This is a genomic window from Frigoribacterium sp. PhB107, from assembly GCF_003751515.1.
GTDB lineage: Bacteria > Actinomycetota > Actinomycetes > Actinomycetales > Microbacteriaceae > Frigoribacterium.
This window is the reverse complement of record NZ_RJKU01000005.1, coordinates 1-57,671: the sequence shown is the minus strand read 5'-3', so window position 1 is coordinate 57,671 and position 57,671 is coordinate 1. Positions and strand designations below refer to the sequence as shown.

Genomic DNA, 57,671 nt, shown 5'->3' with positions numbered 1-57,671 from the left:
GCAGACCATCCCCGCCGAGCTGTACGAGGCGGCCGGCATCGACGGCGCGTCGTCGTGGCGGCAGTTCCGCTCGATCACGTTCCCGCTGATCGGCGCCTACTTCACCATCAACATGGTGCTGTCGTTCAAGTCGTTCCTGCAGGTGTTCGACCAGATCGTCGCCCTGACGAACGGCGGCCCCGGCACGTCGACCGAGTCGATCGCGCTCGTCATCTTCCGCGGCGGGTTCCAGGGCGGCGAGTACGGCTACCAGATGGCCAACGCCGTGCTGTACCTCTTCGTCATCATCCTCGTGTCGTTCATCCAGTTGCGCTTCCTCCAGCGCAGAGAGGCGTCGTTCTGATGAGCTCGACGATCCAGGGCGCTGAGGCCCTCCAGACCACCACCACGCCCACCCCCAAGCGGCGGCGTCGCCTCGACGGCGGCACGGGAGGCACCAACTGGTGGCTCACCGCACTGATCGCCGTCTGCTCGCTGACGGTGCTCCTCCCCCTGTACTTCACGATCGTGACGTCGCTGAAGACGCCCGACCAGCTGGGCGGCACCGGCTTCGAGCTGCCGACCGAGATCCGCTGGCAGAACTTCGTCGACGCGTACCAGCTGACGAACTTCCCGCAGGCGCTCCTCAACACGGCGCTCATCACCGTCGGAGCCGTCGTGCTGACGCTCTTCACGAACTCGCTGGTGGCCTACGCCATCGCGCGCAACATGCACAAGAAGTTCTTCCGCGGGCTGTACTTCTACTTCCTGGCCGCGATCTTCGTGCCGTTCCCGATCATCATGCTGCCGGTGGTGAAGGAGACCGCGTTGCTCGGCCTCGACACCCCCGTCGGGCTCGTGCTGCTGTACACGGTCTACGGGCTGTCGTTCAACATCTTCATCTTCACCGCGTACATCAACTCGATCCCGATCGAGCTCGAGGAGGCGGCCCGCATGGACGGCGCCAGCACCTGGGGCGTCTTCTGGAAGGTCGTGTTCCCGCTGCTGGCGCCGATGAACGCCACGGTCGGCATCCTCACCTGCGTCTGGGCGTGGAACGACTTCCTGCTGCCGCTCGTGATCCTCTCCGACCCGTCGGCGCGGACGCTGCCCCTGGCGCAGTTCATCTTCCAGGGCCAGTTCAACACGAACTACACGGTCGCCTTCGCCTCGTACCTGATGGCCCTGGCGCCGCTGCTGGTCGTCTACATCGTGGCGCAGAAGTGGGTCGTCAGCGGCGTGATGCGGGGGTCGACGAAGTGACCGACGCGCGCACGCCGCAGGCCGATGACGGCGGCCGGGACCACACTCGAGACACGACCCCGTCCCCTGCCGGGGGCACGACAGAAGGAGGAGCGGTGCCGCACACCGACGCACCCTGGTGGACGTCCGCCACGGTCTACCAGATCTGGCCCCGCAGCTTCGCCGACGGGAACGGCGACGGCGTGGGCGACCTGACGGGCATCCGCAGCAAGCTGGGGCACCTGCACGACCTCGGCGTCGACGTGATCTGGCTGTCGCCGATCTACCGCTCGCCGCAGGCCGACGCCGGCTACGACATCAGCGACTACGACGACATCGACCCGCTGTTCGGCACGCTCGACGAGTTCGACGAGCTGCTGGCCGAGGTGCACGGGCTCGGCATGAAGCTCGTGATGGACCTCGTCGTCAACCACACGAGCGACGAGCACGCCTGGTTCACCGAGTCGCGGTCGTCCGTCGACAGCCCCAAGCGCGACTGGTACGTCTGGCGCCCGCAGTCGGACGACGGGTCGCTGCCGACGGAGTGGCGGAGCGCCTTCAGCGGCCCCGCCTGGCAGCTCGACGAGGCGACCGGCGAGTGGTACCTGCACATGTTCGCGACGAAGCAGCCCGACCTCAACTGGCAGAACGCGGACATGCGAGCGGCCGTCTACACGATGATGAACCGCTGGCTCGACCGCGGCGTCGACGGCTTCCGGATGGACGTCATCAACTTCATCGCCAAGACCCCCGAGTCGCTCGCGGCCGGCTCGCCGGCGTTCGTCATGGACCCGGCGATCCACGAGCACCTGCAGGAGATGCACCGCGAGGTCTTCGCCCACCGCGGCGACCGCCAGCTCATCACGGTCGGCGAGATGCCCGGCGTGACGGTCGAGGACGCGACGCTCTTCACCGACCAGGCGCGCAGCGAGCTCGACATGGTGTTCCAGTTCGAGCACGTCGACCTCGACCGCGGTCCCGACTCGAAGTTCGACAACGTGCCGCTCGCGCTGACCGACCTGAAGCGGTCGCTCGGCCGCTGGCAGGAGGGCCTCGCCGAGCGCGGCTGGAACAGCCTCTACCTCGGCAACCACGACCAGCCCCGCAGCGTCTCGCGCTTCGGCGACGACGGTGCCCACCGGTACGAGTCGGCGACGATGCTGGCCGCCGTGCTGCACCTCCACCGCGGCACTCCGTACGTCTACCAGGGCGACGAGATCGGCATGACGAACGCCGGATTCACCTCGATCGACCAGTACCGCGACATCGAGTCGCTGAACTGGCACGAGGAGGCGCTGGCCGACGGAGCCTCGGAGGCCGACGTCCTCGAGGCGCTCCGCTTCCGCAGCCGCGACAACGCCCGCACGCCGGTGCAGTGGTCGGCGGGCGCTTCCGCGGGCTTCACGACGGGGACCGCGTGGATCGGGGTGAACCCCAACAGCGCCGAGCTGAACGTCGAGGCCGACCGCGCCTCCGGCGACCGCAGCGTCTTCGAGTTCTACCGGCGGCTGATCGCGCTGCGGCACGAGCTGCCGGTGGTGCAGCTCGGCGACTTCGCGATGCTCGCGCCCGACGACGAGCGGCTCTACGCGTTCACGCGCACGCTCGGCGACGAGCGCCTGCTCGTGCTCGCCAACTGGTCGGGCGAGCCGTACGACCTCGACCCCGGGCTCGACCCGGTGCTGCGGCGCCGGTCGGTCCCCGAGGTGCTGGTCAGCAACGTGCCGCACGGCCCCGGGTCGCTCACGCTCGCCCCCTGGGAGGTGCGCGTCCTGCGCGCCTGACCCCGCCTCCTCGTCCCCTCCCCTCCCCTCCTCATTCAGGAAGATCCGTCCTGATCCGCGCAAGAGGGGGCACGGGGTTCCTGATCGGTGCACGAGCCAGGAACCCCGTGGCCCAGATTCCTGAATCTCGCAGGAGGTGCGCTCAGGACGCAAGGAGGGCCGCGCCTACAGCCAGCGCTTGAGCTTGAAGGCGCCCCAGAGCCCGCCGCCGATGCCCACCATGAGCGCGAGGGCGAACGGGTAGCCGTACTCCCAGTGCAGCTCGGGCATCACGTCGAAGTTCATGCCGTAGATCGCGCCGATCAGCGTCGGGGCGAAGAGGATGGCGGCCCAGGCCGAGATGCGCTTGGTGACGTCGTTCTGCACCTGGGCGACGAGCGTGGCGTTCAGCGACAGGGCGTTCTGCAGCACCGCGCGGAACGTGTCGGCGCGGTCGACGACGCGGATGACGTGGTCCTGCACGTCGCGCAGCCGGCGCTCGAGCTCGGTGCCGACCTGGTACTTCTCGCCGCCGCGCAGCAGCCCGTCGAGCATGCCGACGAGCGGGCGGGTGGCCTTCTGGAAGTCCGCGACCTCGCCGAACAGCTCGTAGATGCGGCGCGAGACCCCGGCCTCGCCGGCGAACAACTGCTGCTCGATCTCGTCGATGTCGTTCTCGAGCCCCTCGACGACCGGTGCGTACGCGTCGACGATCGCGTCGAGCACCGCCCAGAGGATCGCCTGCGGGCCCACCCGCAGCAGGTCGGGCTTCGCTCGCAGCCTCGACACGCTGCGCGCGAGGTAGCGCGAGTCGATGTCGGAGACGTGGTTGATGCCGATCAGGAAGTCCGGCCCGACGAAGAAGTGGATCTCGCCGAACTCGACCCGCTCCTCGGCGTCGAGGTAGACCGCCGGCCGCACGACGACGAAGAGGGTCGTGCCGTAGCGCTCGAGCTTGGCGCGCTGGTGGCCGTGGCCCGCGTCCTCGACGGCGAGCTCGTGCAGGTCGAAGCGGGCGGCCAAGGAGGCGAGCTCGGCCTCGTCGGGCTCGCTCAGCACCACCCAGGCGGTGCCGTGCGTCTCGGCGAGCGCCGCGTAGGTCTCGTCGAGCGTGTCGGGGCTCGCGGCGACTCGTCCGTCGACGTAGACGTCGTTGATCAGCAGGGGCATCCGCCCAGTGTCGCAGCCCGGCGGGCGCCGGATGGTTCCGCTCGACCTCGAGTGGTCCGAATCAGGTCCTCCACGAGCGGCAGACGACCAGACCTGACCACGCTGCGGGCCGGCCCGTCTAGTGGAGCCGGCCATCGCCTCCTCGCCCCCCGAGTGGTCCCAATTGGGCCCTGACCGAGCGGCGAAGGACGATTCCTGACCACGTGACAGGCCAGGGGGGCCGGAGGTCGGGGGCCGGACCGGGCCGGGCCGAGAGGGAGGCGGCTCAGCGGCCGTTCTTGACGTGCTGCGCGATCGTCGCGGCCGAGAGGGCCGTGTTGTACGCGGCCGTGTCGTCGAGGCTGCCCGAGAACCAGTAGTTCGCCGAGCTCGCCGGGATGTTCGGCCAGCCGGAGAGGTTGTCGTAGCCGACGCGCCAGTAGCCGGTCATAGGCTCCCCGGCGGCGTTCGACATCGTGCCGACGACCGCACCGTCGACGTAGAGCGTGAGGACGCCCGCCGCGGTGACGGTGCCGGCGACGTGGTGCCAGGTGCCGTCGCGGTAGGTCTTCGTGGTGCTGACGGTCTTGGTGCCGCCGTTGTAGGTGCCGAACGTGATGACGCCGGTGCTGGACGCCCAGATCTGCCGGTCGTACTGGCCCGAGAGGCCGCTGGCCTGGTTGCCGAAGCCGATGATCTTGCCGCCGGTGCTGTTCGCGGGCAGGTTGATCCACGACTCCACGGTGAAGGCGGTCGGCGCCGTGACGGCGGGCGCGTTGGTGGTGACCGCGCCGGAGGTGCCGTTCAGCGTCACGTAGGGGCTCGAGCCGCAGGCGCCCGCGACGCGGGTGACGCCGGTCGAGAGGGTGCCGGCGCGGCCGGTCGAGCTGCTGTCGAGGGCGGAGGTGCCGGATCCCTCGTTGTAGCCGTACGAGAAGACGGGCGAGTCGGTGACGGCGGGCATCAGGCAGTCGTAGGCCGAGGCCGCGGCGAAGCTGCTCGTCTTGTTCGCGGCCTGCGACGAGAAGGCCGCGCCGGCACCGCCCGAGACGACGAGCGTGAGGGCGAGTCCGCCGACGAGGCCGGCGACGGCGAGGGTGCCGGCGGCGCCGCGCAGGCGACGGAGGCGGCGCTCACGACGGTCGGCGAGGCGCGTGCTGCGACGCGAGGCCGGGCCGGCGGCGGTGGCCGGGGCAGCGACGGAGGCGAGGACGAGCCCCGTGGAGACAGTCACGGTGGAGGTGCCCGAGACCGAGGCGCCGGAGGTGCCGGTCGCGGAGGAGGTGCCGGTCGCGTCCTCGGGAGCGCTGGCGGCGCCTCCTTCGCCCCGGCCCTCGCCCTTCAGTTCGCGGCGCAGCGAGCGGTCGGCCTGCGCGCCGAGCACGAGCAGCATCAGCGCGCTGCCCGTGACGAGCAGGTGGCCCCACTGGTGGCCGGCGGCCCAGACGAAGGGGGTGCCGATGTACGGCACGCGGAGGTAGCCGACGCCGACGACGGCGCTGCGGTCGATCGGGGTCGAGTCCGCGGTCGGGTTCGCGTCGCCCTTGGTGACGATCTGCGTGCCCTGGCCGTTGTCGTCGTAGCGGTGCAGGCGGAGGTGGTCGGCGTGGTCGGGGTCCTGGAACAGGAGCACCTGGCCGCGGTGGATGGACGACTCCGCGACCGGGCGGGCGACGACGACGTCGCCGGGGTGGATGCGCGGCTCCATCGAGCCGGTCATGACGGTGGTGGGGGTCCAGCCGATCACGGCGGGGACGGCGGCCCAGAGCAGCAGGCCGACCAGGGTGCCGAGCACGGTGCGCGAGAGGATGCCGACGACGATGCGGAGCCAGCCGAGGCGGGCGCTGGCGGTGCCGCTGGTGCTGGTCTCGTGGCCGCGGGCGCCGACGGCCGCGACGGAGGCGGTGGCCGGGTGACGAGGGACGTCGTACGTGGTCATGGCGTCCTCCTGTCTGGTCGGTGCGGGTGCCGGCGCTGGTGAGGCGCGGGTGCGGTGCTGGTGCGTGCTGGGCTGGGCTGGTGCTGGCGGGGCTGGTGGTGCGCTGCGCCCCAGGGGGCCGCGGGTCATCGGGCGACCCACGGACCCCTGCGTCGACGGTCCGGGCCGTCGTGGTGCGCGCCCGGCTGGTGACCGGGCAGGTGGCCCGCCGGCGGGTTCGGGAAGCCGGCGGAGCTGGCCCGTCGCCGCCCACGGGGGAGGAAGGCGGCGACGGGGTCGTGCCCCGTCGCCGCCCACTGGGAGGGAGACGACGGGAGTCGAGGCGGCTCTAGCTGTTCTGGGCTTCCCAGGTGAGGCCGAGCGAGGCGGTGCCGGACTGCGTCGTGTTGGGCGCAGCGTTCGAGACCGTGTACGAGACCTGGTAGACGCGGGTCTCCGAGGTCGTGGTCTGGGTGCCGGTGGTGCCCGTGGGGGCCCAGTTGCCGACGCCGTTGCTGAAGTTCGTGTAGCTGGTGCCGAAGCCGGCGAGCGTGCCGTTGTACAGCGACGATCCGGCGGCGAGGGGGGTGAAGCCCGAGCAGGAGCCGAAGCCGCCGCCGGTGCCCTGCACGACGCTGAGCGTGATGTTGGAGGCCAGGTTGTTCGTCGTCGCGGCGGCCGTGCCGTAGAGCTTGACGGTCGAGGCGAGCGTGCCGGTCGAGGTGACGGCGATGCAGTTGGTGCCGGTCGAGCCGGGCTTGAGGTTGGTGGCCGTGAACAGCGCGGTGTTCGAGTCGTCGTCGGTCAGCGCGACGGAGCCGGCGGTCCAGTTGCTGGTCGGGTTGACCGTGGTCGACGAGAAGGCCGAGTACGAGGCCTGCGAGACGACGACGCCGCTGGCGACGAGGGCGGCGGGGATGGCGATCCAGGCGGCGAGGCGGGCGGCGCGGGGGGTGGGACGGGACATCGTGGGCTCCAGGGGGTGAGAAGTGGTGGTGAGGCAATTCGGGTGGGGCGGCAGTTCTCGAGACAGTTCGTGGGGGCTGAGCATCTCGACACCCGTGTCTCCCGGTGATCGAGAGGTTCGGTGTCCGTGTGACTCGGTGCCCAAGTGGTACGACAATCAAGTTATTCGGGTGTCGAGTAGCTTGCAAGCCGAGGGATGCCCCCAGTGGTGGGGGGTACCTTTTCCGTCGTGTTGCTCGACGACCGAGCTATAGTGGGGTCACCGATCGTCGTGCGGAGTCACCAACCGCAGGGGGTCTCCCCTTCTCTCGCACCTCACGCCCCCTCCTTGGAGCGCACGAATGACCGACATCTCCCCCCAGCCCGCGGCCGGGACCGCCCCTCCCCGCGACGCCGACGGCCTCGTCGACGTCGACGAGGTGCTCTCCGCCTTCTCCACGCTCCTCGCGCAGAACGCCCGCGTCGAGCGCCTCGTCGCGACCCACTTCGGCATCGGCACCACCGACCTGACCTGCCTCGTCTTCGTCGCCAACAACCCCGACAGCACCCCCAAGCTCGCCGCCGAGGCGCTCGAGCTGTCGACCGGCGCCACCACGAGCCTCATCGACCGGCTCGAGAAGGCCGGCTTCGTGGCCCGGCGTGCGCACCCCACCGACCGCCGCAGCGTCGTGCTCGAGCTCGCCCCCGAGGGCCAGGCCGCCGTCGCCGAGACGGGCGAGTTCTACCGCAGCGCCTTCCGCGACGCGATCGACCCGCGCCAGCTCGACTTCCTCGCCTCGGTGATGCGCGCCATCGGCGACTCGCTGACGCGCCGCGCCGTCGACGACGACACGACGGGCGCGCAGGCCTCCCGCTGACGGGCTGCCCCACGGCGGCCAGGTCGCAGGCCGCCAGCCGCACCTGAGACGCCTCCGCGCCCCGGTCGTAGGGTGGCGCGATGACTCCCTCCGACGTGCTCATCGAGGCGTTCGACCGCCTCCCCGCCATCGCCGCCGCCGCCGTCGACGGCCTCTCGGTCGACGACCTGGCCTGGCGCCCTGACGCCGAGGCCAACACCATCGCCTGGCTGGTCTGGCACACCGCCCGCGGGCAGGACGTGCAGATCGCCGACCTCGCCGCCTCCCACCAGGTCTGGACCGCCGACGGCTGGGCCGACCGCTTCGCGCTCCCCTTCGACGACGCCGAGATGGGCTACGGCCAGTCGCCCGCGGAGGTGGGCGAGGTGCAGGCCGAGCCGCGCCTCCTCGTCGCCTACCTCGAGGCGGTCACGCTGCGCACCCGCGGCTACCTCGAGGGGCTGGACGCCGCCTCCTACACGGACGTCGTCGACGACGCGTGGGACCCGCCCGTCACCGCCGGCTCGCGCCTCGTGAGCATCCTCGGCGACTGCACGCAGCACCTCGGCCAGGCGTCGTACGTGCGCGGGCTGCTCGACCGCCGCTAGCGCCCGCTTCACTGGCCGCCGCGCCCGTGCGCGCGCCCGCACCCCGCGAACCCGCGCGCACCCTCGCGCGCGCCGTGGGGTGTGCGCGGCTTCGAGGGGTGTCGACGCAGGCGTGCGACGAAGGAGGCGCGGGTCGCCTCCCGCGACCGCCCGCCTACCGCAGGGACTCGGGCGCGACCTCCGCAGGGACCTCGTAGCTCAGCGACCCGGCCAGCTCGTCGAGCACCGCCCGTGCGGCCTCGTACTCCCCCACGAGGACGGGATCGACGACGGCGTGGGCGTGCGGCCAGTCGACGTCGGGCTCGCCCCAGCGCCAGGCGTCGAGGGTCGACGCAGCCGCCCGGGTCGCGCTGACCGCCCGCGCGAGGGCGACCAGGTCGTCGTGGGCGAGCGACTTCCCGTCGGACCCGGCCCACGTCGCGAAGCTCGCGGGCACCTCCACCAGGGACTCGCGGGCGACGCGGGTCGCGGCCCGCTGCCGCGCGCGGGTCTGCTCCTGCACGCGCCCGTCGAGCCAGGCCCAGACGGGGATGCCGCCCGCGGCGGCTCCGACGGCGCCGAAGGCGATCCACGACGGCCACTCCACGAGCCCGAACGCACCGACCGCGAGGGCGATGCCGAGGACTCCTCCGCCTGCTGCCGCGGCTCCGGCGGCCGTCGGGTCGACCGGACTGCCGACCCGGGGCCAGGTGAGCGCGCTCCGGAGCGCTGCCTCCGCCTCCTGCCGCGACAGGTGGGGGTCGGCCACCGGGTGCCGCCGCGGTCGTGAGGTCCGACGCCGCTGCCGGACGCGTGCACGGCCGAGGCGTCACGATCGAACTCGTCCCCGTGGCCGAGCGTGCCCCCGGGCACGTCGTCGAGGAAGACGCTCACGATCCCTCCGCCCCGGGGCGCACGCCCGCCGCCGCGGCGAAGCCGACCTCGTCGCCGAGGGCACGCAGCTCCTCCGACGCCCTGAGCTGTGCCGCGTCCAGGGCCACCACCGCCGGGTGGGTGCCGTGGCGGTCGCCGGGCCCCGCGTCGGCATCGTCGCCGTGGCTGTGGCCGTCGGCCCCGTAGTCGAGGTCATCGTCGGGGTCGGGGTCGTCGTCGGGGTCGTCCAGCCGCCAGTACAGGACGTCGCCCAGCCGCCAGTGAGCCGCCTCGAGCTCGGACAGCACGTCGACCGCCGCGACCACGCGCCAGACGTCAGCCGCGGCGGGGGCGTCTGCGCCGACGTCGGCGCCGCCGCCGCCTCCGGCCCAGCCGAGCACGGAGCCCGGGATCGGCACGACGCGTGGGCTCGTCGCCGCCTCGGCCTCGACCCGATCGCGCCGCCAGGGCGCCTCGAGCAGCACGATGCCCGCCGTGGCCGCGGCGACGAAGCCGATCCCGCCCAGCACGACGGCGACGGCGATCCGCCCGGGCAGCTCAGCCAGGTCCAGCTCGGCCATGACGACCACGGTGCCCCAGAACGCCCCGCCCAGCACGACGAGGGCGACGACGCCGGGCGTCCACGCCAGCACCCGGCGCACCAGGCTGCGGTTCGTGGGAGCGTTCTCGGCGCGGTGCGCGCGCACCGCCTCCTCGGCCTCGGCTGGTGTCAGCGACGGGTCGACGACGTGCCAGACCTCACGGTCGCTGATGCGGACCCGGACTATGCCGGGCCTCTCGCGGGTCGGGGCCACGCTGCGAGCCTAGGCCGCAGCTGCAGCCGCAGCCGCGGTGCGACGCGCCTGCACCCCGCCAACCCGCGCGCACCCTCGAGCGCGCCGAAGGGTCCGCGCGGGTTCCGCGGGTGCGCGGCTCCGCGGGTGCGCATGCGGTTCGCGCCGCGCCGCATCGGTGCCGCCTGCCGACGCGAAAGCGACGAACCCCCGTGGTGTTCCCCGGAGGTTCGTCGCGTTCACGTCGCCTGGCGCCCGCCAGGGAGCCGAAGGAGGTGCGGTGCGGCCTAGACGCCGGCCAGCTGGTCGACGAGGGCGTCGCCCGAGCGGGCGTCGATCATCTCGGCCTCGATCTCGGCTCGGTCGAGCAGCTCCTCCATGCGGCGGCGACGGGGGCGCGTGATCAGCGTGACGACGGTGCCCTCCTTGCCGGCACGGCCGGTGCGGCCCGAGCGGTGCAGGTACGTCTTGTACTCGTCGGGCATGTCGGCCTGGACGACGAGTTCGATGTCGTCGACGTGGATGCCGCGGGCGGCGACGTCGGTCGCGACGAGCACGTTCACCTTGCCGCTGGTGAGCAGGCCGAGGTTGCGCGTGCGGCGGGCCTGGTTCAGGTCGCCGTGCAGGCTGGTGGCGCGGATGCCCGCGTCCTCGAGCTGGTCGGTGAGCTGCTCGGCGAACGCACGGGTGCGGGCGAAGACGAGCGTCTTGCCGGGGCCCGACGCGAGCTGCTCGATGACGGCCGTCTTGTCGCGCTGCTCGATGACGAGCACGCGGTGGTCGATCGTCGAGCTGGCCTGGTCTTCTCCGGCGACCTCGTGCACGGCGGGCTTGACGAGGAACTCGTCGACGAGCTTCGCCACGCCCTTGTCGAGGGTCGCGCTGAAGAGCAGCTTCTGGGCGCGGTCGCCGTTCGGCTTCACCTGAGCGGTCTCACGGATGATGCGCTGCACCGGCTCGAGGAACCCGAGGTCGCACATGTGGTCGGCCTCGTCGAGCACCGTGATGACGACCTCGCTGAGGTCGAGGCGGCCCTGGTCGATCAGGTCCTCGATGCGGCCGGGGGTGCCGATCACGATGTCGACGCCGCGGTTCAGCGCGCCGACCTGGCGGGCCTGGGGCACGCCTCCGTAGACCTGCGTGGTGAACAGGCCGACCGAGCGGGCGATGGGCTGCACGGTGCGGTCGATCTGCATCGCGAGCTCGCGCGTCGGGGCGAGGATCAGCGCACGGGGCCGACGGCCCATCTTGCGGTTCTTCGCGCCGTTGTTCTCCATCAGCTTCTCGACGAGCGGGGCGCCGAAGGCGATGGTCTTGCCGGAGCCGGTGCGACCGCGGCCGAGCACGTCACGACCCGCGAGCACGTCGGGGATCGTCGCGGCCTGGATCGCGAACGGAGCGGCGGCGCCCATCGAGGCCAGCTGGCGCTCGATGTTGTCGCCGAGGCCCAGGTCGCCGAAGCTGACGCCCTCGACGTCCTGCGCCGTGAGCACCTCCGCCTGGAGCTTCTCGAGCTTGACGTCGTCCTCGGGCGAGTAGTGCGTGCCCTGGTCGCGCTTCGGGTAGAAGTCGGAGCTGGGCCCCTGGGAGCCGGTTCCGGGGCGGCGCGGAGCGCCGTCACGGCCGTGCGAGTAGGGAGCGTTGCGCTCGGCGGCGCCGGGGCCGCGGTCGAAGCTGCGGGGCGCGCGATCGTCGCGGCCGCCGCGGCTGTCGCGGTCGAAGCTGCGGGGCGCGCGATCGTCGCGGCCGCCACGGGCGTCGCGGTCGTACGAGCCGCCGGAGGTGCGTCCGCCGCGCTCGGGACGGTCACCCCACGAACGGGCCGGCTGGTCGTCGCGGGGCGGGCGCCCGGCGGGCGTGTAGTTCTTGGGCGCGCGGTCGTCGCGGCGAGCGGGACGCTCGTTGCGGTCGTCGCGGCGGGCGGGACGCGCGTCGCGGTCGTACGGACGACCGCCGCGGTCGTCACGACCGCCGCTGTCGCGGGCCGGACGAGCATCGCGGTCCCAGCTGCGGGCGGGGCGTCCGTCGCGTCCGGCGCGGGCCGCCTCCTTGCCGCCGTCCCGGCCGAAGCGGGGGGCGCCTCCGTCGCGGCCGCGCTCGGCGTTGCGGGCGTCGTGGTCGCGGGGGGCGAAGCGGCTGTTCGAGGTCTTCTCGCGCGGCTCCCAGTTGGGGCGGCTGCTGCCGCTGCGGGGGGCCTCGCCGCGGCGCTCGGCGCGGGCGTCCGAGTTCCAGCGGTTCTTGCGCTCGGGGGCGCCGGCCTCGTCGGGGCGGTGGCCGCGGTGCGAGGAGCTCTTGGAGCCCGGCTTGCGGTGCGGGTCGGTGCCTCGCGAGCGTGAAGGAGTCTTGTCGTAGGGGGGCATGGTGTTCTTTCCGGGCTTGTGCGATGACGCGAAGAAATACCCGGGCAGCCATTGACCAGGACCGTTCACATACGTGAATTCATCCCGACGAGATCCGTCGTGAATCCGGCCCACAAGACGTACAAACCCTCATGTGTCCCGCTCGTCGCCTCCGGTGGTTGTCCGGGGAGCGACGCCGCAGGACGTGCGCGCCACAGGCACGCGGTCTTGAGCCGACCCACCTACGATACCCGACCCTCCCCCGGAACAGAACCCCCGCCTCCCCGGTTCGGCACCCTGCCCGCATGGCACGGTCCCGACGTGGAAACGACGAACCTCCGCGATGTTCTGCGGAGGTTCGTCGTTCTCGCGTCTCTACGCCGACGTGTCGGCCGAGGAGGCGCCCGGGACGCCGTCGCGACGGTCGGCCCGTCGCTCACGCCACCCCTCGTACAGCGAGTACAGCACCGGCAGCACGACCAGGGTCAGCACGGTCGACGACACGAGCCCGCCGATCACGACGACGGCCAGCGGCTGCGAGATGAACCCGCCGTGGCCGGTGATGCCGAGCGCCATCGGGGTCAGGGCGAAGATCGTCGCGGTCGCCGTCATCAGGATGGGCCGCAGCCTGCGCGACGCCCCCTCGAGCAGCGCCTCGCGTACCCGCAGGCCACGGGTCCGGTACTGGTTCACGAGGTCGATCAGCACGATCGCGTTCGTGACGACGATGCCGACCAGCATCAGCACGCCGATCAGCGACGCGACGCCGAGCGGGATGCCGGAGGCGAGCTGCAGCAGGATCGCGCCGGTCGCCGCGAACGGGATCGACACCAGCAGGAGGAGCGGCTGCAGCAGGCTGCGGAACGTCGCCACCATGACGATGTACACGATCAGGATCGCGATGAGCACCGCGAGGAACAGCTGCGAGAACGCGTTCGACTGGTCGGCGACGGCGCCGCCGACGACGGCGTCGGCCCCGGCGGGCAGGTCGAGCCCGGCGATCGCGTCGTCGACCTCGGTGCCGGCGCTCGACAGGTCGTCGCTCGACGGGGTCACGGTGACGGTGGCGCTCCGGACGGCGTCGGTCGTGGTGACCGAGGTGGGGCCGTTCGTCTGCTCGACCGTGGCGATCGAGTCGAGGCGCACCGGCCCGGTCGCGCTCGGCAGCTCCAGTGCGCGGAGCTCGTCGAGGGTCGCGGGCGGCGTCGGGTCGACGGTGTAGATGTCGACCGAGCTGTTCTCGATCTCGAGGGAGCCCACCCGGAACGGCTGCACGGCCTGCGAGACGATGCCGCCGACGGCGACCTCGCTGAGGCCGATGTCCGCGGCCGCCTCGCGGTCGACGACGACGCCGATGACCGGCTGGGCGGCCTGCAGGTTCGACCCGGCCTCGGCCGTGCCCGGCAGGTCGCCGACGGCGGTGAGCACGGTCTCGGTCGCGGTCTGCAGGGTGTCGGGGTCGGGCGCGGTCACGTCGACGGTGATGTCGTTGCTCGTGCCGAAGCCGCTCGACGCGGTCAGCTCGATGTCGCCCGCGTCGGCGACGTCGTCGAGGCGCGAGCGCACCTCGGCCTGCAGCGCGTCCTGGTCGGCGTCCTCGTTCGTGGTGATCGAGTAGGTGACGGTGCTGTCGCCGGTACCGCCGAAGAAGCTGGCGATGGAGGTGCCGCTCGAGCCGATCGTGAGCTGCACCGTCTCGATGCCGTCGACGCCGTCGAGCTCCGTCTCGACCTTCGAGGCGGCGTCCGAGAGCACCTGCAGGCTGGAGGCGGGCGCCAGGGTCTGCGTGACGGTGAACGTGTTCTGCCCGCTCGCCCCGAGGAAGTTCGTCTTCATCAGCGGGATGGCCGCAGCCGTGCCGCCGAGCACCAGGACAGCGACGAGCAGGGTCACGACCGGGTGGCGGAGCGTGCCGCGCAGCACCGGCACGTAGACGCGGCGCAGCCGGTCGAGCGGCGCCGGGTCGCTCGGGTCGGAGGCGGCGGTCGTGAGCCGCTCCTGCGCCTGCTCGCCCGCGGCCCCCGGCGCGTGCTTGTGCACCTTCGGCGCCCGGAGGAACCAGTACGCGAGCACCGGCACGATCGTCAGCGAGACGAACAGCGACGCGAGCAGGGCGATGGTCACCGTCAGCGCGAAGGGCCGGAACAGCTCGCCGGTGATGTTGCCGACGAAGGCGAGCGGCAGGAACACGACGACGGTCGTGACGGTCGACGCCGTGACGGCGCCCGCGACCTCGCGGACGGCGGTGGTGATCGACGCGACGCGGCCGTCGCCTCCTGCGAGGTGCCTCTTGATGTTCTCGATGACGACGATGGAGTCGTCGACCACGCGCCCGATGGCGATGGTGAGCGCACCCAGCGTCAGGATGTTGAGCGTGTAGCCGGCGGCCTGCAGGCCGATGAAGGTGATGAGCACGCTCGTCGGGATGCTGATCGCGGTGACGATCGTCGAGCGCACCGACAGCAGGAACACGAGGATGACGATCACCGCGAAGACGAGCCCGAGCAGCCCCTCCTCCGCCAGCGCGTCGATCGACTGCTGGATGAACGGCGCCTGGTCGAAGACGATCGACAGGTCGACGTCCGAGCCGAGGTCGGAGGCGAGCGACGGCAGGGCATCTTGCACGGTGGTCGACACGTCGACCGTGTTGGCGTCGAGAGTCTTGGTGACCGCGATCGTGAGGGCGTCCTGGCCGTCGACACGGCTGATCGAGGTGACGGGCGCGCCGCTGAGGGCCACGTCGGCGACGTCGTCGATCGTGACCGCCGAGGTGCCACCGAGCAGCGGCAGGGCCGCGACCTCGTCGGTGCTCGTGAGGCGCTGGCCGGCCTGGATCGAGAGGGTCTGGCCGTTCTCGGTCAGCGTGCCGCCGGGGATGAGGGTGCCGTTCGCGTCGAGGGCGTCCTGGAACGCCTGCGTGGTGAGGCCCGCCGCGGCGAGCGCCGTGCTGTCGGGCGTGATGACGACGCGCTGGCCGGCGTCGCCGTAGATCGAGGCCTCGCGCACGCCGTCGAGCTTCTGCAGGTCGGGCACGGTCGTGTTCGTGAGCCGGTCCACGAGCGCCTGGGTGTCGTCGGCCGAGTAGCCGGTGACCGCGATCTGGACGATGGGCAGGTCGTCGAGGCTGCCGGTGACCACCTGGGTGTCGACGCTGTCGGGCAGCGTCAGCCGGTTGATCGCCGACTGGATCTTCTGCTCGGCCGCGCCAAGGTCGGTGCCGTACGTGAACTCGGCCGAGACCGTGCTCTGCGACGTGCTCGACGTCGCGGTCGTGCCCTCGAGCCCGGGGATGATCTGCACCGCCTGCTCGATCGGCGTCGAGACGTCGTCGTTGACCACCTCGGGCGTCGCGCCGGGGTACGAGCTGACGATCGCGATCTGCGGGAACTGCACGTTGGGCGCGAGCTCTTGCTTGAGCGACGTCAGCGCGATGCCGCCGAAGACGGCGACGACGATGGTGACGAGGGCGATCAGCGCGCGGTTGCGCAGGCTGAAGACGGACAGAAGATGCACGAGGCTCCGGTGGTGAGAGGGAGGGGACGACCAAGGAGGCGACGGTGACGACGTGCACCGCGCCTCCATTGTCACCAGCCTCTCTGGGAACTGGCGGCGCTTTCTCACACGCTGTGCAGAGGTGGTGCGGTCGACACGACGGTGGAGGAGCCGATAGCCTGCTCGGCTGCCCACTTCGCGGCGGCACCTGCACGCTCAGCCGGACGACCGCGTCGCACCGTCGAGACCGCCACCCCTACAGAGAGACCTCCCATGGGCTACATCGACGTCAACCGCGTGTCCTACGCACTCGCCGACGGCAGGCCGCTGCTCGACGAGGTGTCGTTCCGCGTCGGCGAGGGCCAGAACGCGGTGCTGATCGGGGCGAACGGGGTCGGCAAGTCGACCCTGCTGCGGATGGTCCGGGGTGAGCTCCGGGCCGACGAGGGCGCGATCAGCATCGACGGCGGCCTCGGGGTGATGGACCAGTTCGTCGGCCACGTCCGCGACGACAGCACCGTGCACGACCTCCTCGTCGGCATCGCGCCGCCTGCCGTCCGCGACGCCGCGCGCGCCCTCGACGCGGCCGAGCTCGCCCTGGTCGAGCACGACGTCACAGAGACGCAGATGGCGTACGCCACGGCGCTCTCCGACTACGCGGACGCCGGGGGCTACGAGGTCGAGACCCTCTGGGACACCTGCACGACCGCCTCCCTCGGCGTGCCCTGGGAGCGCGCTCGCTGGCGGCAGGTGTCGACCCTCAGCGGCGGCGAGCAGAAGCGGCTCGTGCTCGAGGCGCTCCTCCGCGGGCCCGAGCAGGTGCTGCTGCTCGACGAGCCGGACAACTACCTCGACGTCCCCGGCAAGCGCTGGCTCGAGGAGGCGCTGGTCGCGACCCCCAAGACGGTCCTGCTGGTCAGCCACGACCGCGAGCTGCTCGGCCGCGTCGCCGACCGCGTCGTGACGATCGAGACCGGGGCAGCGGGCAACACCGCCTGGACCCACGGCGGCTCGTTCCGCACCTACCACCAGGCCCGGGCCGACCGGATGGACCGCCTCGACGAGCTCCGCCGCCGGTGGGACGAGCAGCACGAGAAGCTCCTGACCCTGGTGCGGAACCTCAAGGTCAAGGCGACCGCGATGGACAGCATGGCGTCGCGGTACCAGGCGGCCCTGACGCGTCTGCACAAGTTCGAGCTCGCCGGCCCTCCCCAGGAGCGCCCGCCCGAGCAGGACCTGAAGATGCGCCTGACCGGCTCGCGCACCGGCAAGCGGGTGGTGGTCTGCGAGCAGCTCGAGCTGACCGGGCTGATGGCGCCGTTCGACGCCGAGCTGTGGTTCGGCGAGCGGATCGCCGTGCTCGGCTCGAACGGGTCGGGCAAGTCGCACTTCCTCAGGCTGCTGGCGCGCGGAGGCACCGATCCCGACCCGCGCGACGGCCACGTGACGACCGTGGGCGGCACTCTCGCCCCCGTGCCGCACACCGGCCGGGCCGTCCTCGGCGCCCGCGTCGTGCCGGGCTGGTTCGCGCAGGCGCACGAGCACCCGGCGATGATCGGGCGCACCCTGCTCGAGATCGTGCACGAAGGCGACGACGAGCGTCGGGGCCTCGGTCGCGAAGCCGCCAGCCGCGCCCTCGACCGCTACGGGCTGGTGGGGTCGGCCGAGCAGGTCTTCGAGTCGCTCAGCGGCGGGCAGCAGGCCCGGCTCCAGATCCTGCTGCTCGAGCTGAGCGGCGCGACCCTCCTGCTGCTCGACGAGCCCACGGACAACCTCGACATCGTCTCGGCCGAGGCACTCGAGGAGGCGCTCGACCGGTTCGAGGGGACGGTCATGGCCGTCACCCACGACCGGTGGTTCGCCCGCTCGTTCGACCGGTTCCTCGTGTTCGGCAGCGACGGCGACGTCTACGAGGCGCCCGGCCCGGTCTGGGACGAGAAGCGGGTGCAGCGGGCCCGCTGAGCAAGCCCGGCTGGCCGACGGACGAGCTACACCCCTGAACCCGCACTACACCCGCTGTTCGAGGGGTGTAATGCGGGCTCGGGGGTGTAGCTCGCGGCTGCTCAGACGACCTCGGCCATCAGCGCCCCGCGCGGCGCCTGCACGCCGTCGATGCCGTCCCAGGCGGCGGCGAGCGCCGCGAGCGCCCTGTCGGTCTCGTCGTCCGGGTACGAGTAGGGCACCCGCAGGAACCGCTCGAACGCCCCGTCGACGCCGAACATCGGCCCGGCCGCGAGCAGCAGCCCGTGCCGGCGGGCGGCGAGCACGAGCTGCGAGCTGACCGGTGCGCCGAGGCCCACCCACGTCGTGAGGCCGCCGGCCGGCGAGGGCACGCTCCAGCCGGGGAACGCGCTGCGGAGGCCGGCGACGAGCCGGTCGCGACCGTGCCTCAGCTGCCGGGAGCGCGCCTCCAGCACGCCGTCCATGTCGCCGAGCAGGTCGGCGACGATCAGCTGCTCGAGCACCGGGGTGCCGAGGTCGCCGGCCGAGCGGGCGCGCACGAGGCGCTCGACGAGGGGTCGCTCGGCGCGGATCCAGCCGATCCGCAGCCCGCCCCAGAGCGACTTGCCGACCGAGCCGATCGTGACGGCGGGCCCGTAGGCCGCCATCGGCAGCGGCCGAGCAGCGGCACCGGCACTGGTACCGGCACCAGCGCCAGCACCCGCACCCGCACCCGCACCGGGGAAGGAGGCGCCCCGCGGCCCCCCGACGACGAGCTCGGCCATCGTCTCGTCGGCGATCACGATCGTCCCCTCGTCCGCCGCGGCCTCGAGCACTCGCACCCGCTGCGCCTCGGGCATGGTCGCCCCGGTGGGGTTGTGGAAGTCGGGCATCAGGTAGGCGACGGGCGGGCTCGTGCGCCGCAGCGTCTGCAGCAGCGCCGACTCGTCCCACCCCTCGTCGACGGTCACGCTGACGGGCGCGAGCCGGGCACCCGCGGCCCGCAGCGCCTCGAACGCATGCGGATAGCCGGGGGTCTCGACGACGGCCCGGTCGCCGCGGCCGACCAGGACCCGGGCCAGCAGGGCGATGGCGTGCTGGGCGCCGAGGGTGACGACGATCTGGTCGGCGCTCGTCTCGAGGCCACGGGCGCGGTAGCGGGCCGCGATCGCCTCGCGCAGCACCGGGCGGCCGACCGTGTCGTAGCCGGGCTCGGAGAGGTAGGCGCCGAGGCGTCCCGCGGCTCGCTGCGCCGCCTCCGCGATGCCGCCGACGGCGGGCATGGCCGCCTTGGTGAAGTCGAGCACGTCGCCCTCGGCGGCGGGCCGCGTCGACCGGACCTTCGCCTGGTCGGGCAGCCGCACGACGCTGCCGCTCCCCCGCAGGCTCGTGACGTGGCCGGCGTCGCGCAGTGCGGCGTAGGCCGCGGCGACGGTCGTGCGGCTGACCCCGAGGTGCGTCGCGAGGTCGCGCTCGCTCGGCAGGCGCGTGCCCACCGAGAGCCGGCCGTCGAGCACGAGCAGGCGGATGCGGTCGGCGAGCGCGGCGTAGCCGGGCGACGAGGAGGCGCGCCACGAGTCGAGCAGCACCCCCAGCGCCCGCGACGACACGGCCGGTCCGCTCGTGACGATGCTCATGCGACGACAGCTCTCATGCAGCCACACTAGGCCGATTGGACTCTTGCTACCAGGCCGCTCGCCCGATTGGATCGGTCCATGCTCCTCACCCGCCGCCTCCTGCAGCTCCTCATCGGCCTCTTCCTCTACGGCGTCGCCATCGCGCTGATGGTGCGCGCCGGCATCGGGGTCGCCCCGTGGGACGTGCTGACGCAGGGCATCGTGAAGCAGACGGGCCTCGGCTTCGGCCTCGTCGTGTTCCTCACGAGCGTGCTCGTGCTGCTGCTCTGGATCCCCCTCCGACAGAGGCCGCGCTTCGGCACGATCGCCAACGCGCTGCTCGTCGGGCCCTTCGCCGACCTGGGCCTGCACGTGCTGCCGCAGCAGACGGTGTGGTGGGCGCAGGCCCTGACCTTCGCGCTCGGCCTGCTGCTGCTCGCCGCCGCGAGCGGCCTCTACATCGGCGCGGCGTTCGGGCCCGGTCCGCGCGACGGCCTGATGCTCGGCCTGCACCGCCGGTTCGGGGTCCGGGTCGGGGTGGCCCGTACAGCGATCGAGGTGACGGTGCTCGCGATCGGGTGGCTGCTGGGCGGCCAGGTCGGCATCGGCACGGCGCTCGAGGCCGTCCTGATCGGGCCGATGGTGGCCTTCGCGCTGCCGCTCTTCGCACCCCGTGCGACACGTGTAGCCGAACCCTCGACCGACTCGACCACCGCCTCCGGCACGACCACCGGCCCGGTCCCGACGACCACCTCGACGGCCGCCTGACGAATCGGGAATGCGCCGTCCCCGCCGCGAGTTGACAGGCCCTCGGCGCGGAGTAGAGTCGCCGCTCGTGACTGACGACACCAGGTCGCCGAAGCGGTGGCTGATCGGTGAACCCCTCCCCTCGGAGAAGCTCGAAGGCCAGCTGCTCCCGAAGCACCTCGCCCTCCCGATCTTCGCCAGCGACCCGCTGAGCTCGGTGGCGTACGCGCCGCAGGAGCTGCTGATGATCCTGCTGATCGGCGGGCTCGGGTTCCTCACCCTCGCGCCGTGGGTCGCGGTCGCGGTCGTCGTGCTGCTGCTCGTCGTCGTGGCGTCGTACCGCCAGCTGATCAAGGCCTACCCCTCAGGAGGCGGCGACTACGAGGTCGCCCACCGCAACCTCGGCGAGAAGGCCGGCCTCGTCGTGGCCTCCGCCCTGCTGGTCGACTACGTGATGACGGTCGCCGTCTCGGTCGCGTCGGGCGTGGACAACATCATCTCGGCCGTGCCCGAGCTGGCGCCGGTCCGGGTCGAGCTGGCGATCTTCTTCGTCATCGCGCTGGCCGCGGTGAACCTCCGCGGCGTGCGCGAGTCGAGCAAGGCCTTCGCCGTGCCGACCTACCTCTTCGTGTCGAGCGTCTTCGTCATGATCGTGATCGCGCTCGTCCGCACCGCCCTCGGCGACCCGCCGGTGGCCGAGAGCGCCGGGTACACGGTCCAGGCCGACCAGCTGACGCAGGCCGCCTTCATCCTGTTGCTGCTGCGCGCCTTCTCGAGCGGCTGCTCGGCCCTGACCGGGGTCGAGGCGATCGCCAACGGCGTGCCCGCGTTCCGCCGGCCCAAGGTGCAGAACGCCCAGAAGACGCTCGTGCTGATGGGCAGCATCGCCATCGTGCTGTTCGCCGGGCTGGTCGCCGTGGCCCTGATCGCGAAGGTGCACTACGCCGAGGACGCCTGCGACCTGCAGGGCTTCGTCGACTGCGAGGGCACCCCGCAGCGCAGCCTGATCGCCCAGATCGCCAGCGCCGTGTTCGGCGGCTCGCTGTTCGGCATCCCCTTCTACCTGATCCAGGCGTGCACGGCGGCGGTGCTGCTGCTGGCCGCCAACACGGCGTTCAACGGGTTCCCGCTGCTCGGCTCGATCCTGGCCCGCGACCAGTACGCCCCCAAGGCGCTCAACACCCGCGGCGACCGCCTCATCTACTCGAACGGCGTCATCGTCCTGGCGCTCGTCGCCTGCGCGATCCTGCTCGTCTACCAGGCCAGCGTCACCGGGCTGATCCAGCTCTACATCATCGGCGTCTTCGTGTCGTTCACGCTCGGGCAGACCGGCATGGTCGTGCACTGGACCCGCATGCTGCGTGAGGGCTGCGCCGACCGTGGCGCCGTCTACCGCGCCCGGGGCATCAACGCCTTCGGGGCCCTGCTCACCGCCTCCGTGCTGATCGTCGTGACCGTGACGAAGTTCACCCACGGAGCGTGGCTGGTGTTCGTGATCATGCCGATCCTGTTCACGCTGATGCTCGGCGTGAACCGCTACTACCGCGACGTCCGGGTCGAGATCGAGCCCGACGCGACGACGCAGTTCGGCTCGCACGGCGACCACGCGATCGTGCTCGTCGGCACGATGCAGAAACCGGTGCTCAAGGCACTCGACTACGCGATCGCCGCCCGGCACGAGTCGCTCGAGGCGATCCACGTCGGCATCGACGACGAGGCCACCGCACTGCTGCAGCGGCAGTGGGCCGAGCAGGAGATCGAGGTGCCGCTCCGAATCGTCGCGTCGCCCTACCGCGACATCAGCATGCCGCTGATCAAGTACATCAAGGCGCACCGGGCCGAGCACGGCTCCGAGGTCGTGACGATCTACACGCCGATCTACATCGTCGGCCACTGGTGGGAGGCGGCGCTCCACAACCACAAGAGCCGCCGGATCCGCCAGAAGCTGATGCTGGTGCACGGCGTGACGATCTCGCTCGTGCCGTGGCTGCTCGACTCGTCCGAGATGCTCTACGGCCGCCGGTCGCGGCCGGTCCCCGGCCAGGACCGTCGCGGCGAGCCCATCCGTCCCCTGCCCCGGCGCCCGCTCGGGCCGGCCGGGTCGGTGCCCGCAGGAGGCGCGGGGCCGGCCGGCAGGTCCGGCGCGGCCGTCGAGGGCGGTGCCGTCCACCGCGGCCTCGTGGTCGACGCGGAGCGCGACGCCCCCGGTGCCGACTCGACCGCCGCCCCCTCGGGCGAGGTCCACGCCCCTGGTCCGAAGCAGACGCCGCGTGCCCCCGGCAAGGGCCAGAACGTGGGGAACGCCCGCCGTGGCGACGCGGCCCGGCGCGCCCGCTCGGCGGCCCGCAACGGCACGGGCCCCCGCCGCAAGAAGTAGCGCGCGGGCTGCGCCGGCGCCCGGCCCGCGCCGGCCGAACTGCGCGGAATGGGACGTGGTGGACGGGGGCCCACGGCCATGTCGTCCCTTTTCGTCTGATCTCCCGCCGCGAGCAGGCGGCTGCGGCGGCTGAGGCGGCGGCGGAGCCTGGGCATCGTCTCGACATCGTCGACACAGCCTGGACTGATGTATCACCCGCGAGATATCGTCGGATCGGCCCTCGAGAGACGAGGGCGAGCCTGCCCACCCGGGCGGGCACCCGCCGACGCATCCCGGAGCACCACCATGGACGACCTCTCTGCCCTCGGGCTGGGCCGCGACGACGACGCGACCACCTCCTCCTCACCCGCCTCCTCAAGCGACGGCGAGCGCGACGAGCGCGACGATGGCCGCGGCCGCCGCGGCCGGCGCAGGCCCCGCTCCCGTGCCGCCCGCACCCTGATCGGGGTCAGCCTCGCGCTCGTCGCCCTGCTCGTGGTGGCAGGCGTCGCCGCCGGTGGGTTCGCGCTGCACCTGGCCTCGTCGTGGGACGACGCGACCACGAGCCTCGACGACGCGTTCCCCGCCGACGCCGACCGGCCCGCCCCCGCGGACGACGGCTCGGTGAACGTGCTGCTGATGGGCTCCGACTCCCGGGGCGACGAGACGACGCTCGACGACGGGTCGCCCTCCGACCAGCGCACGGACACGATGATGCTGCTGCACGTCGACGCCGACCGGCAGTACGCCTCGGTGATGTCGGTCATGCGCGACCTGTGGGTGCCGATCCCCGGCCGCGGCGAGGGCAAGGTCAACTCCGCCTTCGCGCGCGGCGGCAGCCCGCTCGCGGTGCAGACCGTCGAGCAGCTGCTCGGCGCACGCGTCGACCACGTGGCGATCATCGACTTCGACGGGTTCGCCGACATGACGACCGCGCTCGGCGGAGTCGACGTGGTGAGCGAGAAGGCGTTCCGCAGCACGGCGTCCGACCGCAGGTCCGCCCACGAGTACGTGCAGGGCGTCAACCACCTCGAGGGCGACTCCGCCCTCGCGTTCGTCCGCGAGCGCAGCGCGTTCGCCGACGCCGACTTCCAAAGGGTGGAGAACCAGCAGGCGTTCCTCGACGGCGTCCTCCGCACCCTCGTCAGCCGGGCGACCCTCACCGACCCGACACGGGTCACCGGCTTCCTCGCCGCGACCGCGCCGCACGTCACGGTCGACGCCGACCTCGACGCCGGCACCCTCGTCGCGCTCGGGGCCGGCCTCCGGGGCCTGCGTCCCGACGACGTCGACTTCTTCACCGTCCCGACCGCCGGCATCGGCACCTCGGCCGACGGCCAGTCGATCGTCCTCCCCGACGACGCGGCGATCTCCGAGCTCCGCGACGCCCTCCGCGGCGACCAGGTGCGAGCGTTCCTCGACGCCCGTGGGGGCCGCCCGTGACAGGCCGTCAGGGCTGGGGGCACATGCTAAGATCGATGCAGTTTTGCAACGTCACCTGTCGGTAGTTCCCGGTTCGTCCGACACCGTTTCCGGGCCGAATTCACGAGGGGGTCACGCATGGGGCGCGGCCGTCAAAAAGCCAAGCACACCAAGGTCGCCAGAGAGCTGAAGTACTTCAGCCCTGACACCAACTACGGTGCGCTCGAAAAAGAGCTTGCGACCAAGAGCGATTCCGACGAGTACGTCGACCGGTGGGCCGACGACTTCGAGGACGACTCCGACGTGGACACCGACCTCGACGAGGGTGCGGACGACCACCAGAGCAAGAGCGCCTAGGCGCGACCATGTCGCTCGAGTGGGAACAGGTCGTCGTCGACGCTCTCGACCCTGACGCGCTCGCCGCCTGGTGGCGCGAGGCGCTCGGCTGGGTCGACATCAGCGAGCCGGGCGACGAGCCCGAGCTGCGGTCGGCCCCCGACTCGCTCCCCGGGCTGCTGTTCGTGCGCGTGCCCGAGCCCAAGACCGTCAAGGACCGGCTGCACCTCGACTTCCGTCCGGACGACCAGGCGGCCGAGGTCGCGCGGCTCGAGGCCCTCGGTGCCGTGCGCGTCGACGTCGGCCAGGCCGACGCCTCCTGGGTGGTGCTCGCTGACCCCGAGGGCAACGAGTTCTGCGTGCTCGGCTCGCGCCGCACCTCCTAGCGCCCGTCGCGCGCACCGTCTCCGGTCGCGAGCAGCCGCAGCGCCGAGGAGGCGCCGGCCCGGTCCGCTAGCCGACGAGCTGCCCCAGCACGGGCATCAGGCCCATCGCGACGACGAGCACGAGCCCGCCCGCGGTGAGGAACGCCACGCGCTTGCCGCCGGTCACGGGCGAGACGCCTCGCCGGGGAGCCGGGGTGAGGGGCACGCGGGTGACGCGTGCGACCGGGAGGCTGGTGGGGGTGTGAGTGGTCATCTGGTCGACTCCTTCGTCGTCCGTGCCGACGTCGTCGTCGACTCCGCCCCGGAGGGCGTCTGCTGAGGATACGCCTCACGGACCGACAGTCGCCTCCCCGTCCCCGGACCCGGGCAGGTCGAACGTGAAGTCGGGCACCTCGATGGTCGGCACCGCCGTCGGTGCGCGCGGGGGCTCCGAGCCGAAGTCGGGCATCCTCCCCGGGCCCGCGTCCTGCTCCTGCCGCTCGCGCTCCTCACGCTCCTCCCGTCGTTCCTTCTGCTGTCGACGCAGGGCGTCGCGCGCCTCCGGCCCGCCCGGCGCCCCCACCCAGGTGAGCCCGCCCGGCCGCTCGGCCGCGCCTCCGGAGACCACCTCGGCGACGGGCCCGCCGAGGCCCAGCAGCAGGGCGAGCACGACGGCCCCCGCCGACAGGCGTCGGAGCCCGACCGGGCCTGCGTCGTGACGCACCGCGACCAGCAGCGCGCCGGCCAGCGGGGCCGCGAGCGAGAGGCACGCGGCGGCCGCGACGAGCGGGTTCGCGACGAGCCCCGCCGCCCACAGCACGCCGACGACGAGGACGAGCCCTGCCCTCACGGCCACCACCGCGACGTCTGCCGCCCCCGGGCGCTGGTCGGTGTCGTCGGCGCCCTCGACCGACGACCGCTCGGCCGTCACCAGGCGCGCGGTCACCACGGCGCCGCCGACGGCCGAGGCGACGGACGCGAGGAGGACCAGGGCCACGCCCGGCAGCCCCTCGCCGTCACCCGTGCCGAGCGCCAGGATCCCCGCGGCCGCGGCCGGAGGCGCCACGACGTCGGCGACCGTCTGCAGCCGACCTCCGCGGTCGGACCAGAGCACCCGCCTCACGAACGACCGCGGCACCTCGGCCAGCACCGCGCGCAGCACGCGCAGGGCACCCCACACCAGGAAGACCAGTGGCGCCAGCAAGCCCAGGATGCCGGGGCTGACGGGCAGCCACACGGCTCCCAGCAGGGCCACGGTGGACACCGTCGGCGCGACGACGGCCGGTCGGTGGACGGCCCGGCGCACCGCCGCCTCCAGCCGCAGTCGCGTGGCGTCGTCGAGCGGGCTCAGCGCGGCGGCGGACCGCAACAGCCCTGCGGATGTGCCCGCCTCTGTGGTCGAGAGGCCGGCCAGCAGGACGAGGGCGTCCGGCTCGTGCGGGTCGAGGGCGAGGGCCCGGCGCAGGTGGGTCTCCGCGTTCGCCGGGTCGTCGACCCGGTCGAGCACGCCCGCGACGACGTGCGCGAGGGGCAGGTCGGGCGCGAGCCGGAGCGCCTCCTCCACCGACGGCCGTGCCCGGTCGCGGTCCGCTCGTGTGGCCGTGGCGTCGTACCCGGCCGCCAGCCCCACGATGAGGTGCGCCCGGGTGGAGTCCGGATCGAGGCGCAGGGCCACCCAGGCCGTCTCGGCCGCCCGCCGGATGCCGTCCCCGGGCATCTTCAGCTGCACGCGGGCGAGGGCCACCAGCGGCTCCGCCGACTCCGGCAGCACGGCCACCGCCTCGCGGGCCGTCGCCTGCGCCTCCTCGAGCGACCCGTCCGCCGCGAGCGCGTCGGTCAGGGCCAGCAGGAGGCGCGGGTCGCCGGGCGCCCCGGCGAGCGCCGCACGCAGCAGGCCCACCGCGCGCCCCGGTCCGCTCGTCACGGTCGCGACCTGCGCCTCCCGCACCGCCTTCTCGACGGGGTCGACGCCCTCGGGGCCGCTCACCGCGCGGCCTCCTGCCCGTCGGAGCTGCCGGACGGCCCCGTGCCAGGCTCTGCAGTCGGCTCGAGCGTCGGCATCTCGAACGTCGGCATCTCGAACGTGGGCAGCGGCCGAGGCACGAGCTCACCAGGGCGGGGGCCCTCGTCCTCGTCGGCGGAGTACTCGGGCAGCAGCGCCGTGAGCACCTCACCGCCCGGCACCGAAGCCAGCCACGGCGGCGCGAAGCCCCGTTCCGAGATCTCGGCTGCCGACGACCCGAACGGCACCAGCAGGCTCGCGACCACCACCGCGACGGAGGCCGCGAGGGCCAGCCGGGGAGCGACGGCGGCGCGGCGCGGTCCGCGCGGGCCCGCAGTGAACGGAGCCCGGCGGAGCTGACGGAGGCGCGCCACGGGGAACGGCAGGAAGGCCAGCGCCGAGAGCAGGGCCGTGTAGCCGAGGGCGTTGCCGCTCACGAGCCCGTCCCCGGTCCAGGCGAGCACCAGCACGACGAGGTAGAGCACGACGAACCCGAGGGCGACCGGCAGCGCGCGACGCCAGAGGCCGGCCCATTGCGTCTCCTCCAGCTGCACCTTCAGCGCGCGCGGGACGGGGCCGGCCTCGTCGCGCTCGACGGTCCCCCGGCGTGCGGCACCGCTGAGGAGCACCGCCACCGCGAGCACGAAGACGCCGGGGCTCAGCCCGCCCTCCGCCGCGACGACCAGGACGAGGCCGAGCGCGGCGACGACCGGTGCGGCGAGGTTCAGCAGCGTGATCCGGCGTCGCAGGCCGGGGGCGAGGACCACCCGACGCGTGAAGCTCGACGGGACGTCCTTGCCCACGTCGCGGGCGAGCAGCGCCAGCCGCAGCACCGCCGCGGCCAGGGCGACGAGCCCGAGCGCGGCGACGAGGCTCATCGGCAGCACGACGCCGACGGCCGTCACGGACACGCTCGCGACGACGGCCAGCAGGCCCAGGCGGTGCACGCCGTCGTGCACGACCGAGGTGAGCACCTGGGTCGCCCTCGGGTGGCCGGGGTCCGCAGCCAGCACCGACCGGGCGAGCGACACTCGACGGGCCGGGGACGTCGTGCGAAGCGACGCGAGGAACAACACCGTCATGGCGTCGTCGGGCTTCACGGCCAGGGCGCGACGCAGCCAGCGCTCGGCGGCCACGGGGTCGGCCTCCATCTCGATCCACCCGGACGAGAGCAGGGCGATGAACGACGAGGGATCGAGCTCGACCGCCCGTCGCGCGTGCTCCCGGGCCTGCTCGAGCCCTCCGCCGGGCTCCTCGGCCCCGAGCACCAAGGCCTCCGCGGCGACGGCGTGGGCGTCGACGGCAGCGGGGCCGGTGGGGTCGGCCTCGAGGAGACGGTCGGTCACCCGGGCGACCTCGTCCCACCGCTGGAGGTCGAACAGCACCCGCGCCAGCTCGATCTGGCACTCGGCGGGGCCCTCGAGCGCCACGGCTCGCCGGGCGACGCCCTCGGCCGCCGCCGACCGCCCGCTCAGGCGGAGCACGACGGACAGCGTGGTCAGCATCCCCGGGTCGTCGGGGGCCGTGCGCAGGCCCTCGCGGACAGCGCTCTCGGCGTCCGACCAGCGCCGGGTCGCGATGAGCCGGGTCGCCTCGGCGAGCACCAGCTCGCGCGGCACAGCCTGGGTCACAGCATCTTCCGCGAGCGGAGGTACTCCTTCAGGTCGTCGTAGCGACCGCTCTCGTTGGCGAACTCGACCACGTTGCGCGACGACTCGAGCCACGGCGTGGTCGACGACTTGACACCCCTCATCGCCTCGACCACGTGGGGCATGCCGATCGGCGCGACCTGGCCGCTGCGGATCGACTCGTTCATGGCGATCTCGGCGGCGGTGTCGCAGATGAAGGCGAGGTCCGCGCCGCTGAAGCCCTCCGTCCGGTCGACCACCCAGCCGAGGTCGATCCCCGCGATGGGCCGCTTCGAGAGGTGGTGCCGCAGGATCGCGTCCCGGGCCGGCTCGTCCGGGGGCAGCACGAGCAGCGTGCGGTCGAAGCGGCCGGGCCGGAGGAACGCCTCGTCGACGTCCCACGGGTGGTTGGTGGCGGCGAGCACGAAGAGGCCCTCGTTCTGCGTCGAGACCCCGTCGAACTCGAGCAGCAGCTGGTTCACGACCGACTTGAGCCAGGCGGCGCCGCCCAGGTTCGACCGCTTTCCCGCGACGGCGTCGAGCTCGTCGATGAACAGCACCGTCGGCGAGAGCTCGCGGGCCTTGGTGAAGACGGCCCGGACGTTCTTCTCGCTCTCGCCCATGAACGACGAGAGGATGTCGGCCATGCTCACGGTGAGGAACCGCGCGCCGAGCTCGCCCGCGACGGCGCGGGCGATGAAGGTCTTGCCGCAGCCGGGAGGGCCGTAGAGCAGCAGTCCCCCTCGCAGGCTCTTGCCGAACGCGGCGGCGATCTCCGGGTGCTTCATCGGCTCGAGGAAGCTGTCGTTGAGGCGTTTCTTGACCTCGTCGAGGCCGCCCACGTCGGCGAGCGTCACCCGCGTGCCGCCCGGGTTGAGGATCGCGACGTCCTCCTCGGCCGTCGTGTAGACGACGCCGTCCTCGGTCGTGACGAAGGGCGCGGGAACTACGCCGCCGATCTGCTCCTCGAAGAGCGACCAGTCGACGCCGTCGTCGTCCTCGGTGCCGTCGGCGCCGGGCCCCGGAGCGCCCGCGGCGCCCTGCGGACCGGCCGCGTGCCGCGGGGCGGCCGGTGCCCCCGACGACGACGCGGACGGGACCTGCTCGGCGGTCGTGGCGGGCGCCTCCGTGACGGGGGCCGCCCCGAGGGACGAGGTCGCCTGCGTGATCAGGGCGAGCGCGGCCGGGTGGCCGGGCACCTGCTCGAGCACCTTGCCCAGGTGGCCGAACGACTCGGCTCCCCTGCCGGTGGCGATGAGCGCCCCGGCCAGCGCGAGGCGCGGCCCCACGGCCCCCGGATCGGCCTGCACCTCGGCCTCGTACTGCGCGATGACGTCGTCAGCCACGGTGTCCCCCCTCGTCGTGTGACATCAGCGTAGGCCGCGGGTCAGCGGCGGACCACTAGGCCCGGAAGCTGCCGACCAGGCGCACGGACCCGCCGTCGACGCCCTTGGCGCCCTGCTCGAACCCGGTCAGGTCGCGGGCCGCGGTCGAGACCGTGCCGACCTGCCACGTCGCGATGCCGTCGGCGACGAGGGCCGCGGTCACGGCGTCGGCCGAGGTGGCGTCGACGACGGCGATCATGCCGATGCCGAGGTTCCAGGTGCCCTCGCTCGACTCGAGCGTCGAGCCCGCGAGGTCGCTCAGCACGCGGAAGACGGGGTCGGGCGACCAGGTGCCCCGGTCGACCTCGGTCGACGAGCCGAGCGGGAGGACGCGGGCGAGGTTCGCCGCGATGCCGCCGCCGGTGACGTGGCTGAGCGAGTGGACCGCCCCGGCGAGCGCCGGGTCGTCGAGCACGCGCAGCAGCGGCGACGTGTAGAGGCGGGTCGGCTCGAGCAGGGCCTCGCCGATCGTGCCCGACAGCTCGGGGAGAGTGTCCTCGTAGCCGAGGTCGGCCGACCGCAGGACGTGGCGGACGAGCGAGAAGCCGTTCGAGTGCAGCCCGGACGACGCCAGGGCGAGCACGACGTCGCCGTCGCGGACGAGGTGCGAGCCGAGCTGCTGGCCGGCCTCGACCGCGCCGACAGCGGCACCGGCGACGTCGTAGTCGTCCGGGCCGAGCAGGCCGGGGTGCTCCGCCGTCTCGCCGCCGACCAGGGCCGTGCCCGTGGCGCTGCAGGCTCGCGCGATGCCCTCGACGATGGAGGCGATGCGTGCCGGGACGACCCGGCCGCACGCGATGTAGTCGGTCATCATCAGCGGACGCGCCCCGACCACGACGATGTCGTCGACGACCATGCCGACCAGGTCCTGCCCGATGGTGTCGTGCTTGTCGAGGGCCTGGGCGATGGCGACCTTGGTGCCGACCCCGTCGGTCGAGGTGGCCAGCAGCGGACGCTCGAACGACTTGAGGAACGACACGTCGAACAGGCCGGCGAACCCGCCGAACCCGCCGACGACGCCGGGCCCGTGGGTGGCGCTGACCGCCGCCTTCATCAGCTCGACCGCGCGGTCGCCCGCGGCTGTGTCGACCCCCGCCGCGGCGTAGGAGGCGCTGGTCGAGGGGGCAGCGGGAGTCGCCATTCGTTCATCCGTTCGGTGTCGCTCTAGACTGACGCAGTAACCCCAACTCTACGGTCTGGAGCCAGATCCGCATGTGCGGCATCGTCGGTCTCGTCGCGCACGAGCCAGCTAATCAACTCGTCTACGACTCCCTCCTCCTGCTGCAGCACCGCGGCCAGGACTCGACCGGCATCGCGACCGCCGAGCGGGGCATCTTCCACGTGCACAAGACCAAGGGGCAGGTCCGCGAGGGCTTCCGCACCCGCGACATGCGCGGCCTCCTCGGCACGATGGGCCTCGGCCACGTGCGCTACGCCACCAAGGGCGCGGCGACCAACGAGCAAGAGGCCCAGCCGTTCTACGTGAACGCGCCCTACGGCATCGTGCTCGTGCACAACGGCAACCTGACGAACACGCGCGAGCTCACGAGCGAGCTGTTCCACGTCGACCGTCGCCACCTCAACACGAACAGCGACACCGAGCTGCTCGTCAACGTGCTGGCGCACGAGCTGCAAGAACAGGTCAACGGCACCGACCTCGACCCCGAGCAGATCTTCGCCGCCGTGGCCCGCGTGCACGAGCGCGTCGAGGGCTCGTACGCGGCCATCGCGATGATCGCCGGCCACGGGCTGCTCGCGTTCCGCGACCCGTTCGGCATCCGTCCGCTCGTGCTCGGCCGCCGCAAGGCCGCCGACGGGCAGCGCGACGAGTGGATCGTCGCGAGCGAGTCGCTCGTGCTCGAGTCGGGCGGCTACGAGATCGTCCGCGACGTCGCCCCCGGCGAGGCCGTCTTCGTCTCGCTCGACGGCGAGATGGTATCGAAGCAGTGCCACGCTCGGCCGCGGCTGATCCCCTGCTCGTTCGAGTACGTCTACCTCGCGCGCCCCGACTCGGTCATGAACGGCATCTCGGTCTACGACGCGCGCCTCCGCCTCGGCGACCGCCTGGCCGACACGATCGCCCGGTACGCGCCGACCGGCGACATCGACGTCGTCATGCCGATCCCCGACTCGTCGCGCCCCGCCGCCATGCAGGTCGCGCAGAAGCTCGGCATCGAGTACCGCGAGGGCTTCTACAAGAACCGCTACGTCGGCCGCACCTTCATCATGCCCGGGCAGGCCGAGCGCAAGCGATCGGTGCGCCAGAAGCTCAACGCCATGTCGAGCGAGTTCAAGGGCAAGAACATCCTGATCGTCGACGACTCGATCGTCCGCGGCACCACCTCGCGCGAGATCGTCGAGATGGCGCGCGCCGCCGGGGCGAACGAGGTCACGTTCACCTCCGCCGCGCCTCCGGTGCGCTACCCGCACGTGTACGGCATCAACATGCCGTCGCGGCACGAGCTGGTCGCCCACGACCGCAAGATCCCCGAGATCGCGCGCGAGCTCGGCGCCGACCACCTGATCTACCAGGAGGTGGCGGACATGCAGGCCGCCATCATCGAGGGCAGCGAGGTCACCGACCTCGAGATGAGCTGCTTCACGGGCGACTACGTGACGGGCACGGTCAGCTCCGAGTACCTCGCCTGGGTCGAGGCCAACCAGCTCAGCTGACCCGGCCTGGCTCCTCCCCTCACCCGCCGGTCATCCGAGCGGCGGTGGTCGCCGTCGGCGGTGGTCAATAGGCTCGTGCGCATGAGCGACGACAGCTCCCTCCCCGACCACCCGGCCGCACCGACCCCAGCAGCATCGACCCCGGCAGCATCGACTCCGCCGCAGGCGGCCGCGCCCGTCCCCGACGTGCTCACGCCCGCCGAGCCCGTCTCCACGGGGCCCGGGGCGACCCCGGCCCTCCGCATCACGGGCCTGCGGAAGCGCTTCGGCGAGAAGATCGCCGTCGACGGCGTCGACCTCGAGGTGCCGGCCGGCTCGTTCTACGGCCTGGTCGGGCCGAACGGCGCCGGCAAGACGACGACCCTGTCGATGGCGACGGGCCTCCTCCGCCCCGACGCGGGCAGCATCGAGGTGCTCGGGCACGACGTCTGGCGCGACCCCACGCACGCGAAGTCGCTGGTGGGCGTGCTGAGCGACGGCATCGCCCTGTTCGACCGGCTGACCGGCGAGCAGCTGATCACGTACCACGGCCTCCTCAACGGCATCGACCGCGAGACCGTCGCCTCCCGGGTCGCCGACCTGCTCGACCTCCTCGACCTGCGCGAGGCCGCCGGCACGCTCGTCGTCGACTACAGCGCGGGCATGACCAAGAAGGCGGCGCTGGCCTGCGCCCTGGTGCACGCGCCGCGCCTCCTCGTGCTCGACGAGCCGTTCGAGTCGGTCGACCCGATCTCGGCGGCCAACATCCGCGACATCCTGCAGGGCTACGTGCGGGGCGGCGGCACGGTCATCGTGTCGAGCCACTCGATGGACCTCGTGCAGCGCATGTGCGACCACGTCGCCGTCGTGGCGGCCGGGCGGGTGCTCGCCGCCGGCACGACCGACGACGTGCGCGCGGGCTCCACCCTCGAAGACCGGTTCGTCGAGCTCGTCGGCGGCCGCCAGCACAACGAGGGGCCGTCGTGGTTGCGCACCTCCTGAGCCTCCGCTGGCGGGTGATGGGCAACGGCCTCAAGCGCAGCGTCTGGCAGGTCGTCGCCCTCGTCATCGGCGGGCTCTACGGGATCGGCATCCTCGTCGCGCTGGTCGCCGGGCTCGTCGCCCTGTCGTTCGCCCCGACCCAGTGGGCCTGGACGGCCGCGGTGCTCGTCGGCTCGGTCGGGGTGCTGGGCTGGGCGGTCGTGCCGCTGCTCGCGCGCGGGGTCGACCAGACCCTCAGCGTCGAGAAGCTGCGGTCGTTCCCGATCCCGGCCGACCGCCTCCTCGTCGCCCTGCTGGTCTGCGGCGTGCTCGGCATCCCCGGAATCGTCACCACGATCGCCGCCCTCGCGACGTCGCTGAGCTGGCTCCAGCACCCGCTCTCGGCCGTGATCGCCCCGATCAGCGGGCTCGTCGGGGTGCTCACCTGCGTCGCCGCGTCCCGGGTGCTCGAGTCGCTGACGAGCGCCCTGGCGTCGCGTCGGCGCTACCGCGAGGTGATGGGCGTCGTCGTGTTCGTGCCGGTCATCCTCGCCGGCCCGATCATCGGCGTCGCCGGCCAGGGCATCGGCTCGGCCGTCGACCAGCTGCCGCGCATCGCGACGGTCGCCGCGTGGACACCGCTCGGCGCCGCCTGGGCCGTGCCCGGCGAGCTCGCCCTCGGGCGGCCGCTGGAGGCGCTGGCCAAGGCGGCGATCGCGCTCGCGACCCTCGCCCCGTTGCTGCTCGCATGGCGTCGGGCCCTGGCGTCCGCCCTGATCGCGCCTCCCGTCGAGGAGCGTGCGGCGACCTCGAAGGGGCTCGGGCCGTTCCGCTGGTTCCCCGGCACGCCCACCGGGGCGGTCGCGGCCCGCGCCGCCGTCTACTGGCTGCGTGACCCGCGCTACGGCGGCTCGCTCGTCGTCGTCCCGCTGCTGCCCGTGCTCGCCGTGTTCCTCGCGTGTAGCGGCGGCAACACGTGGCTGCTCTACGCGATCGGGCCGGGCATCGCGGCCCTGCTCGCCGTGACCCTCTGCGCCGACGTCTCGTACGACGGCACCGCGTTCGCGGCGCACCTGTCGACGGGGGTCTCCGGCCGGGCCGACCGGGCGGGACGCGTGCTCACGCTGTCGCTCTTCGCCGTGCCGATCGTGCTGCTCGCGACGATCCTGCCGCTCGCCGTCCTGGGCGCCTGGCAGGTGCTGCCCGCCCTGCTCGGCATGGGGCTCGGCGTGATGCTGACGGGCTTCGGCGCGTCGAGCGTGGCGTCGGCGAAGTTCCTCATGCCCGTGCCGGCCGCGGGTGAGAGCCCGTTCAAGTCGCCTCCCGGGGCGTCGGTCACGTCGACGCTCGGCATGTACGCGACGTGGCTCGTCTCGTTCGGCCTGGCGGTGCCCGAGCTCGCGCTCGGCATCGCGTCGCTCGTCACGGGGAGCCTGCTGCTCGGGGTGCTCGCCCTGGTCGTCGGGGTCGTGCTCGGGACGGTGCTGCTCGTCGTCGGCGTCGACCGGGGCGGCAAGCTGCTCGACGCCCGCGGGCCCGAGCTGCTCACGCGGCTGCGGGCGGCACGCGGGGCCTAGCGCGGGTCGTCGTGCGGGTCGTCCGGCGTCACCCGCGCCGCGCCGCGCCTGACGCTCTACTCGAGCTCGCCCTCGACCTCAGGAGGCTCGGGGGCGTCCACGCGACGGCGCTCGGCCCGCAGGGTCTTCGCGCGACGGAGCGACACGCGGTCGACCACGATGGCGACGACGGCACCCACGGCGGCGCCGAACGTGAGCCCCCAGAGCGAGAAGTAGCCGTAGGTCGAGGCCGGGCTGGTGCCAGGGTCGAAGGGGAACAGCGACGTGAGGATCAGCGAGGCGAGCACGCCCAGCGCCCCGCCCATCAGCAGGAACGCGAACACCTTCGGGGCCCGGCGCACGGTGACCTCGTCGTCCGACGCGATCTCCTCCGGCTCGTCCGCGACTGCCGCCGCGGCAGGCTCGGACCGCTCGGGCTCGACGACCGGCGGCACCGGGGCGTCCGTGGAGACGGCCTCGTCGGGCTGCTGCGGTTCGTCGGGTGCGTGGGTCACGCCCTCATTGTCCCAGAGTGCGTCCCCGAGCTCCGCCGCATGGCTCGACGTCGGAGCACCCGCCGTGCCGCTCAGGCCCGCGGCAGCCGCACGGGCACGTAGCCGCGCAGGTCGGCGCGGCTGCCCGACGCCGACACGAGCGCGCCGGCGACGGCCTCGTCCCAGCTCAGGGCGCCCGTCGCGAGCCGGATGAACGTGGCCGGGTCGGTCTCGACGACGTTGGGCGGCGTGCCGCGCGTGTGGCTCAGCCCCTCACGGAACTGGACGGCGCCGAACGGCGGCACCCGCACCTCCACCGTGGCCCCCGGCTCGCCGTCGGCGAGCACCTGGAGCAGCCAGCGCACCGCGGTGGCGGTGACGGTCCGCGGTGCCGAGCCGTCCTCGGCGAGCGCGACCACCGCCTCCTGCACGGCTGCCGCGCCCGCCGCGTCGTCGATCCTCGCCCTGGCCATGCCGTCACGCTACCCGCGCGCGAGCCGCCGACGCCGACTGCCGGGAGGCGCGGCTCGGTAGGATCCATCGGGTGCGCATACTCGTCCTCGGTTCCGGTGCTCGCGAGCACGCCATCATCACCGCGCTGCTGCGCGAAGACGCGGGGCACGAGATCGTCGCCGCCCCCGGCAACGCCGGCATCGCGGCTCAGGTCGAGGTCGTGCACCTCGACCCGTCGAACGGTTCGGTGGTGGCCGAGTACGCGCTCGAGAACGACGTCGAGCTGGTCGTGATCGGGCCCGAGGCGCCCCTCGTCGCCGGCGTCGCCGACGCGCTGCGCACCCGCGGCGTGCCGGTGTTCGGCCCCGGCAAGAAGGCCGCGGCGCTCGAGGGCAGCAAGACCTTCGCGAAGCGGATCATGGAGGAGGCGGGCGTCCCGACAGGACGCGCCACCCGTGTCGGGACCCTGGACGAGGCCGTCGCCGTGCTCGACGAGTTCGGCAGCCCCTACGTCATCAAGGCCGACGGGCTCGCCGCGGGCAAGGGCGTGCTCGTCACCGAGAGCCGCGACGCCGCCGTCGAGCACACCACCTACTGGCTGCAGCACGGGCCGGTGCTCGTCGAGGAGTTCCTCGACGGGCCCGAGGTCTCGCTGTTCTTCCTCAGCGACGGCCACACGGTCGTGCCGCTGTCGCCCGCCCAGGACTACAAGCGCCTCCTCGACGGCGACGCCGGCCCCAACACCGGCGGCATGGGCGCCTACTCGCCGCTGCCGTGGCTCGCCGACCGCTTCGGCAGCGAGAAGGACTTCGTCGACGAGGTGCTCGACACCATCGCGACCCCGACGGTGCACCAGCTCGAGTCGGAGGGCACGCCGTTCATCGGGCTGCTCTACGCGGGGCTGATCCTCACCGAGCAGGGCGTCCGCGTGATCGAGTTCAACGCCCGGTTCGGCGACCCCGAGACGCAGGTCGTGCTGCCGCGCCTGATCACGCCGCTGAGCGGCCTGCTGCTCGCCGCCGCGACCGGCTCGCTCGGCAACCACGAGGCGCCGCGCTTCGTGCCGACGCCCGCGGTCACGGTCGTGCTCGCGAGCGAGGGCTACCCCGAGGGCGCCGTCAGCGGCCGTCCCCTGACCGGCCTCGACGAGGCCACCGCCGTCGCCGGCGTGCACGTCGCCCACGCCGCGACCGCCCGGCTCGACGACCGCCTCATCGCCACCGGCGGCCGCGTGCTGAGCGTCGTCGCCGAGGGCGCCGACTTCGCCGAGGCCCGCGGACGCGCCTACGACGCGATGCTCCGCATCCGGCTCGAGGGCGGCCAGTACCGCCGGGACATCGCCGAGCGGGTCGCCCGATGACCGCCGAGGCGCCCGAGCTCGCCGGCTGGGTCCACGCCTACTCGGGCAAGGTCCGCGATCTGTACGTGCCGGCCCCCGTCGCAGGCTCGCACGACGACGCCGCCACGCTCGACGCTGCGGCCGCCCTGGACACCGCTGAGCACCTGCTCGTCGTCGCCAGCGACCGCGTCAGCGCCTACGACGTCGTGCTCAAGCCCGGCATCCCGGGCAAGGGCGCCCTGCTCACGCAGCTCAGCACGTGGTGGTTCGACCAGCTCGACGGGGTGCCGAACCACCTCGTCGACCCGACCACCGCCTCCGTGTCGGTGCCTGCTGCGGTGCGCGACCGCGCGATGCTGGTCAAGCCGCTCGACATGTACCCGGTCGAGTGCGTCGTGCGCGGCTACCTGGTGGGCAGCGGCTGGGCCGAGTACCGCGAGACCGGCCGGGTGTGCGGCATCGAGCTGCCGGCCGGCCTGCACGACGGCGACCGCCTGCCCGAGCCGATCTACACGCCCGCCTACAAGGCGCCGCTCGGCGAGCACGACGAGAACATCTCGTTCGAGCGCACCGTCGAGCTCGTCGGCGCCGACGTCGCGGCGGCGCTGCGCGACACGTCGCTCGACATCTACCGCCGGGCCTCCGGCGTCGCGGAGGCGCGGGGCGTCGTCCTCGCCGACACCAAGTTCGAGTTCGGGGCCGACCGCTCCACCGGCGAGCTGACCCTCGGGGACGAGGTGCTCACCAGCGACAGCAGCCGCTTCTGGGACGCGGCGTCCGCCGCCGGGACCGCGGGGGCCGACTCGGGCTCGGGAGCTCCGGGCAGGGGCAGCCGCACGGACAGCTTCGACAAGCAGATCGTGCGCAACTGGCTCAGCGACAACTGGGACAGGACCGGCACCCCGCCTGCCCTGCCGCCCGAGATCGTCGAGCGCACGGCCGCCCGCTACCGCGAGCTGATCGAGCGTCTCACCGCTCACTGACCTGCTGCCAGCGCGTGCCCGCGTGCCCGCGTGCCCGCGCCACGATGAATGCGTTCCGGACCATGAACCGCGTTTTATCGCGGTTCATGGTTCGGAACGCGGTTCATGCCGACAGAGACAGGGTTGCGACAGAGGAATGCTCGGGCACTCACGAGGGTTCCAGTCGGTGACACGTCATCGACCGGCGTGGACCGAGACACGCGACCGCACGAGAACCGAGGGCCCCGATGACCGACACCAGCAGTCCCGACTCGACCCGCGCCTCCTCGGCTCCCGTCGCCGCCGAGGGCGCATCCGTCGTCGTCGACACGACCCGCGCCTCCTCGGCTGGTCAGAACGCAGCTGGCCGACTCGCCGCCGACCTGCTCGCCGCCGACACGGGCATGGGCGCGGTCACGCTCCGCGTGGCCGACCTCGACGCGATGACCGCGTACTACCGCGACGCCGTCACGCTCGCGGTGCTGAGCCACGACGCGGAGGCGGGCCGCAGCGTCCTCGGCCGCGGGGCGACGCCGATCGTGGTGCTCGAGCACGCGCCGGAGCTGCGGCACGCCGGCCCCCGCGAGGCCGGCCTGTTCCACACCGCGATCCTGTTCGAGACCGAGGCCGACCTCGCTGCCTCCGTGTACGGCGTCGCGAGCCGCCACCCCGGCAGCTTCACCGGCAGCGCCGACCACCTCGTCAGCAAGGCCTTCTACTTCACCGACCCCGAGGGCAACGGCGTCGAGCTCTACTGGGACCGCGACCGCACCGCCTGGTCGTGGACCCACGGCCAGGTCGACATGGCCACCCTCGCCCTCGACCCGAACGCGTTCCTGCAGCAGAACGTCACCGAGGAGGCGCTGGTCGCCACCGCCTCCCGCCCCGCCTCGGTCGGCCACGTGCACCTCAGCGTGGGAGACGTCGACAGCGCCCACCGGTTCTACGTCGAGCAGCTCGGCTTCGAGACGACGACGCGCTTCGGGCCGCAGGCGCTCTTCGTCAGCGCCGGCGGCTACCACCACCACATGGCGATGAACACGTGGCAGAGCGCCGGAGCAGGGAGGCGGCAGCTGGCTCTCGGCCTCGGACTCGTCCGCATCGAGGTGCCGGGCCTCGACGACCTGGGCGCCCTCGGCGAACGCCTGGCGCACCACGGCGTCGCCACCCGCGACGACGGCCGCGTGCTCGCCTTCGACGACCCGTGGCTGAACCAGATCGAGGTCACGGCCCGCGCGCTGGGCGCGTGACACCCGGCGCGCCGTACTTCTGGGGATAGCGTCGCAGGCATGCCCGATGCCGCACAGCACGCCTCCCCCGCCGCCCCCGCCTTCAGCACCGTCGCCGAGGGCGACCTCACGCTCGACGACCACGAGGCCATCGCGGCGATGCTCGCCCGCACCTTCGAGGCCTACGACCACTGGTACGCCGGGGCGCGCAGCTGGGCCGGCATGCAGCCGGAGCTCCGCGTCGTCGCCCGCGACGGGGACGTCGTCGTCGCGCACGCCGGGCTCCGCCGCCAGTTCGTGACGGTCGGCGAGACCGACCTGCTCGTCACCGCCGTCGGCATGGTCGCCGTCAGCCCGACCGCGCAGGGCACCGGCCTCGGCGGCGCGCTGCTGCGCCACGTCGACGCCGCGCTCGAGCGCCTCGGCAGCCGGTTCGGCCTGCTCGAGACCGGCGAGGCCGTGCAGGGCTTCTACCGCCGTGCCGGCTGGCTGCCGCTGGGCGACGCGAGCGAGGACGCAGTCACCGGCCACGCAGTCACTGGCCACGCAGTCACTGGTCACTACACCGCCTTCTCGGCCGACGGGGCAGGCGTGCTCGTCAGCCAGGACGAGGGCTGGCTGATCCGCGAGGTCGGCGCGACCGCCGCCGAGTGGCCCGCCGGCGACATCCGCTGGAACGGCCAGATGGTCTAGGGCCCGACCGCACGCAGGAGGCGCGGTGCCCGACGAGCGGGCATCGCGCCTCCTGCGGTCTGACGCGACCAGCGGTGCTGGTCAGCGGACGCCGACGGCTACGCGGGCACGCCCACGGTCGCCGGGTCCTCGTTCGAGCCGGGCGCCTCGGGCGAGACGCCGGCACGCACGCGCGAGCCGAGGATCGGGTCGACCGAGTTCCAGTATTGGAACACGCGCTCGAGCAGGTCGGGACGGGTGACCTTCGACACGTGGCCGACGATGTTGGCGACCAGGCGGTCACGCTGCTCGTCGTCCATCACGTCGCGGACGAGCGAGCCGGCCTGGCCGAAATCGTCGTCCTCCGGGTGCAGCGTCGCGGCCGAGCGGACGAGCTCGCCGTCGCTCTCCCAGCCGGGGGTCTCGCCCGCGGCCTGCGGCGAACCCGCGGGACCGCCGACCGAGTTCGGCGCGTAGACCGGCACGGTGGCGTCGCTGAAGCTGTAGCGCGCGGCGCCGTCCTTCGAGTACGAGTGCACCTCGTTCCTCGGCGCGTTGACGGGCAGCTGCTGGTGGTTGACGCCCACGCGGTAGCGGTGCGCGTCGGCGTAGCTGAAGATGCGCGCGAGCAGCATCTTGTCGGGGCTGGTCGCGATGCCGGGCACGAAGTTCGAGGGCGCGAACGCGGCCTGCTCGATCTGCGCGAAGTAGTTCTCCGGGTTGCGGTCCAGGGTCATCTTCCCGACCTCGATCAGCGGGTAGTCGCTGTGCGGCCAGACCTTCGTCAGGTCGAACGGGTTGAAGCGGTAGCTCGCGGCGTCGGCGTAGGGCATGACCTGCACGGACATCGTCCAGGTCGGGAACTCCTCGCGCTCGATCGCGGCGGACAGGTCGCGGATGTGGAAGTCCGCGTCCTCGCCGGCGATGCGGTCGGCGTCGGCCTGCGTGAGGATCTCGTTGCCCTGGTCGGACTTGAAGTGGTACTTGACCCACGAGCGCTCGCCCGCGGCGTTGATCCACTGGTAGGTGTGCGAGCCGAAGCCGTCCATCATGCGCCACGACGCGGGCAGGCCGCGGTCGCCCATCAGCCAGGTCACCTGGTGGGCCGACTCGGGCGAGAGGGTCCAGAAGTCCCACTGCATGTCGTGGTCGCGCAGGTGCGAGCCGGGCAGGCGCTTCTGCGAGTGGATGAAGTCGGGGAACTTGATGCCGTCGCGGATGAAGAAGACGGGCGTGTTGTTGCCGACGAGGTCGTAGTTGCCCTCGCTCGTGTAGAACTTCAGCGCGAAGCCGCGGGGATCGCGCCAGGTGTCGGGGCTGCCCTGCTCGCCGGCGACGGTCGAGAAGCGGGCGAGCATCTCGGTCTCGACGCCGGGCTGGAACAGCGCCGCGCGGGTGTACTGCGAGACGTCGCCGGTGGTGACGAACGTGCCGAAGGCGCCGCCGCCCTTGGCGTGCACGATGCGCTCCGGCACCTTCTCGCGGTTGAAGTTGGCGAGCTTCTCGACCAGCGCGTGGTCGTGCAGCACGATGGGACCGTCGGCCCCGACGCTCTGCGAGTGCTCGTCGCTGGCGATCGGCGCGCCGTTGTCGGTGGTCGTGATCGGTGTCGTGTCGGTCATGACTCCTCTTTCCGTTCGGTGTTCAGTCGCGGGTTGCGTGAGACCCGGCGCGCGGCCGGGAAGGAAGGGAGGGCGGTGCCCTGCGCAGGAGGTGCGGTGCAGCTCAGGAGGCGCGCCCCGCGTCGGCGAGGCCGGTCGCGTCCAGGGTCGTCGCGCCGGCGAGGCCGGTCGCGTCCAGCACCGGCACGCCCGCGTCGGCCGGTCCGGTGACGACCTCGCCGTCGAGCGGCGCGTCCTCCGCGGCGCGGCACGCCGGGCAGAGGCCCCAGAAGGTCACCTCGGCGGTCTGCACGGTGAAGCCGGAGTCGTTCGATGGGGTCAGGCACGGCGCGTGGCCGACGACGCAGTCGACGTCGGCGACGTTGCCGCAGACGGAGCAGACCACGTGGTGGTGGTTGTCGCCGGTGCGCAGCTCGTAGAGCGCGGCGGAGCCGGCCGGCTCGATCCGACGGACGAGGCCGGCACCCGTGAGCGCGGCGAGCACGCCGTAGACCGCCTGCAGGGAGGTGCCCGGCAGACCCAGCGCGACGCGCGCGAAGACGACGTCGGCCGGCGCGTGCGGCAGCCCGTCGAGGGCGTCGAGCACGGCGAGGCGCGGCGCGGTCACCCGCAGGCCGGCCGCCCGGAGGCGCTCGGTGCTCTCGCTCGTCGTGGTCATGCCCCCATCTAAGCACGCTTCCCTTGAGTAGTTCAAAACAGCCCGGGAACGGGCGTGTCCGTCGCGAGCGGGCCGCCGCCGCAGCCCGGTGGCGACGGACACGCCCGCGGCGACGGCTGCACCGCGCAGCGGCCCGTTCTGGGGGATGTCGCACCCGGCACGCCCCGCCTAGCGTGGAGCGCGGGATGGCACCCAGACGACACCCGAGGAGCACCACGTGACCAGGACGGTCGACCACGACAGCACCGGCACGCCCGGCGCCCGCCCGAGCACGGGCACGGGCACGGGCAGCGCCGTCGCCGGCGCGCATCAGCACGGGTACGAGCGGCTCCGTCCCGTGATGAAGCTCTGGTACCTCTGGTGGCTCTCGCGGTCGCGCCACGTCCTCTCCCCCCGCGACGAGCCGACCGCGCGCACCTCGGCGCGCGACGCGGACACCGTCCTCATCGTCGGCAACGGCCCCGCGCACGGCTGGGGCGTGTCCACCCACGACCAGGCGCTCGTCGGCCAGCTGTCGCGCGCCTCCTCGGAGGCCACCGGGCGCCCCTGCTCGGTCGACTACGTCGGCGACGAGATGATGAGCATCGAGTCGACGCGGGCCTGGATCCGCGACACCGACCTCGGCCTCTACGACACCGTCGTGGTGCTGGTGGGCCTCAACGACGCCGTGCGCCTGACGCCCCTCGACGTCTGGGAGCGCGAGCTGCGCCTCCTCGTCTCGACCATCGCGCGCCGCAGCCACCCGACCGCGCGCACCGTGCTGGTCGGCGTGCCGCCCGTCCGCTCGGCGAAGGCGTTCGACAGCCTGCTGGGCTCGGTCGCCGAGCAGCACGGCGAGCGCATGAACGCCCTCACCGAGCTGGTCGCCTCCGAGGCGGCCCTCGAGTACTTCCGCCTGCCGGCCGGCCTCCGCCGCCCCGACTCGCCGCACGGCTGCGCCGAGGGCTATCGCCGCTGGGCGCAGACCATCGCGCACCGCATCGCTCCGACCCTCGACCGCGTGCACCAGGGCCAGCTCGACGAGCGCCTGCCGCGGCACCTGCCGCAGCGGAGCTTCGAGTGGAGCGGCGGCGATCGCCTGGTCCAGCAGGCCGCGACCGGCGGCTCCGACGCGCTCAAGGACCTGGCGAAGGAGGCGGAGGCCGAGTTCGGGGTCGACGTCGCGGTCGTCAGCATGCTCGACGGCAGCAAGCTCTGGTACGCCATGAACACCGAGCTGCTGCCGGTGTCGATCCCCCGCGAGCTGACCTTCTGCGACGTGACCGTCGCCGCCGACGACGTGGTCGTCGTCGAGGACGCCCGCAAGGACGAGCGCTTCGCGGACAACCCGTACCTCGACCTCAACCACGGCTACTTCTACGCGGGGCACCCGATCCACTCGTCGACCGGCGAGACGATCGGCACGTTCTGTCTGCACAACACGCGTCCGCGGAAGGCCTCGTCGGTCTCGCCCGAGAAGCTGCGCGAGTTCGCGCTGCGGGCCGAGGCCGAGCTGCAGAGCTACGAGCCCGCGCCCGCCGCTCCCCAGCCGCTGACGCGGCGGGCCCGCCGCGAGGCCGAGGAGCGCGCCGCGGCCGCCGCCGGCGCCCCGGCCGCCACCTTCGGCTTCCCCGTCTAGCGCGCGGCCGCCGTCGGGCCCGTCGCCCGGCGCTCAGTCGCCGCGCCGCACCTGCTTCACGTAGCGGTAGACCGTGGGCTCGGACACGTGCAGCGCGTCGGCCACCTGCGCCACCGCGCCCTTGAGCAGGAACACCCCCGCCCGCTCGAGCTCGCGCACGGCCGCGACCTTCTCGTCGGGCGTCATGCGGTGCGGCTCGACGCCCTGCGCCGCGACGATCCGGGCCACGCCGTCGAGCGCGAGCTCGTCCACGTTCGTGCTGAGCCGCTCGACGACGCCGGCGGACGAGGCGGCACGGGCGCCGTCGCCAGCCCCGGCGGCGCCGCCCGTGCCGCCCGCGCCTCCCGGCCCCGCACCGGCGCCTCCTTGCTCCGCGCCCTTCACGAGCCCCGTCGTCGCGGTGATCGCCGCGAGCAGGTCGCGGGCCCGGGTCAGCGGCTCGTCGTCGATGTTGAGGCAGAGCATCCCGACGACGTCGCCGCCCGCGTCGCGGATGAAGAAGGTCGACGAGCGGAACGTGCCGCCGGTGCGCGACTCCGCCAGGTAGTTCGCGAGGTAGTCGCGGTCGTCGTGCTCGTGGTTCTGCAGCACCTTGAGCACGAGGTCGGTCGCGGGGCCGCCGACGCTGCGGCCGCTGACGTGCCCGTTCGTGAGGGCGACGATCGAGCGGCTGAGGTCGCTCGTGTCGTGCAGCACGATCTCGGTGCGCGGGCCGAGCAGCTCGGCGAGGAAGTCCATCAGCGGCAGGTACGGCCCGAACTCGGTCCGGAGCACGCGGCTGCGGTCGACCACGGTGGCGCTGCTGGCTGTCGTCATGGGCCCAGGTTACCGGTGTGTAACAGATTCGTCGCATTGTGATAATTTTCTCTCATCGTGGCGAGAGATCGGCTAGCTTCCGATGACCGATGACGCTCACGAAAGGCTCGACCATGACCCGATCGACCACCCTCAGGCCCCGCCTCCGCCCTGCCCTCTGGGGCTCCGTCGCGACGGGCGCCGTCCTGGCCCTCACGCTGACCGCGTGCGGCGGCCCGAGCGCCCCGCAGCCCGGCGACGCGACCGACGACGCCTCGTCGTCGGCGTCCTCGACGATCCCCGACACGAGCGCGCTGCTCGACGCCGTCGAGGTCGACGACTCGCTCGCCTCGCAGCTCCCCTCCGACATCGCCGACGCCGGCACCCTCTCGGTCGGCTCGAACGTGCAGTCCGCGCCGAACAACTTCTACGCGGCCGACGGCTCGACCGTGATCGGCTCCGACCACGACCTGATCACGGCGATCGGCAAGAAGCTCGGCCTCGAGGTCGAGTACCAGAACCAGGACTTCGGCTCGCTCATCACGAGCCTGCAGTCCGGCCGCGTCGACGTCACCATCGCCGCGATGAACGACACCGCCGAGCGCCAGCAGGCGATCGACTTCGTCGACTACCTCACCTCGGGCATCACCCTGATGGTGCAGAAGGGCAACCCGGCCGACATCACCGGCCCCGACACCCTCTGCGGCAAGACAATCGCGGTCGTCACCGGCACGAGCCAGCAGGAGTTCGCTGAGGCGACGAGCACGCAGTGCGAGTCGGACGGCGAGGAGCCGCTCGAGATCACCGTCACCGACAGCGACGCCCAGAACCAGACCCAGCTGCGCACCGGCCGCATCGACGCCATCGTCAACGACCTGCCGAGCGCCGTCTACATCTCGAAGACCGCCCAGGACGGCCAGGCCTTCGAGGTCGTGCCCGGCGACGTCATCGACGGCGCGCCCTACGGCATCGGCGTCAACAAGGACGACCCCGAGCTGCGCGACGCCATCGCCGCGGCGCTCGACTCGCTGATCGACGACGGCACCTACGGCGAGGTCCTCGACGCCTGGGGCATCACCTCCGGCAGCGTCACCGAGGCGACCGTCAACGGGGGCAAGTAGCCGTGACGGAGCCCGGATCGCGGGCCGGGGCCGACACGGTCGACCCGGCCCGCGCCTCCTCGGCGGGGCGTGAGCTGCTGCCGCAGGTGCGCCTGAAGCACTGGGGCCGCTGGGTCAGCGCGGCGGTCATCGTCGTGGTGCTCGTCGCGCTCGCCTACGGGGCATCGCAGGGAGACATCGCGTACGGCGACATCCCGTACTACCTGATCTCGCCGATCATCCTGCAGGGCCTCGTCGGCACCCTCGTGCTCGCGGTCGTCGCGCAGGTCAGCGCCGTCGTGATCGGCGTCGTGATCGCCCTGATGCGGATCTCGAAGAACCCCGTGGCGCAGGCCTTCGCGGCCGGCTGGACCTGGCTGTTCCGCGGCCTGCCCGTGCTGCTGCAGATCCTGCTCTGGTACAACCTCGCGTTGATCTTCCCGCGGCTGACCGTCGGCGTGCCGTTCACCGACGTGGTGTTCCTCGACGTCAGCACGAACGACGTCATGACGACCTTCGTCGCCGCGTTCCTCGGGCTGGCCCTCAACGAGAGCGCCTACATGGCCGAGATCGTGCGGGCGGGGCTGAAGAGCGTCGACCGCGGCCAGATCGAGGCCGCGCAGTCGATCGGGCAGACCCCGATGCAGCGCATGGCCCGCATCGTGCTGCCCCAGGCGATGCGCATCATCATCCCGCCGACCGGCAACGACTTCATCAACATGCTCAAGGGCACGGCGATGGCGTCGGTCATCGGCTACCTCGAGCTCATCAAGGCCGCGAACAACATCTCGTCGTTCAACCTCCAGGTGATGGAGACGCTGATCGCCGCAGCGATCTGGTACATGGTCATCGTCAGCGTCGCGAGCGTCGGCCAGTTCTACCTCGAGCGCAGCTTCGACCGGCAGGACCGCCGCCCCGGCGGCCCGCCGAACGCCCGCGCGCTGCGCCGCAAGGTCGCCGCCGACCTCGGCCGCGCCCCCCTCGTGAGGAGCACCCCGTGACCGCGACGCCCACCCCGACCGCAGGAGGCGCGGCGCCCGCCGCCGACGCCGTCCCCGTCCTCGAGGCCCTCGGCATCGGCAAGTCGTACGGCAGCCACGAGGTGCTGCGCGACGTCTCGATGACGGTGCGCAGCGGCGAGGTCGTCTGCATCATCGGCCCGTCCGGTGCGGGCAAGTCGACGTTCCTCCGCACGCTGAACCGCCTCGAAGAACCCGACGCCGGCGAGGTCTGGGTCGGCGGCGAGCCGATGGGCTTCGAGCTGCGCGACGGCGTGCTGCACGAGCTGAGCGAGCACAAGCTGTCCGCGCAGCGGGCGCGCACCGCGATGGTGTTCCAGCACTTCAACCTGTTCCCGCACCTGACGGTGCTCGGCAACGTGCTCGAGGGCCCGGTGCGCGTGCAGCGTCGATCCGCGAAGGAGGCGCGGGCCGAGGCCGTCGCCATCCTCGAGCGGGTGGGCCTCGGCGACAAGGTCGACGCCTACCCCGGCCAGCTCTCAGGCGGGCAGCGGCAGCGGGTCGCGATCGCGCGGGCCGTGGCGATGAAGCCGCTGTTCCTGCTCTTCGACGAGCCGACGTCGGCGCTCGACCCCGAGCTCGTCGGCGAGGTGCTCAAGGTGATGGGCGACCTGGCCCGCGACGGCATGACCATGCTGGTCGTGACGCACGAGATCCAGTTCGCCCGCGAGGTCGCCGACCGCGTCGTCTTCATGGCCGACGGCGGCATCGTCGAGCAGGGCCCCGTCGAGCAGGTGCTCGGTGCCCCGCGCGAGGCGCGCACGCGGCAGTTCCTCCAGCGGGTGCTGCAGTGACCTCGACCCACCCCGGGACGTCGAGCGCCCTCGACACCTACCTGTCGTCGTTCGCGGAGCCGGTGGGCTACCTGAACTTCGGCAGCTACGGGCCGCCCTCCCGCGACGTCGTCGAGACAATCGGCCGCCTCGCGGCTGCGGCGAGCGCCGGCGTCCCGTCGGCGGGCCTGCACGCCGAGGACGAGCGCGCCCTCGCCGCGGTCTCGCGCCTCACCGGCGTCGACCGGGCCGGCGTCGCCCTCGCGGGCAGCACCTCCCTCGGGCTGCTGCAGGTCGCGTTCGGCCTGCCGCGCGGCGAGGTCGTCGTGAGCCAGGCCGAGTTCCCGTCGAACCTCTACGCCTGGTGGCGCTCGGAGGAGGCGGGCCTCACCACCGTGCGGCACCTGCCCCCGGTGCCGGGGCAGCCGCTCGCTCCCGTGACGCCCGAGCGCGTCGCCGCCGCCGTCGGCCCGTACACGGTCGCCGTCGCGGTGAGCGCGGTCGACTTCCGCACCGGCACGGTCGCCGACCTCGCGGGCCTCCGGGAGGCAGCCGGCGACCGCCTCCTCGTGGTCGACGGCATCCAGGGGTTCGGGGTCCTCGACGCCGACTGGTCGCTCGCCGACGCCCTCGTCGTCGGCGGCCAGAAGTGGCTGCGGGCGGGCTGGGGCACGGGCTTCGTCGCCCTCTCCCCCCGGGCGCTCGACCGCCTCCGGCCGGTGCTCGGCGGCTGGACCGGCGTCGAGGGGCCGTCGCGCTACGACGGCGTGCCGCACGCCGCCCTCTCCGGGGCCCAGCGCTTCTCGGTCACGAACGGCTCGCCGTTCGCCTCGGGCGCCCTCGCGACCGCCCTCGAGCAGCTCGAGCAGGTCGGCGTCGACGTCGTCGCGTCCCGGGTCGCCGACACGGCGGGCGATCTGGTCGCGCGTCTCGACGCCGCCGGGGTGCCCGTCTTCTCGCCCGTCGAGCGACAGCACCGGGCCGGCATCGTGGTCGCGGGCGTGCCTGCCGGCGAGGCCGCCGCTGTCGGCGCCCGGCTCGACGCCGCGGGGGTCACGGCGACCGTGCACGGCGACGACCGCGTGCGCCTCAGCGTGCACGCCACCACCACCCCGGCCGCGCTCGACGCGGCCCTGACCGTCCTGGGAGGACGCGCATGACCACCGCAGACGACACCCGTACCGACCACCCTGCCCGCACCGGCGTCTCCGTCCACGCCGTGCACACCGACGCCGCACCCGCCGCCGTCGGCGCCTACTCGCAGGCCGTCGTCGTCGGCGACCTCGTCTTCGTCTCCGGACAGCTGCCGATCGACCCGGCGACGGGCGCGTTCGCGGGGCCGGGGGTGCGCGAGGAGGCGGCCCAGTCGCTCCGCAACGGCGCCGCGGTCCTCGAGGCGGCCGGCTCGGGCATCGCCCACGTCGTCAAGACGACGGTGCTGCTCGCCGACATCGACGACTTCGCCGTCGTGAACGAGGTCTACGCCGAGGTCTTCTCCGCGGGCGGGGGCGTGCTGCCGGCTCGTGCCGCCTACCAGGTGGGGGCGCTGCCGAAGAGCGCCCGGGTCGAGATCGAGTTCGTGGGGGCCGTCGTCCGCTGACCGGCGCCCGAGGCGGGGCTCCCCGCCGCGTTCTGACCGAGAAGGGACGACCTGACCGCGGGCCCCCGTCCAGAACGTCCCTTCCCGGGCACCGAGCGACTCGACGGTGCCGTGCGCCCGGGTCCTCCCCGAGGAGGAATTCACCGACCGGTCTCCCCACCCGGCTCCCGTGGTCGCTACGGTGCGGAGATGAGCACGTCGACGGAGCGTCACTCGCAGAGCCAGGGCCGCACCTCGGGTGCCGCACCGAGCGGCACCGACCCGGTGGGCGCCTCCCCGGCTCCGCCCGCCGACGCCCTCGCCGGCCGCGACCTCGTCGTCGACCTCGCCCGCGTCGTCTGCGTGCTGCTCGTGGTGGTGATCCACGTGCTCATGGTCGGCGTCGGCCGCGACCCCGACGGCGCGGTCGTCGCGTCGCAGCCGCTGCAGCAGCAGCCGTGGTTCGCGTTCTCGACCTGGGTCGGCCAGATCATGCCGCTCTTCTTCGTCGTCGGCGGCTTCGCGAGCGCGACCGCCTGGGCGAGCACGCAGCGACGAGGAGGCGACGGTGCGGACTTCGTGCGCGGTCGCCTCCTGCGCCTCGCCCGTCCCGCCTCCGCGCTCTTCGTGGTGCTCGCCGTCGCCCTGGCGGTCGCCACGCTGCTCGGGGTCGACCCGGCCCTGCTCGACACGGCCGTCACCGGCATCGGCACCCCGCTCTGGTTCCTCGCCGCCTACGGCATCACGCAGGTGGCCGTGCCCGTGATGGCCCGGCTGCACGCCACGCGACCCGCGGCGACCTTCGTCGGGCTCGCGACGGCGGCCCTGCTCGTCGACTCGGTCCGGTACACGACGCTGGTGACCGACGTCGGCCTGCTCAACCTCGTGTTCGTGTGGCTGTTCGTGCAGCAGCTGGGGTTCGCCTACGCGAGCGGGTGGTTCGGGCGCGCCCCGCGCCTCCTGCTGGCGGGCATCGCGCTGGCCTGCGCCGCGTCGCTGCCGGCGCTGACGACGGTGGGGCCGTGGTCGGACGACATGCTGACGAACCTCAACCCGCCGGCCGTGCCGCTGATGGTGCTCGGCGTCGGGCAGATCTGCGTGCTGACGCTGCTGCATCCCGCACTGGCCCGGCTGATGCGGACGCGTGCCGCGCGGGCCGTCGTGTTCGCGGTCGGCAGCCGCGGCATGACGGTCTACCTCTGGCACCTGCCCTTGCTGATCGCCGTCACCGGCATCGTCCTCGCCACGGGCGGGCCGCTGCCCGAGCCGGCGTCGGCGTCCTGGTGGTGGACGCGGATCCCCGTCGTGCTGCTCGTCCTCGGCCTCGCGTGCGCGCTGTCGCTCGTCGTCGGACGCCTCGAGGGGGCACCGCGCCCCGTGCCCTCGGGGCACCGCCGCCCGAGCACGCTCGTCGTCGCGGTGTCGGCCGTGCTGGTCGTCGCGCCGCCGTTCGCGGTGATGCTCGACGGCCTCGACCTCCGGAACGCGATCGCCGGTGCCGTGGCGCTGCCGGCGGCGCTCTGGCTGCTCGGCCGCACGCGCCCCAGGCTGTAGCAGGGGCTCCCGGGGAGAGAAGGGTGACGCCCGGCCGACGGGGGGATCGGCCGGGCGTCCTACGGCGTCGGGCGGATCAGGAACCCTCGACCGGATGCAGCAGGAGGCCCGATCACGAGGCCGTGTCCCTGCTGCTGAGATCAATGGTGCGTGCCGATCCGATGACGACGCTGGGAGCCGCCTCGGGATCTGCTGATCACCGTCGACACCCCTCGGGCGGGCACGCAGCCCGGCGCGAGGACGCCGCCCGACGCCCGGCCGGGCGGCACCGTCCCGATAGACTCGCTGCGTCCACCCGCTGCCAGCCCGCAGGAGTTGAAACGTGCCCACAATCGTCGTCGAGGTCATGCCCAAGGCTGAACTGCTCGATCCCCAGGGCAAGGCCGTCGTCGGCGCCCTCTCCCGTCTCGGCCGTCAGCAGTTCACCGACGTCCGCATCGGCAAGCGCTTCGAGCTGACCGTCGAGGGCGAGGTGACGGAGGCGGTGCTCGCCGACGTGCGCACCCTCGCCGACGACGTGCTCTCGAACTCGGTCATCGAAGACGTGGTGAGCATCACCGTGCTCGACGCCGCGCCCGCCGTCTGATGCGCGTCGGCGTCGTCACCTTCCCCGGCTCGCTCGACGATCGCGACGCCCAGCGCGCGGTCCGCCTCGCGGGCGGCGAGCCCGTCGCCCTCTGGCACGGCGACCACGACCTGCAGGGCGTCGAGGCGATCATCCTGCCCGGGGGGTTCAGCTACGGCGACTACCTGCGCGCCGGTGCCATCGCCTCCTTGTCTCCGATCATGACCGAGGTCGTCGACGCGGCGAACGCGGGCATGCCCGTGCTCGGCATCTGCAACGGCTTCCAGATGCTGGCGGAGGCGCGGCTCATCCCCGGTGCCCACGCCCGCAACGCGCACCAGCAGTTCATCCGTCGCGACCAGGTGCTCCGCGTCGAGAACGCGTCGACCGACTGGACGAACGGCTTCGCCGAGGGCCAGGAGATCACGATCCCCCTCAAGAACGCCGACGGCCGCTTCATCGCGGACGACGAGACGATCGCGCGCATCGAAGGCGAGGGCCAGGTCGCGTTCCGCTACGTCGGGGTCAACCCCAACGGCTCGATGGACGACATCGCCGGCGTCTCGAACGCCCGCGGCAACGTCGTCGGCCTGATGCCCCACCCCGAGCACGCCACCGAGCCCGGCTTCGGCCCCGACATGCCCGACGCCATGTCGAGCGGCGTCGACGGCCTCACGTTCTTCACGTCCGTCATCGAGAGGGCCCTGTCCAAGTGAGCACCGAGAACGACCGCGCCGAGCTGATCGACGTCCGTCCCGAGGGCCCGAAGCCCGACACGACCGCCGACGCGGCTGCGACGCCCGACAAGCACCAGCCGTACGAGGTACTCGGCCTCAAGGCCGACGAGTACGCACAGATCCGCGAGATCCTGGGCCGCCGCCCCACGAGCGGCGAGCTGGCGATGTACTCGGTGATGTGGAGCGAGCACTGCTCCTACAAGTCGAGCAAGATCTACCTCCGCCAGTTCGGCCAGAAGGTCTCGCCGGCGATGACAAAGCACCTGATGGTCGGCATGGGCGAGAACGCCGGCGTCGTGGACGTGGGAGGTGGCTGGGCCGTGACCTTCAAGGTCGAGTCCCACAACCACCCCAGCTACATCGAGCCGTTCCAGGGCGCCGCGACCGGCGTCGGCGGCATCGTCCGCGACATCATCTCGATGGGCGCCCGTCCGGTCGCCGTGATGGACCAGCTGCGCTTCGGCGCCATCGACGCCCCGGACACGCAGCGCGTCGTCGACGGCGTCGTGCAGGGCATCAGCTTCTACGCGAACTGCCTCGGCCTGCCGAACATCGGCGGCGAGACCTACTTCGACGCCGTCTACCAGGGCAACCCGCTGGTCAACGCCCTCGCGGTCGGCGTCCTCCGCCACGAAGACCTGCACCTGGCCAACGCCAAGGGCGTGGGCAACAAGGTCGTGCTCTTCGGGGCGCGCACCGGCGGCGACGGCATCGGCGGCGCCTCCATCCTCGCCTCCGACACGTTCTCGTCGGGCGGCCCGACGAAGCGCCCCTCGGTGCAGGTCGGCGACCCGTTCGCCGAGAAGGTGCTGATCGAGTGCTGCCTCGAGCTGTTCCGCGGCGAGCTGGTCGAAGGCATCCAGGACCTGGGGGCGGCCGGCATCAGCTGCGCCACCTCCGAGCTGGCCTCGAACGGCGACGGCGGCATGTTCATCGAGCTCGACGACGTACTGCTCCGCGACCCCTCGCTCACCGCAGAAGAGATCCTGATGAGCGAGAGCCAGGAGCGGATGATGGCGGTCGTCAGCCCCGACAAGCTCGACGCGTTCCTCGCCGTCACCTCGAAGTGGGACGTCGAGACGAGCGTGCTCGGCGAGGTCACCGACACGGGCCGGCTCATCATCAACTGGCACGGAGAAGAGATCGTCAACGTCGACCCGCGCACCGTCGCGGTCGACGGCCCGGTCTACGAGCGACCCGTCGCCTACCCGTCCTGGATCGACGCGCTGCAGGCCGACACGGCCGCGACGCTGCCGCGTCCGACCGAGCCCGAGGAGGTGCGGGCCCAGTTCCTGCAGCTGCTCGGCTCCCCCAACCTGGCCGACAAGAGCTGGGTCACGAACCAGTACGACACCTACGTGCTCGGCAACACGGCCCTGAGCTTCCCTGACGACGGCGGCATGGTCCGCGTCGACGAGGAGTCGGGCCTCGGCTTCGCCATCGCGACCGACGCCAACGGCCGCTGGTGCCAGCTCGACCCGAAGCAGGGCGCCCGCCTGGCCCTCGCCGAGGCCTACCGCAACGTCGCCGTCACGGGTGCCGTGCCGGCCGCCGTCACCGACTGCCTCAACTTCGGCAGCCCGGAGGACCCGGAGGTCATGTGGCAGTTCTCGCAGGCCGTCGAGGGCCTGTCCGACGCGTGCCTCGAGCTCGAGATCCCCGTCACGGGCGGCAACGTCTCGTTCTACAACCAGACGGGCACCCAGCCGATCTTCCCGACCCCCGTGGTCGGTGTCCTGGGCGTCATCCAGGACGTCGCGAAGCGCGTGCCCTCCGGCTGGCAGGACGACGGCGACAACATCTACCTGCTCGGCACCTCCTCCCTCGAGCTCGACGGCTCGGCCTGGGCCGGCACCGTGCACGACCACCTCGGCGGACGCCCGCCGGCCGTCGACCTGGCCGGCGAGAAGCAACTCGCGGGGCTGCTCGCAGCGGGTGCCGACCAGTCGCTCATCGCGGCGGCGCACGACCTCAGCGACGGCGGCCTGGCGCAGGCCCTGGCCGAGGCGGTGCTGCGCTTCGGCGTCGGCGCCCGCGTCTACCTGGGCGAGCTGCTCGAGCGCGACGGTCTCGACGTCGCGGCGACGCTCTTCACGGAGTCGACCGGTCGCGTGGTCGTGTCGGTGCCCCGTGAGGACGACGTCAAGTTCCGCGGCCTCTGCGAGGGCCGGGGCTACCCCGTCGCCCGCATCGGCGTGACGGACGCGTCGTCGCAGTCGCTCGAGATCCAGGACGTCTTCACGGTCTCGCTCGACGAGCTCCGTGCGACGCACCAGGGCACCCTCCCCGCCCGCTTCGGAGCCACCATCCCGCAGTAGGCGCCTGCTGCGCCGCACCGCCGCCGCTGCGCAGCACCGCCATGAAGGCCCCTGCCACCCGGCAGGGGCCTTCGTGCATCCCCGCCCCGCGCCGGTGCGCGCAGCGCCGCCTTCCGTCCACCCGCCGCCCGCCGCCGCCACCACTGCACCGCATTCCGTACACCGCACCGCGTCTAGTCCCGGTGCAGTGCACGAGACCCGGTGCGCTCTTCCTGAGCCAGTCTCCGCACTCGATCATTCTCAGATGTGAGAGTCATCGAGCACACCTCGCCCACGCCGCCAGGCGCCACGCCCACGCCGAGCACGGACCTGTCCCGCTTTGGGCCCACCGCCGAAGGAGGCGCGCGAAGCGCCGCCACCCCCGCCCCCGTACCCGAGGAGGCGCGCGAAGCGCCGCCGGGCGCAGCCCGGCAGCCGCCGGCAGGCGGCCAGACGAGCACAAAGAGAAAAGCCCCGGACCGACAGGTCAGGGGCTTTGTTTTCTCGTGCTGGGGTACCTGGACTCGAACCAAGAACAACTGAACCAGAATCAGTCGTGTTGCCAATTACACCATACCCCAATGATATCGACCGTGAGGTCTACATCACTGCGGCCCATCAGATGAGCCAGCGTCTACTCTACACGATCTCCGAGCTCGTCGAGGCCACCGATCAGGTCGCGGTTGATGACGGCCGCGACTCGTGCCCCCGACCCGGCAGCGACGATCAGCTGCTGCGGCCCAGGCGCCGTGGACTCACCTGCGGCGTAGAGCCCCGGCACCGAGGTGCGCCCGTGGTCGTCGACGACCAGCAGACCGTCCTCGTCGAGGTCGGCCCCGAGAGGTGCGACGTACTCGAGCTTGCCGGCCCAGGCAGGCCGGACGAAGCCGCCCTCGCGCGGCACGACCTCGCCGCCCTCGAGCTCGACTCCCGTGAGCCCCTCGCGGTCGCCCTGCAGCGACGCGATCGGGCGGCGGTCGACGCGGATCCCGCGGGAGGCGAGCTGCGCCTCCTCGGCCTCGGTCACCGCGTCGGCGGAGCCGTGGGTGAAGACGACCAGGTCGTCGCTCCACTGCGACAACAGCAGGGCGCGTTCGGCCAGGTCGGGGTGCTCCCCGATCACGGCGAGTGCCTGATCGCGCTTGCCGTAGCCGTCGCACTCGATGCAGCTGTGGACGAAGGTGCCGTAGAAGGCTCGCAGGCCGTCGATCGCCGGCAGCGTCTCCTGCAGCCCGGTGGCGACCAGCACCACGTCGGCCAGGGCGCGACGCTGCTGCCCGCGGAACTCGCAGTCGACGACGAACCCGTCGTCACCACGGCTGATGCTCGTGGCCATCGTCTGCCAGTGCTCGCCCTCCTCGTACGCGAGGAACTCCTCGCGGCCGAGCTTGCGCAGCTCGAGCGGAGAGATGCCGTCGCGGGTGAGGTACCCGTGCGACAGCAGCGTCGCCGAGTTGCGTGGGCGGTTGCTGTCGACGAGCAGCACGCGGCGCCGGGCACGGACGAGGTTCAGCGCCGCGCTGAGCCCCGCCGGCCCTCCCCCGACGACGACGACGTCCCAGCGCGGGTCGGCCGCGCCCTCGCCGGCACCCTGATCGGTCATGATCGCTCGAGGAGGCGCCGGATGCGCGCCTGCGTCGACTCCCGCCCCAGGATCTCCATCGACTCGAACAGCGGCGGGCTCACCCGTCGCCCCGAGAGCGCGACGCGCAGCGGGCCGTAGGCGACCCGCGGCTTCAGGCCGAGCTCGTCGACGAGCGCCGCCTTGAGCGCGTCCTGGATCGCGGCGTGCGTCCACTCCTGCACCCCGTCGAGGGCAGCCGAGGAGGCGCGCAGCACGTCGGCGGACGACTCCGGCAGCGAGGCCGTCGCGTCGTCGTCGTACTCGAGCTCGTCGTCAGCGGTGAACAGGAACGACAGCATCCCCCTCGCCTCGCCGAGCAGCGTCATGCGCTCCTGGACGAGCGGTGCGGCCTGCGCGAGCACGGCGGCCTCGGCCTCGGTGGGCGGGTCGCTGACGACGCCGTCGAGGTAGGGCAGCAGGCGCTGGGTGAAGTCGCCGACCTCGAGGAGGCGGACGTGGTCCCCGTTGATCGACTCCGCCTTCTTGAGGTCGAACCGAGCCGGGTTGGGGTTCACGTCGGTCACGTCGAAGGCCGCGACCATCTCGTCGAGGCTGAACACGTCGCGGTCGTGCGAGAGCGACCAGCCGAGCAAGGACAGGTAGTTGACCAGGCCCTCGGGGATGAAGCCGCGGTCGCGGTGGTGGAACAGGTTCGAGGCAGGGTCGCGCTTCGACAGCTTCTTGTTGCCCTCGCCCATCACGTAGGGCAGGTGGCCGAAGCGCGGCACGAACTCGGTGACGCCCAGCTCGACAAGCGCCTCGTACAGGGCGATCTGGCGAGGCGTCGACGAGAGGAGGTCCTCTCCGCGCAGCACGTGCGTGATGCCCATCAGCGCGTCGTCGACGGGGTTGACGAACGTGTACAGCGGGACGCCGTTCGGGCGGACCACGACGAAGTCGGAGAACGAGCCGGCGGGGAATGTGATCTCGCCGCGCACCAGGTCGTCGAAGTTGAGGTCGCGGTCGGGCACGCGCAGACGGAGCGCCGGCTGACGCCCCTCCTCCTTGTAGGAGGCGCGCTGCTCGTCCGTGAGGTCGCGCTCGAAGTTGTCGTAGCCCTGCTTGGGGTCACGACCGGCAGCGATGTTGCGCGCCTCGATCTCTTCACCCGTCGCGTAGCTCTCGTAGAGGAGGCCACGCTCGAGGAGCCGGTCGATGATGTCGCGGTAGATGTCATGACGCAGCGACTGCCGGTACGGCGCGTGCGGTCCGCCGACGTCGACCCCCTCGTCCCAGTCGAGCTTGAGCCAGCGCAGACCGTCGAGGATCTGCTCGTAGCTCTCCTCGCTGTCCCGACTGGCGTCGGTGTCCTCGATGCGAAACACGAGCTTGCCGCCGTGGTGCCTCGCGTAGGCCCAGTTGAACAAGGCAGTGCGGATGAGACCCACGTGGGGAGTCCCGGTGGGAGAGGGGCAGAACCGCACGCGCACATCGGCGCCGGAGGCGGTGGAGAAGGGAGCAGACATCGGTCACGATCCTACCGGCGCAGCCCCGCTTCTCGGGGCCTCGCTCTTCGCGATCTGCCCGTGCTGGCTGCCGATCGTCGGCGGGCAGCAGTCGGGTTAAACAAGAAGAGCCCCTCCAGTGGAGGGGCTCTTCTATCAAAAGGAGTCCGGCGGTGTCCTACTCTCCCACAAGGTCCCCCTTGCAGTACCA

Annotated in this window: 47 protein-coding genes, 1 tRNA gene and 1 pseudogene (1 of these 49 running past the window's edge); 28 read left to right on the top strand and 21 right to left on the bottom strand. The window is 72.6% G+C overall.

The window, feature by feature from the left end:
• The 3 genes from EDF18_RS15705 to EDF18_RS15695 all read left to right on the top strand — a co-directional run.
• Positions 1-343, top strand: partial view of a carbohydrate ABC transporter permease gene (locus tag EDF18_RS15705; RefSeq protein ID WP_123548789.1) — the 3' end only. 611 nt of this gene lie to the left of the window's left edge; 343 of the gene's 954 nt are visible here — the last part of the coding sequence; its start codon lies beyond the left edge, outside the window; the stop codon is at positions 341-343.
• The gene (locus EDF18_RS15700; RefSeq protein ID WP_123548788.1) at positions 343-1,242 is read left to right on the top strand and encodes a carbohydrate ABC transporter permease; all 900 of its coding nucleotides are present in this window, start codon (positions 343-345) and stop codon (positions 1,240-1,242) included. The genes EDF18_RS15705 and EDF18_RS15700 overlap by 1 nt, the downstream gene beginning before the upstream one ends.
• A 95-nt stretch (positions 1,243-1,337) precedes the next feature.
• Positions 1,338-3,005, top strand: a complete 1,668-nt coding sequence (locus tag EDF18_RS15695; RefSeq protein WP_123548787.1) for an alpha-glucosidase — start codon at positions 1,338-1,340, stop codon at positions 3,003-3,005.
• A 165-nt stretch (positions 3,006-3,170) separates the two neighbouring features.
• Here the strand turns inward: EDF18_RS15695 and EDF18_RS15690 are convergent, their stop codons facing one another.
• The 3 genes from EDF18_RS15690 to EDF18_RS15680 all read right to left on the bottom strand — a co-directional run bounded on the left by EDF18_RS15690 (position 3,171) and on the right by EDF18_RS15680 (position 7,018).
• A complete protein-coding gene (locus EDF18_RS15690) occupies positions 3,171-4,154 on the bottom strand; it encodes a magnesium and cobalt transport protein CorA (RefSeq protein ID WP_123548786.1) in 984 nt (327 codons plus the stop codon).
• A 265-nt stretch (positions 4,155-4,419) separates the two neighbouring features.
• Positions 4,420-6,072: a signal peptidase I gene (locus EDF18_RS15685; RefSeq protein ID WP_158614703.1), complete on the bottom strand. Its 1,653-nt coding sequence runs from the start codon at positions 6,070-6,072 to the stop codon at positions 4,420-4,422.
• A 328-nt stretch (positions 6,073-6,400) separates the two neighbouring features.
• Positions 6,401-7,018 (bottom strand): hypothetical protein, encoded by a 618-nt coding sequence (locus EDF18_RS15680; RefSeq protein WP_123548784.1) that lies wholly within the window; start codon positions 7,016-7,018, stop codon positions 6,401-6,403.
• Between the two features lie 340 nt (positions 7,019-7,358).
• Here EDF18_RS15680 and EDF18_RS15675 point away from each other — a divergent pair, with 340 nt between their 5' ends.
• Together EDF18_RS15675 and EDF18_RS15670 are read left to right on the top strand one after the other, a co-directional pair.
• Positions 7,359-7,874 carry a MarR family winged helix-turn-helix transcriptional regulator gene (locus tag EDF18_RS15675; protein WP_123548783.1) on the top strand — a complete coding sequence of 172 codons (516 nt, stop codon included), beginning with the start codon at positions 7,359-7,361 and terminating at the stop codon, positions 7,872-7,874.
• A gap of 80 nt (positions 7,875-7,954) precedes the next feature.
• On the top strand, positions 7,955-8,461 hold the full coding sequence (locus EDF18_RS15670) for a DinB family protein (RefSeq protein WP_123548782.1): 507 nt from the start codon (positions 7,955-7,957) through the stop codon (positions 8,459-8,461).
• Positions 8,462-8,615: 154 nt separating this feature from the next.
• Here EDF18_RS15670 and EDF18_RS15665 read toward each other — a convergent pair whose 3' ends face one another.
• The 4 genes from EDF18_RS15665 to EDF18_RS15650 all read right to left on the bottom strand — a co-directional run bounded on the left by EDF18_RS15665 (position 8,616) and on the right by EDF18_RS15650 (position 15,959).
• A complete protein-coding gene (locus EDF18_RS15665) occupies positions 8,616-9,209 on the bottom strand; it encodes a hypothetical protein (RefSeq protein WP_123548781.1) in 594 nt (197 codons plus the stop codon).
• A gap of 121 nt (positions 9,210-9,330) precedes the next feature.
• Positions 9,331-10,128, bottom strand: a complete 798-nt coding sequence (locus EDF18_RS15660) for a hypothetical protein (RefSeq protein ID WP_123548780.1) — start codon at positions 10,126-10,128, stop codon at positions 9,331-9,333.
• A gap of 266 nt (positions 10,129-10,394) precedes the next feature.
• Positions 10,395-12,467, bottom strand: a complete 2,073-nt coding sequence (locus tag EDF18_RS15655) for a DEAD/DEAH box helicase (protein WP_123548779.1) — start codon at positions 12,465-12,467, stop codon at positions 10,395-10,397.
• A gap of 354 nt (positions 12,468-12,821) precedes the next feature.
• Positions 12,822-15,959 carry an efflux RND transporter permease subunit gene (locus EDF18_RS15650; protein ID WP_123548778.1) on the bottom strand — a complete coding sequence of 1,046 codons (3,138 nt, stop codon included), beginning with the start codon at positions 15,957-15,959 and terminating at the stop codon, positions 12,822-12,824.
• 252 nt (positions 15,960-16,211) lie between these two features.
• Here EDF18_RS15650 and EDF18_RS15645 point away from each other — a divergent pair, with 252 nt between their 5' ends.
• Positions 16,212-17,900: an ABC-F family ATP-binding cassette domain-containing protein gene (locus tag EDF18_RS15645; RefSeq protein WP_123548777.1), complete on the top strand. Its 1,689-nt coding sequence runs from the start codon at positions 16,212-16,214 to the stop codon at positions 17,898-17,900.
• 101 nt (positions 17,901-18,001) lie between these two features.
• On the opposite strand, the gene EDF18_RS15640 is transcribed toward EDF18_RS15645, so the two are convergent.
• Entirely contained in the window at positions 18,002-19,516 is a 1,515-nt protein-coding gene (locus tag EDF18_RS15640; RefSeq protein ID WP_123548776.1) for a PLP-dependent aminotransferase family protein, read from the bottom strand.
• Positions 19,517-19,594: 78 nt separating this feature from the next.
• Here EDF18_RS15640 and EDF18_RS15635 point away from each other — a divergent pair, with 78 nt between their 5' ends.
• The 5 genes from EDF18_RS15635 (at position 19,595) to EDF18_RS15615 (ending at position 24,742) form a co-directional block, all read left to right on the top strand.
• Positions 19,595-20,263 (top strand): YitT family protein, encoded by a 669-nt coding sequence (locus EDF18_RS15635; protein ID WP_123548775.1) that lies wholly within the window; start codon positions 19,595-19,597, stop codon positions 20,261-20,263.
• Positions 20,264-20,363: 100 nt separating this feature from the next.
• Positions 20,364-22,619, top strand: coding sequence for an APC family permease (locus EDF18_RS15630; protein WP_233569210.1), 2,256 nt, complete (start codon positions 20,364-20,366; stop codon positions 22,617-22,619).
• Between the two features lie 285 nt (positions 22,620-22,904).
• Entirely contained in the window at positions 22,905-24,041 is a 1,137-nt protein-coding gene (locus tag EDF18_RS15625; RefSeq protein ID WP_158614702.1) for an LCP family protein, read from the top strand.
• Between the two features lie 117 nt (positions 24,042-24,158).
• Complete coding sequence (locus EDF18_RS15620) at positions 24,159-24,377, top strand: DUF3073 domain-containing protein (protein WP_123548772.1); 219 nt, start codon at positions 24,159-24,161, stop codon at positions 24,375-24,377.
• Between the two features lie 8 nt (positions 24,378-24,385).
• Complete coding sequence (locus EDF18_RS15615) at positions 24,386-24,742, top strand: VOC family protein (RefSeq protein WP_123548771.1); 357 nt, start codon at positions 24,386-24,388, stop codon at positions 24,740-24,742.
• 67 nt (positions 24,743-24,809) lie between these two features.
• On the opposite strand, the gene EDF18_RS15610 is transcribed toward EDF18_RS15615, so the two are convergent.
• The 5 genes from EDF18_RS15610 to purM form a co-directional block, all read right to left on the bottom strand.
• The gene (locus tag EDF18_RS15610; RefSeq protein ID WP_123548770.1) at positions 24,810-24,995 is read right to left on the bottom strand and encodes a hypothetical protein; all 186 of its coding nucleotides are present in this window, start codon (positions 24,993-24,995) and stop codon (positions 24,810-24,812) included.
• Between the two features lie 75 nt (positions 24,996-25,070).
• Entirely contained in the window at positions 25,071-26,708 is a 1,638-nt protein-coding gene (locus tag EDF18_RS15605; protein ID WP_123548769.1) for a lipopolysaccharide assembly protein LapB, read from the bottom strand.
• Entirely contained in the window at positions 26,705-28,354 is a 1,650-nt protein-coding gene (locus EDF18_RS15600; RefSeq protein WP_123548768.1) for a tetratricopeptide repeat protein, read from the bottom strand. The genes EDF18_RS15605 and EDF18_RS15600 overlap by 4 nt, the downstream gene beginning before the upstream one ends.
• Positions 28,351-29,697: an AAA family ATPase gene (locus tag EDF18_RS16685; RefSeq protein ID WP_166644849.1), complete on the bottom strand. Its 1,347-nt coding sequence runs from the start codon at positions 29,695-29,697 to the stop codon at positions 28,351-28,353. The genes EDF18_RS15600 and EDF18_RS16685 overlap by 4 nt, the downstream gene beginning before the upstream one ends.
• 55 nt (positions 29,698-29,752) lie before the next feature.
• Positions 29,753-30,877, bottom strand: a complete 1,125-nt coding sequence (purM, locus tag EDF18_RS15590) for a phosphoribosylformylglycinamidine cyclo-ligase (RefSeq protein WP_123548767.1) — start codon at positions 30,875-30,877, stop codon at positions 29,753-29,755.
• A gap of 71 nt (positions 30,878-30,948) precedes the next feature.
• Between purM and purF the strand changes: the two genes are divergently transcribed.
• From purF to EDF18_RS15575, 3 genes are all read left to right on the top strand, one after another.
• Positions 30,949-32,409, top strand: coding sequence for an amidophosphoribosyltransferase (gene purF / locus EDF18_RS15585; protein ID WP_123548766.1), 1,461 nt, complete (start codon positions 30,949-30,951; stop codon positions 32,407-32,409).
• 81 nt (positions 32,410-32,490) lie between these two features.
• Complete coding sequence (locus EDF18_RS15580) at positions 32,491-33,390, top strand: ABC transporter ATP-binding protein (RefSeq protein ID WP_123548765.1); 900 nt, start codon at positions 32,491-32,493, stop codon at positions 33,388-33,390.
• Positions 33,372-34,946, top strand: coding sequence for a transporter (locus EDF18_RS15575; protein WP_199732474.1), 1,575 nt, complete (start codon positions 33,372-33,374; stop codon positions 34,944-34,946). The genes EDF18_RS15580 and EDF18_RS15575 overlap by 19 nt, the downstream gene beginning before the upstream one ends.
• A 56-nt stretch (positions 34,947-35,002) precedes the next feature.
• On the opposite strand, the gene EDF18_RS15570 is transcribed toward EDF18_RS15575, so the two are convergent.
• Together EDF18_RS15570 and EDF18_RS15565 are read right to left on the bottom strand one after the other, a co-directional pair.
• Positions 35,003-35,440, bottom strand: coding sequence for a hypothetical protein (locus EDF18_RS15570; RefSeq protein ID WP_123548764.1), 438 nt, complete (start codon positions 35,438-35,440; stop codon positions 35,003-35,005).
• Between the two features lie 71 nt (positions 35,441-35,511).
• Entirely contained in the window at positions 35,512-35,892 is a 381-nt protein-coding gene (locus EDF18_RS15565) for a sterol carrier family protein (RefSeq protein WP_123548763.1), read from the bottom strand.
• 71 nt (positions 35,893-35,963) lie between these two features.
• On the opposite strand from EDF18_RS15565, the gene purD reads away from it, so the two are divergent.
• The 4 genes from purD (at position 35,964) to EDF18_RS15545 (ending at position 40,095) form a co-directional block, all read left to right on the top strand.
• Positions 35,964-37,232, top strand: coding sequence for a phosphoribosylamine--glycine ligase (purD, locus tag EDF18_RS15560; RefSeq protein ID WP_123548762.1), 1,269 nt, complete (start codon positions 35,964-35,966; stop codon positions 37,230-37,232).
• On the top strand, positions 37,229-38,194 hold the full coding sequence (locus EDF18_RS15555) for a phosphoribosylaminoimidazolesuccinocarboxamide synthase (protein WP_123548761.1): 966 nt from the start codon (positions 37,229-37,231) through the stop codon (positions 38,192-38,194). Before purD ends, EDF18_RS15555 begins: the two co-directional genes overlap by 4 nt.
• Positions 38,195-38,577: 383 nt before the next feature.
• Positions 38,578-39,423 carry a VOC family protein gene (locus EDF18_RS15550; protein WP_123548855.1) on the top strand — a complete coding sequence of 282 codons (846 nt, stop codon included), beginning with the start codon at positions 38,578-38,580 and terminating at the stop codon, positions 39,421-39,423.
• A 39-nt stretch (positions 39,424-39,462) separates the two neighbouring features.
• The gene (locus EDF18_RS15545; protein ID WP_123548760.1) at positions 39,463-40,095 is read left to right on the top strand and encodes a GNAT family N-acetyltransferase; all 633 of its coding nucleotides are present in this window, start codon (positions 39,463-39,465) and stop codon (positions 40,093-40,095) included.
• A gap of 98 nt (positions 40,096-40,193) precedes the next feature.
• Here the strand turns inward: EDF18_RS15545 and EDF18_RS15540 are convergent, their stop codons facing one another.
• Together EDF18_RS15540 and EDF18_RS15535 are read right to left on the bottom strand one after the other, a co-directional pair.
• Positions 40,194-41,696, bottom strand: coding sequence for a catalase (locus EDF18_RS15540; RefSeq protein ID WP_123548759.1), 1,503 nt, complete (start codon positions 41,694-41,696; stop codon positions 40,194-40,196).
• Between the two features lie 238 nt (positions 41,697-41,934).
• Positions 41,935-42,354, bottom strand: a pseudogene (locus EDF18_RS15535) (Fur family transcriptional regulator); the annotation flags it as partial.
• Between the two features lie 217 nt (positions 42,355-42,571).
• On the opposite strand from EDF18_RS15535, the gene EDF18_RS15530 reads away from it, so the two are divergent.
• On the top strand, positions 42,572-43,972 hold the full coding sequence (locus EDF18_RS15530) for a GAF domain-containing protein (protein WP_123548757.1): 1,401 nt from the start codon (positions 42,572-42,574) through the stop codon (positions 43,970-43,972).
• A 33-nt stretch (positions 43,973-44,005) separates the two neighbouring features.
• Here the strand turns inward: EDF18_RS15530 and EDF18_RS15525 are convergent, their stop codons facing one another.
• Entirely contained in the window at positions 44,006-44,788 is a 783-nt protein-coding gene (locus EDF18_RS15525; protein ID WP_123548756.1) for a transcriptional regulator, read from the bottom strand.
• Positions 44,789-44,901: 113 nt separating this feature from the next.
• Here EDF18_RS15525 and EDF18_RS15520 point away from each other — a divergent pair, with 113 nt between their 5' ends.
• The 9 genes from EDF18_RS15520 to purL all read left to right on the top strand — a co-directional run bounded on the left by EDF18_RS15520 (position 44,902) and on the right by purL (position 54,412).
• Entirely contained in the window at positions 44,902-45,888 is a 987-nt protein-coding gene (locus tag EDF18_RS15520) for an ABC transporter substrate-binding protein (RefSeq protein WP_123548854.1), read from the top strand.
• A 2-nt stretch (positions 45,889-45,890) separates the two neighbouring features.
• The gene (locus tag EDF18_RS15515) at positions 45,891-46,868 is read left to right on the top strand and encodes an amino acid ABC transporter permease (RefSeq protein WP_123548755.1); all 978 of its coding nucleotides are present in this window, start codon (positions 45,891-45,893) and stop codon (positions 46,866-46,868) included.
• Positions 46,865-47,680: an amino acid ABC transporter ATP-binding protein gene (locus tag EDF18_RS15510; RefSeq protein WP_304983181.1), complete on the top strand. Its 816-nt coding sequence runs from the start codon at positions 46,865-46,867 to the stop codon at positions 47,678-47,680. Before EDF18_RS15515 ends, EDF18_RS15510 begins: the two co-directional genes overlap by 4 nt.
• Complete coding sequence (locus tag EDF18_RS15505) at positions 47,677-48,819, top strand: aminotransferase class V-fold PLP-dependent enzyme (RefSeq protein WP_123548754.1); 1,143 nt, start codon at positions 47,677-47,679, stop codon at positions 48,817-48,819. The genes EDF18_RS15510 and EDF18_RS15505 overlap by 4 nt, the downstream gene beginning before the upstream one ends.
• Positions 48,816-49,259 (top strand): Rid family detoxifying hydrolase, encoded by a 444-nt coding sequence (locus tag EDF18_RS15500; protein ID WP_123548753.1) that lies wholly within the window; start codon positions 48,816-48,818, stop codon positions 49,257-49,259. Before EDF18_RS15505 ends, EDF18_RS15500 begins: the two co-directional genes overlap by 4 nt.
• A 189-nt stretch (positions 49,260-49,448) precedes the next feature.
• Positions 49,449-50,792, top strand: coding sequence for an acyltransferase (locus EDF18_RS15495; RefSeq protein WP_123548752.1), 1,344 nt, complete (start codon positions 49,449-49,451; stop codon positions 50,790-50,792).
• A gap of 322 nt (positions 50,793-51,114) precedes the next feature.
• Positions 51,115-51,378, top strand: coding sequence for a phosphoribosylformylglycinamidine synthase subunit PurS (gene purS / locus EDF18_RS15490; protein ID WP_123548751.1), 264 nt, complete (start codon positions 51,115-51,117; stop codon positions 51,376-51,378).
• On the top strand, positions 51,378-52,073 hold the full coding sequence (gene purQ / locus EDF18_RS15485) for a phosphoribosylformylglycinamidine synthase subunit PurQ (RefSeq protein ID WP_123548750.1): 696 nt from the start codon (positions 51,378-51,380) through the stop codon (positions 52,071-52,073). Before purS ends, purQ begins: the two co-directional genes overlap by 1 nt.
• A 26-nt stretch (positions 52,074-52,099) precedes the next feature.
• On the top strand, positions 52,100-54,412 hold the full coding sequence (purL, locus tag EDF18_RS15480; RefSeq protein WP_123548852.1) for a phosphoribosylformylglycinamidine synthase subunit PurL: 2,313 nt from the start codon (positions 52,100-52,102) through the stop codon (positions 54,410-54,412).
• 488 nt (positions 54,413-54,900) lie between these two features.
• On the opposite strand, the gene EDF18_RS15475 is transcribed toward purL, so the two are convergent.
• The 3 genes from EDF18_RS15475 to gltX all read right to left on the bottom strand — a co-directional run bounded on the left by EDF18_RS15475 (position 54,901) and on the right by gltX (position 57,481).
• Positions 54,901-54,972 (bottom strand) — tRNA-Gln (locus EDF18_RS15475).
• 53 nt (positions 54,973-55,025) lie between these two features.
• Positions 55,026-55,994, bottom strand: a complete 969-nt coding sequence (locus tag EDF18_RS15470) for an NAD(P)/FAD-dependent oxidoreductase (RefSeq protein WP_123548749.1) — start codon at positions 55,992-55,994, stop codon at positions 55,026-55,028.
• Positions 55,991-57,481: a glutamate--tRNA ligase gene (gene gltX / locus EDF18_RS15465; protein WP_123548748.1), complete on the bottom strand. Its 1,491-nt coding sequence runs from the start codon at positions 57,479-57,481 to the stop codon at positions 55,991-55,993. The genes EDF18_RS15470 and gltX overlap by 4 nt, the downstream gene beginning before the upstream one ends.
• Positions 57,482-57,671: the final 190 nt, after the last annotated feature.

Coding starts and splice junctions, on each gene's coding strand:
- EDF18_RS15700 (WP_123548788.1), top strand. CDS start 343: ATGAGCTCGACGATCCAGGGCGCTGAGGCCCTCCAGACCACCACCACG.
- EDF18_RS15690 (WP_123548786.1), bottom strand. CDS start 4,154: ATGCCCCTGCTGATCAACGACGTCTACGTCGACGGACGAGTCGCCGCG.
- EDF18_RS15685 (WP_158614703.1), bottom strand. CDS start 6,072: ATGACCACGTACGACGTCCCTCGTCACCCGGCCACCGCCTCCGTCGCG.
- EDF18_RS15680 (WP_123548784.1), bottom strand. CDS start 7,018: ATGTCCCGTCCCACCCCCCGCGCCGCCCGCCTCGCCGCCTGGATCGCC.
- EDF18_RS15675 (WP_123548783.1), top strand. CDS start 7,359: ATGACCGACATCTCCCCCCAGCCCGCGGCCGGGACCGCCCCTCCCCGC.
- EDF18_RS15670 (WP_123548782.1), top strand. CDS start 7,955: ATGACTCCCTCCGACGTGCTCATCGAGGCGTTCGACCGCCTCCCCGCC.
- EDF18_RS15655 (WP_123548779.1), bottom strand. CDS start 12,467: ATGCCCCCCTACGACAAGACTCCTTCACGCTCGCGAGGCACCGACCCG.
- EDF18_RS15645 (WP_123548777.1), top strand. CDS start 16,212: ATGGGCTACATCGACGTCAACCGCGTGTCCTACGCACTCGCCGACGGC.
- EDF18_RS15640 (WP_123548776.1), bottom strand. CDS start 19,516: ATGAGCATCGTCACGAGCGGACCGGCCGTGTCGTCGCGGGCGCTGGGG.
- EDF18_RS15635 (WP_123548775.1), top strand. CDS start 19,595: ATGCTCCTCACCCGCCGCCTCCTGCAGCTCCTCATCGGCCTCTTCCTC.
- EDF18_RS15625 (WP_158614702.1), top strand. CDS start 22,905: ATGGACGACCTCTCTGCCCTCGGGCTGGGCCGCGACGACGACGCGACC.
- EDF18_RS15620 (WP_123548772.1), top strand. CDS start 24,159: ATGGGGCGCGGCCGTCAAAAAGCCAAGCACACCAAGGTCGCCAGAGAG.
- EDF18_RS15615 (WP_123548771.1), top strand. CDS start 24,386: ATGTCGCTCGAGTGGGAACAGGTCGTCGTCGACGCTCTCGACCCTGAC.
- EDF18_RS15610 (WP_123548770.1), bottom strand. CDS start 24,995: ATGACCACTCACACCCCCACCAGCCTCCCGGTCGCACGCGTCACCCGC.
- purM (WP_123548767.1), bottom strand. CDS start 30,877: ATGGCGACTCCCGCTGCCCCCTCGACCAGCGCCTCCTACGCCGCGGCG.
- purF (WP_123548766.1), top strand. CDS start 30,949: ATGTGCGGCATCGTCGGTCTCGTCGCGCACGAGCCAGCTAATCAACTC.
- EDF18_RS15580 (WP_123548765.1), top strand. CDS start 32,491: ATGAGCGACGACAGCTCCCTCCCCGACCACCCGGCCGCACCGACCCCA.
- EDF18_RS15565 (WP_123548763.1), bottom strand. CDS start 35,892: ATGGCCAGGGCGAGGATCGACGACGCGGCGGGCGCGGCAGCCGTGCAG.
- EDF18_RS15555 (WP_123548761.1), top strand. CDS start 37,229: ATGACCGCCGAGGCGCCCGAGCTCGCCGGCTGGGTCCACGCCTACTCG.
- EDF18_RS15550 (WP_123548855.1), top strand. CDS start 38,578: ATGGGCGCGGTCACGCTCCGCGTGGCCGACCTCGACGCGATGACCGCG.
- EDF18_RS15545 (WP_123548760.1), top strand. CDS start 39,463: ATGCCCGATGCCGCACAGCACGCCTCCCCCGCCGCCCCCGCCTTCAGC.
- EDF18_RS15540 (WP_123548759.1), bottom strand. CDS start 41,696: ATGACCGACACGACACCGATCACGACCACCGACAACGGCGCGCCGATC.
- EDF18_RS15525 (WP_123548756.1), bottom strand. CDS start 44,788: ATGACGACAGCCAGCAGCGCCACCGTGGTCGACCGCAGCCGCGTGCTC.
- EDF18_RS15520 (WP_123548854.1), top strand. CDS start 44,902: ATGACCCGATCGACCACCCTCAGGCCCCGCCTCCGCCCTGCCCTCTGG.
- EDF18_RS15500 (WP_123548753.1), top strand. CDS start 48,816: ATGACCACCGCAGACGACACCCGTACCGACCACCCTGCCCGCACCGGC.
- EDF18_RS15495 (WP_123548752.1), top strand. CDS start 49,449: ATGAGCACGTCGACGGAGCGTCACTCGCAGAGCCAGGGCCGCACCTCG.
- purQ (WP_123548750.1), top strand. CDS start 51,378: ATGCGCGTCGGCGTCGTCACCTTCCCCGGCTCGCTCGACGATCGCGAC.
- EDF18_RS15470 (WP_123548749.1), bottom strand. CDS start 55,994: ATGACCGATCAGGGTGCCGGCGAGGGCGCGGCCGACCCGCGCTGGGAC.
- gltX (WP_123548748.1), bottom strand. CDS start 57,481: ATGTCTGCTCCCTTCTCCACCGCCTCCGGCGCCGATGTGCGCGTGCGG.